This is a genomic window from Rhodococcus sp. NPDC054953 (assembly GCF_053609225.1).
Genome location: NZ_JBSGXD010000017.1, coordinates 1 through 44,817, shown reverse-complemented (window position 1 = coordinate 44,817; position 44,817 = coordinate 1). Strand labels below are relative to the sequence as shown.

Annotated in this window: 35 protein-coding genes and 1 tRNA gene; 17 read left to right on the top strand and 19 right to left on the bottom strand. The window is 69.6% G+C overall.

What is annotated here, in order from left to right; all coding sequences use genetic code 11:
- Positions 1 to 198 precede the first annotated feature (198 nt).
- On the bottom strand, positions 199 to 870 hold the full coding sequence (locus ACWF62_RS13350) for an ammonium transporter (protein WP_378571039.1): 672 nt from the start codon (positions 868 to 870) through the stop codon (positions 199 to 201).
- A 351-nt stretch (positions 871 to 1,221) separates the two neighbouring features.
- On the opposite strand from ACWF62_RS13350, the gene ACWF62_RS13345 reads away from it, so the two are divergent.
- Positions 1,222 to 4,368, top strand: coding sequence for a (Fe-S)-binding protein (locus ACWF62_RS13345; RefSeq protein ID WP_452630298.1), 3,147 nt, complete (start codon positions 1,222 to 1,224; stop codon positions 4,366 to 4,368).
- Positions 4,369 to 4,976: 608 nt separating this feature from the next.
- On the top strand, positions 4,977 to 5,927 hold the full coding sequence (locus tag ACWF62_RS13340) for a hypothetical protein (protein ID WP_378508961.1): 951 nt from the start codon (positions 4,977 to 4,979) through the stop codon (positions 5,925 to 5,927).
- A 189-nt stretch (positions 5,928 to 6,116) separates the two neighbouring features.
- Here the strand turns inward: ACWF62_RS13340 and ACWF62_RS13335 are convergent, their stop codons facing one another.
- Positions 6,117 to 7,277 (bottom strand): alkane 1-monooxygenase, encoded by a 1,161-nt coding sequence (locus ACWF62_RS13335; RefSeq protein WP_452630296.1) that lies wholly within the window; start codon positions 7,275 to 7,277, stop codon positions 6,117 to 6,119.
- A 90-nt stretch (positions 7,278 to 7,367) separates the two neighbouring features.
- Complete coding sequence (locus tag ACWF62_RS13330) at positions 7,368 to 8,768, bottom strand: carotenoid oxygenase family protein (RefSeq protein WP_378508963.1); 1,401 nt, start codon at positions 8,766 to 8,768, stop codon at positions 7,368 to 7,370.
- 141 nt (positions 8,769 to 8,909) lie between these two features.
- Between ACWF62_RS13330 and ACWF62_RS13325 the strand changes: the two genes are divergently transcribed.
- The 5 genes from ACWF62_RS13325 to ACWF62_RS13305 all read left to right on the top strand — a co-directional run bounded on the left by ACWF62_RS13325 (position 8,910) and on the right by ACWF62_RS13305 (position 16,830).
- Positions 8,910 to 10,166: a pyridoxal phosphate-dependent aminotransferase gene (locus ACWF62_RS13325; protein ID WP_378508964.1), complete on the top strand. Its 1,257-nt coding sequence runs from the start codon at positions 8,910 to 8,912 to the stop codon at positions 10,164 to 10,166.
- A gap of 68 nt (positions 10,167 to 10,234) precedes the next feature.
- Positions 10,235 to 12,199 carry a hypothetical protein gene (locus tag ACWF62_RS13320; RefSeq protein ID WP_452630295.1) on the top strand — a complete coding sequence of 655 codons (1,965 nt, stop codon included), beginning with the start codon at positions 10,235 to 10,237 and terminating at the stop codon, positions 12,197 to 12,199.
- A gap of 4 nt (positions 12,200 to 12,203) precedes the next feature.
- Positions 12,204 to 13,694 (top strand): hypothetical protein, encoded by a 1,491-nt coding sequence (locus tag ACWF62_RS13315; protein ID WP_452630294.1) that lies wholly within the window; start codon positions 12,204 to 12,206, stop codon positions 13,692 to 13,694.
- Positions 13,691 to 15,175 (top strand): glycosyltransferase, encoded by a 1,485-nt coding sequence (locus ACWF62_RS13310; protein WP_378508967.1) that lies wholly within the window; start codon positions 13,691 to 13,693, stop codon positions 15,173 to 15,175. The genes ACWF62_RS13315 and ACWF62_RS13310 overlap by 4 nt, the downstream gene beginning before the upstream one ends.
- Positions 15,172 to 16,830, top strand: a complete 1,659-nt coding sequence (locus ACWF62_RS13305; RefSeq protein ID WP_452630293.1) for a glycosyltransferase family 39 protein — start codon at positions 15,172 to 15,174, stop codon at positions 16,828 to 16,830. The genes ACWF62_RS13310 and ACWF62_RS13305 overlap by 4 nt, the downstream gene beginning before the upstream one ends.
- Before the next feature lie 4 nt (positions 16,831 to 16,834).
- Here ACWF62_RS13305 and ACWF62_RS13300 read toward each other — a convergent pair whose 3' ends face one another.
- Both ACWF62_RS13300 and ACWF62_RS13295 read right to left on the bottom strand, forming a co-directional pair.
- Positions 16,835 to 17,884 carry a beta-mannosidase gene (locus ACWF62_RS13300; RefSeq protein WP_452630292.1) on the bottom strand — a complete coding sequence of 350 codons (1,050 nt, stop codon included), beginning with the start codon at positions 17,882 to 17,884 and terminating at the stop codon, positions 16,835 to 16,837.
- Entirely contained in the window at positions 17,881 to 19,071 is a 1,191-nt protein-coding gene (locus tag ACWF62_RS13295) for a glycoside hydrolase 5 family protein (protein WP_378571023.1), read from the bottom strand. Before ACWF62_RS13295 ends, ACWF62_RS13300 begins: the two co-directional genes overlap by 4 nt.
- A gap of 134 nt (positions 19,072 to 19,205) precedes the next feature.
- Here ACWF62_RS13295 and bluB point away from each other — a divergent pair, with 134 nt between their 5' ends.
- Positions 19,206 to 19,814 carry a 5,6-dimethylbenzimidazole synthase gene (gene bluB, locus ACWF62_RS13290; RefSeq protein WP_452630324.1) on the top strand — a complete coding sequence of 203 codons (609 nt, stop codon included), beginning with the start codon at positions 19,206 to 19,208 and terminating at the stop codon, positions 19,812 to 19,814.
- 309 nt (positions 19,815 to 20,123) lie between these two features.
- Here bluB and ACWF62_RS13285 read toward each other — a convergent pair whose 3' ends face one another.
- Together ACWF62_RS13285 and dcd are read right to left on the bottom strand one after the other, a co-directional pair.
- Complete coding sequence (locus ACWF62_RS13285) at positions 20,124 to 21,422, bottom strand: Hsp70 family protein (protein WP_452630291.1); 1,299 nt, start codon at positions 21,420 to 21,422, stop codon at positions 20,124 to 20,126.
- A gap of 208 nt (positions 21,423 to 21,630) precedes the next feature.
- The gene (gene dcd / locus ACWF62_RS13280; protein WP_378508972.1) at positions 21,631 to 22,209 is read right to left on the bottom strand and encodes a dCTP deaminase; all 579 of its coding nucleotides are present in this window, start codon (positions 22,207 to 22,209) and stop codon (positions 21,631 to 21,633) included.
- Between the two features lie 94 nt (positions 22,210 to 22,303).
- Between dcd and ACWF62_RS13275 the strand changes: the two genes are divergently transcribed.
- A tRNA-Gly gene (locus ACWF62_RS13275) sits at positions 22,304 to 22,374 on the top strand.
- A gap of 294 nt (positions 22,375 to 22,668) precedes the next feature.
- Here ACWF62_RS13275 and ACWF62_RS13270 read toward each other — a convergent pair.
- Positions 22,669 to 22,950: a hypothetical protein gene (locus ACWF62_RS13270; RefSeq protein ID WP_378571016.1), complete on the bottom strand. Its 282-nt coding sequence runs from the start codon at positions 22,948 to 22,950 to the stop codon at positions 22,669 to 22,671.
- 401 nt (positions 22,951 to 23,351) lie between these two features.
- Here ACWF62_RS13270 and ACWF62_RS13265 point away from each other — a divergent pair, with 401 nt between their 5' ends.
- Both ACWF62_RS13265 and ACWF62_RS13260 read left to right on the top strand, forming a co-directional pair.
- A complete protein-coding gene (locus ACWF62_RS13265) occupies positions 23,352 to 23,990 on the top strand; it encodes a carboxymuconolactone decarboxylase family protein (protein ID WP_378571014.1) in 639 nt (212 codons plus the stop codon).
- Positions 23,987 to 24,862 carry an RNA polymerase sigma-70 factor gene (locus ACWF62_RS13260; RefSeq protein WP_452630290.1) on the top strand — a complete coding sequence of 292 codons (876 nt, stop codon included), beginning with the start codon at positions 23,987 to 23,989 and terminating at the stop codon, positions 24,860 to 24,862. The genes ACWF62_RS13265 and ACWF62_RS13260 overlap by 4 nt, the downstream gene beginning before the upstream one ends.
- Positions 24,863 to 26,867: 2,005 nt before the next feature.
- Here ACWF62_RS13260 and ACWF62_RS13255 read toward each other — a convergent pair.
- Positions 26,868 to 29,177, bottom strand: a complete 2,310-nt coding sequence (locus ACWF62_RS13255; protein WP_452630289.1) for an ATP-binding protein — start codon at positions 29,175 to 29,177, stop codon at positions 26,868 to 26,870.
- Positions 29,178 to 29,402: 225 nt separating this feature from the next.
- Here ACWF62_RS13255 and ACWF62_RS13250 point away from each other — a divergent pair, with 225 nt between their 5' ends.
- Positions 29,403 to 30,092, top strand: coding sequence for a hypothetical protein (locus ACWF62_RS13250; RefSeq protein WP_452630288.1), 690 nt, complete (start codon positions 29,403 to 29,405; stop codon positions 30,090 to 30,092).
- Between the two features lie 17 nt (positions 30,093 to 30,109).
- Here the strand turns inward: ACWF62_RS13250 and ACWF62_RS13245 are convergent, their stop codons facing one another.
- From ACWF62_RS13245 to ACWF62_RS13235, 3 genes are read right to left on the bottom strand one after another with little or no spacing between them, the layout of a single operon-like run.
- Positions 30,110 to 31,357 (bottom strand): RNA polymerase sigma factor, encoded by a 1,248-nt coding sequence (locus ACWF62_RS13245; RefSeq protein WP_378571004.1) that lies wholly within the window; start codon positions 31,355 to 31,357, stop codon positions 30,110 to 30,112.
- 6 nt (positions 31,358 to 31,363) lie between these two features.
- Positions 31,364 to 31,732, bottom strand: coding sequence for a YciI family protein (locus tag ACWF62_RS13240; RefSeq protein ID WP_378571002.1), 369 nt, complete (start codon positions 31,730 to 31,732; stop codon positions 31,364 to 31,366).
- A gap of 23 nt (positions 31,733 to 31,755) precedes the next feature.
- Positions 31,756 to 32,217 (bottom strand): hypothetical protein, encoded by a 462-nt coding sequence (locus tag ACWF62_RS13235; protein ID WP_378571000.1) that lies wholly within the window; start codon positions 32,215 to 32,217, stop codon positions 31,756 to 31,758.
- 188 nt (positions 32,218 to 32,405) lie between these two features.
- On the opposite strand from ACWF62_RS13235, the gene ACWF62_RS13230 reads away from it, so the two are divergent.
- Positions 32,406 to 33,110 (top strand): DUF899 domain-containing protein, encoded by a 705-nt coding sequence (locus ACWF62_RS13230; protein WP_452630287.1) that lies wholly within the window; start codon positions 32,406 to 32,408, stop codon positions 33,108 to 33,110.
- Positions 33,111 to 33,157: 47 nt separating this feature from the next.
- Here ACWF62_RS13230 and ACWF62_RS13225 read toward each other — a convergent pair whose 3' ends face one another.
- From ACWF62_RS13225 to ACWF62_RS13205, 5 genes are all read right to left on the bottom strand, one after another.
- The gene (locus ACWF62_RS13225; RefSeq protein WP_378570996.1) at positions 33,158 to 33,709 is read right to left on the bottom strand and encodes a dihydrofolate reductase family protein; all 552 of its coding nucleotides are present in this window, start codon (positions 33,707 to 33,709) and stop codon (positions 33,158 to 33,160) included.
- A 267-nt stretch (positions 33,710 to 33,976) separates the two neighbouring features.
- A complete protein-coding gene (locus ACWF62_RS13220) occupies positions 33,977 to 34,558 on the bottom strand; it encodes a GTP-binding protein (protein WP_452630286.1) in 582 nt (193 codons plus the stop codon).
- A 6-nt stretch (positions 34,559 to 34,564) separates the two neighbouring features.
- A complete protein-coding gene (locus ACWF62_RS13215; protein WP_378509338.1) occupies positions 34,565 to 34,954 on the bottom strand; it encodes a DUF742 domain-containing protein in 390 nt (129 codons plus the stop codon).
- A gap of 7 nt (positions 34,955 to 34,961) precedes the next feature.
- Positions 34,962 to 35,375 (bottom strand): roadblock/LC7 domain-containing protein, encoded by a 414-nt coding sequence (locus tag ACWF62_RS13210; protein ID WP_378570994.1) that lies wholly within the window; start codon positions 35,373 to 35,375, stop codon positions 34,962 to 34,964.
- Positions 35,372 to 37,873 (bottom strand): nitrate- and nitrite sensing domain-containing protein, encoded by a 2,502-nt coding sequence (locus tag ACWF62_RS13205; protein WP_452630285.1) that lies wholly within the window; start codon positions 37,871 to 37,873, stop codon positions 35,372 to 35,374. The genes ACWF62_RS13210 and ACWF62_RS13205 overlap by 4 nt, the downstream gene beginning before the upstream one ends.
- 148 nt (positions 37,874 to 38,021) lie before the next feature.
- Between ACWF62_RS13205 and ACWF62_RS13200 the strand changes: the two genes are divergently transcribed.
- Entirely contained in the window at positions 38,022 to 38,909 is an 888-nt protein-coding gene (locus tag ACWF62_RS13200; RefSeq protein ID WP_452630284.1) for a TolB family protein, read from the top strand.
- A gap of 15 nt (positions 38,910 to 38,924) precedes the next feature.
- Here the strand turns inward: ACWF62_RS13200 and ACWF62_RS13195 are convergent, their stop codons facing one another.
- Complete coding sequence (locus tag ACWF62_RS13195; protein ID WP_452630283.1) at positions 38,925 to 39,887, bottom strand: esterase/lipase family protein; 963 nt, start codon at positions 39,885 to 39,887, stop codon at positions 38,925 to 38,927.
- A 178-nt stretch (positions 39,888 to 40,065) separates the two neighbouring features.
- On the opposite strand from ACWF62_RS13195, the gene ACWF62_RS13190 reads away from it, so the two are divergent.
- Positions 40,066 to 40,638, top strand: coding sequence for a TetR/AcrR family transcriptional regulator (locus ACWF62_RS13190; RefSeq protein WP_452630282.1), 573 nt, complete (start codon positions 40,066 to 40,068; stop codon positions 40,636 to 40,638).
- Positions 40,631 to 42,205, top strand: coding sequence for an MFS transporter (locus ACWF62_RS13185; protein ID WP_452630281.1), 1,575 nt, complete (start codon positions 40,631 to 40,633; stop codon positions 42,203 to 42,205). The genes ACWF62_RS13190 and ACWF62_RS13185 overlap by 8 nt, the downstream gene beginning before the upstream one ends.
- A 15-nt stretch (positions 42,206 to 42,220) precedes the next feature.
- Here the strand turns inward: ACWF62_RS13185 and mqo are convergent, their stop codons facing one another.
- On the bottom strand, positions 42,221 to 43,687 hold the full coding sequence (mqo, locus tag ACWF62_RS13180; RefSeq protein WP_452630279.1) for a malate dehydrogenase (quinone): 1,467 nt from the start codon (positions 43,685 to 43,687) through the stop codon (positions 42,221 to 42,223).
- A gap of 93 nt (positions 43,688 to 43,780) precedes the next feature.
- Here mqo and ACWF62_RS13175 point away from each other — a divergent pair, with 93 nt between their 5' ends.
- Complete coding sequence (locus tag ACWF62_RS13175) at positions 43,781 to 44,683, top strand: LysR family transcriptional regulator (protein ID WP_452630277.1); 903 nt, start codon at positions 43,781 to 43,783, stop codon at positions 44,681 to 44,683.
- The last annotated feature ends 134 nt before the right edge of the window (positions 44,684 to 44,817 follow it).

The following is a 44,817-nucleotide window of genomic DNA, read 5'->3' as shown; positions in this document are numbered from 1 at the left end:
TTCGTGGCAACTCGGGCTGCCTCCCCCTTTCCGCCCGCAACACCCCCCCCCCCCCCGCCCCCTCCTCGCCCCCCCCCCTCGAGCCCGGGCACCCCCCCCCCCCCCCCCCTCGACGGCGTTTCCGGCACGGGAGGCGCCGAAACGCCAAGCGGCCCGTCACCTCGATGAGGTGACGGGCCGCTCCGCGTGGCGCGTGGACTACTTCTTCGCGTAGACCGTGGTGCCCGGCTCGGCCATCAGGGTCTGGCCAAGGCCGATGCCCGCGGCGATCAGGGTCGGGCCACCGACGAGGACGGTGCCCGCGACGCCGCCGATGCCCGCACCCGCGACGGTGCCGACCGCAGGCATCACGAAGGTGCCGACAACGGCGCCGATGATGGTGCCGATGAGGCCGCCGGAGGCGGTGGCGACGGCAAGCTGCGAGTTGAAGGTCTGCTGTGCCATCAGGTTCTCCTCGGGCGAGGCGATGTCCTTGATGGCGAGCCCGGCGCCCGCGATCGGCTGCGCGGTGGCGTCACCGGCGATCGGCTTGGCCTTGCCGAGGTCGAAGACCGGGGTCAGGGTGACGGTCTTGCCGTCCTCGCTGATCTTCTGCTCCATCGGGAACTGGAGGGTGTTGAGCTGGAAGGCGAGCGGCAGGCTGACGACCGCGTTGCCGTTGCCGTCCTGCAGCTCGATGTTCTTGCCGTCACCGGAGACCTTGAACGCGCCCGCGTCGATCGTGGTGACGACGGAGGTGCCCTCGATGTTGGACTTCCAGTCGATGGTCTCGGGAGCCTCGGCGGCGGGGTTGGCGTACGAGGTACCCGCGCCGACACCGAGCGCGGCGACCGCGAGCATCGAGGTGACGGCGAACTTCCTGAGCTTCATTCTGTGATTCCCCTCCAGAGTTGCAGACGCGCGCTGCGCGCGAAAAGACACACAATCACGCGAACCCTAGTCTGTGAGACGGCTGAGAACAATGTCATTGAGCGAGGGTAAGGACACCCTCATTCTGCGAGGTTAAGTTACCGGTCGGTTGTCCAAGTTAGGTTCACCTGCACTAAACGCCCGATAGCCGAGGACTTACCGTGTCCGACAGCACTACTGCGACGCCGGGCCGATGACCGGCACACGCAGCGACGAATGCCGTCTTGAACGACCATGCTACCGGCGGGTAACTTACGGTGGCTTACTCTTGTTGCCGTTGCCGAATGCCGTTGGAGAAGGAAAGGCCGTGACATGAACGCCCTGACGATCACGTTGGGCACGATCGGCGTACTGCTCAGCCTCGTGTGCTGGGCCTCGTTCCTGAGCGGGGCCTGGACCATGGGCAAGACAGTCATGATCGGGCAGTCCGCGCCCGACCGCTGGCGCCCATTCTTCCCCCGCTTCAAGCAGATGATCGTCGAGTTCATCGCGCACACCCGGATGCAGAAGTTCCGCACCGTCGGGTGGGCGCACTGGCTCGTCATGATCGGCTTCCTGGCAGGCGCGCAGTTCTGGTTCATGGCCTACGGCCAGACCTTCGACCCCACCTGGTCGTGGCCGCTGATCGGTGACACCTGGTGGTTCCACCTCGGCGACGAGATCCTCGGCGTCGGCACCGTCGTCGGCATCGTGACGCTGATGGTCATCCGGCAACTGAACCACCCGCGACTGCCCGCGCGCCTCTCCCGCTTCAGCGGATCGAAGTTCGGCCCCGCCTACTTCGTTGAATGGGTCGTGCTCACCGAGGGCATCGGCATGGTGCTGGTCAAGGCGGGCGTGCTGTCGCTGCAGGGCCACTCCAGCTGGACCGACCCGATCACCGGCCTGATCGCCAACGTGATCCCGGCCAACGTCACGCTGATTTCGATCTTCGCGTTCGTCAAGCTGATGTCCGGCATGGTCTGGCTCTACGTCGTCGGCCGCAACATCACCTGGGGCGTCGCGTGGCACCGCTTCTCCGCGTTCCCGAACATCTACTTCAAGCGTGAGGACGACGGCGACGTCGCCCTCGGCGCCGCGAAGCCGATGATGTCCAAGGGCAAGGCCCTGACCATGGACAACGTCGACCCCGACACCGACACCCTGGGCGCCGGACGGATCGAGGACTTCTCCTGGAAGGGCTGGCTGGACTTCACCACGTGCACCGAGTGCGGACGCTGCCAGTCGCAGTGCCCGGCCTGGAACACCGGCAAGCCGCTGTCCCCGAAGCTGCTGATCATGTCGCTGCGCGACCACGGCTACACCAAGGCGCCGTACCTGCTGGCCGGTGGCCGCAAGGACATGGGCGGCGACGAGGTCGGCCTGGTCGACGCCGACGGTAACGTCGACGAGGCCGCGCTCGCGAAGATTCCCGAGGCCGCGCGGCTGGAGGCCGAGCGCAGGCTGGTCGGTGAGACCGCCGAGCTGGTCGCCGCGGGCGAGCAGGCCCCGGTCATCGACCTCGAGACGCTGTGGTCGTGCACCAACTGCGGCGCCTGCGTCGAGCAGTGCCCCGTCGACATCGAGCACGTCGACCACATCATCGACATGCGTCGCTACCAGGTGCTGATCGAGTCGGAGTTCCCGTCCGAGCTGGCTGGCCTGTTCAAGAACCTCGAGAACAAGGGCAACCCCTGGGGCCAGAACTCCAAGGACCGGCTCAACTGGATCTCCGAGATGGACTTCGAGATCCCGGTCTTCGGCAAGGACGCGGAGACGTTCGAGGACTACGAGTACCTGTTCTGGGTCGGCTGCGCCGGCGCATACGAGGACCGCGCGAAGAAGACCACCAAGGCCGTCGCCGAGCTGCTCGCCACCGCTGGCGTGAAGTTCATGGTCCTCGGCGCCGAGGAGACCTGCACCGGCGACTCCGCACGCCGCGCGGGCAACGAGTTCCTGTTCCAGCAGCTCGCGATGCAGAACATCGAGGTCCTCGACAACCTCTTCGACGGCGTCGAGGAGTCCAAGCGCAAGATCGTCGTCACCTGCGCGCACTGCTTCAACGCGCTCGGCAACGAGTACCCGGAGGTCGGCGGCCGCTACGAGGTCGTCCACCACACCCAGCTACTCAACCGCCTGGTGCGGCAGAAGAAACTGATCCCGGTCGCCTCCGTGCAGGAGGACGTCACCTACCACGACCCGTGCTTCCTCGGCAGGCACAACAAGGTGTACGACGCGCCGCGTGAGCTGATGGCCGCGACCGGCTCCAACCTCAAGGAGATGCCGCGGCACGGCGAGCGGTCCATGTGCTGTGGCGCTGGCGGTGCCCGCATGTGGATGGAGGAGCAGCTCGGCAAGCGGATCAACGTCGACCGCGTCGACGAGGCTCTCTCCACGGATCCGAAGAAGATCGCGACCGGCTGCCCGTTCTGCCGCGTCATGCTCACCGACGGCGTCACCGCACGCCAGGAGTCGGGCCAGGGCGAGGGCGTCGAGGTCGTGGACGTCGCGCAGATGATGCTCGAGTCGATCACCCGCCTCGATTCGGCGCAGCTGACCGAGAACATCAAGGTCGTGCAGAAGCCGAAGGAGACGGTCGTCGCCGAGGCCGCACCGGTCGCGGAGGAGGACGTCGCCGAGGCTCCGGCCGCGGCAGCTCCCGCCGCGGCGCCGGTGGCCCCGAAGGCGGGCGGGCTGCAAATGAAGGGCGGCCCCAAGGCACCCGGCGGCGCGAAGGCTCCCGGCGGCGCGCCCAAGGCGGGCGGGCTGCAGATGAAGGGCGGGCTCAAGGCTCCCGGCGGCGGTGCGGCTCCCGCCGCAGGCGCCCCCGCCGCGAAGGCCGGCGGGCTGCAGATGAAGGGCGGGCTCAAGGCGCCCGGCGCGAAGGCTGCCGCTCCTGCCGCTGGCGCTTCCGCTCCCGCAGCCGAGGCTCCCGCCGCGCCGACCGCCAAGCCCGGCGGACTGCAAATGAAGGGCGGGCTCAAGGCACCCGGCGCGAAGGCACCGGGCGCCAAGGCCGCGACCCCCGCCGCACCGGCGGCCGACGCTGCGGCGCCTGCCGCTGAGGCCCCGGCGGCTCCCGTCGCCAAGCCCGGCGGACTGCAGATGAAGGGCGGGCTCAAGGCACCCGGCGCGAAGAAGGCAGCGCCTGCTGCCGCGCCCGCGCCTGCTGCCGAGGTCCCGGCCGTCGAGGAGCCGGTGGCGCCCGCAGCCGAGGCGCCCGCACCGCCGCAGCCGAAGGCAGGCGGGCTCGGGTTCAAGGGTGGCGCGAAGGCCCCCGGTGCGCGGAAGGCCGCAGCCCCCGCAGCCCCCGCGGCTCCGGCGGCCGCACCGGTCGAGGCGGCCCCCGCCGACGAACCGGTTGCCGAGCCGGTCGCGGACGCTCCTGCGGCCCCCGCAGCGGAGTCCCCGGCACCGCCGCAGCCGAAGGCAGGCGGACTCGGGTTCAAGCCCGGCGCCAAGGCCCCCGGCCGCAAGTAGCGCAGCACGCACAGCGCGCCCCCACCGCATCGGTGGGGGCGCGTTCTGCGTCCGGCGCCCGGCGCCCCGCCCCGCACCCCCCACAACACCCCTGTGCACACATCACTTCCCGCACCCACACACCCACTGCACGCCGAAAACCCCCGCGCACCCCGCAACACCCCTGTGCACACCCCCGCCGACCACACAGGCCCAGCGCGACCGACGCGATCGACGCGATCGACGCCGAGGGTGTCAGCCAGGCAACACCCCTGTGCACACACCACTTCCCGCACCCACACCCCCGCTGCACGCCGAAAACCCCCGCGCACCCCGCAACACCCCTGTGCACACACCGCATCCCGCACGCACACCCCCACTGCACGCCGAAAACCCCCGCGCACCCCGCAACACCCCTGTGCACACACCACTTCCCGCACGCACACCCCCACTGCACGCCGAAAACCCCTGCACGCCAGGGAATCCCTCTGTGCACAGGCCAAATCGGACACCACCCATAGCGCACGCCACCGCGTCCGACAACGACGTTGTCCACAGTTTGCGCGCAGTTATCCACAGGTTGGCGTCGACGGGTGTGCGGGCGCGTCGAGGCCGGGCACGATATCGGCATGGGGGAACAATTCATTCGACGAGAAGAGGCGCTGCGGCGCGGGGCGACCGACCGGGAACTGCAGCGGCAGTGCCGGACCGGGGTGTGGAAGCGACTGCATCCCGGGCGGTTCGCCCACGCGGAGGCCTACCTCGAGCTCGGTGCCGAGGCGCGCCACCGGCTTGTTGCCGAGGCCGTGCTGGATGTCGCGTCACCGGAGGCCGTGCTGAGCCATCAGTCGGCGGCGGTGGTCCACGGGTTCGACCTGTGGAGCACTCCGTTGGCGCGGGTGCACCTGACCCGCAACAGGTCGTCGGGCGGCAGCCTGAGCCGCCGGCGTCGGGTGCACTCGGTACCGCTACCGGACAGCGACATCACGACGGTCGACGGTCTCCGCGTGACCACTCCTGCGCGGACCGTCGTCGACCTGGCCGCGACTCTGGGATTCGAGCAGGCACTCGTCGCCGCGGACCACGCCCTGCACGTCGGCGCCGTCGATCAGGCCGCACTCGAGGCCGCCCTGACGCCCGCGCGCAAGCACCCTCACCGGATCCGTCGAGTGCTGCGCATGGCGGACGGCCGCTCCGAGAGCGTCGGCGAGACCCGAAGCCGCGCACTCCTCGTCCGCGAGCAGTTGCCGCTGCCCGACCTGCAACCGGAGCTGCACTCGCACAAGGGCGTCCTGCTCGGTCGCGTCGACTTCCTGTTCGACGGTGTGGTCGGGGAGTTCGACGGACTGTCCAAGTACGGCCGCCTCGTCCCGGACGGCACGCTCCCGGAGGACGTGCTGGTCGCGGAGAAGAAGCGGGAGGACGCGATCCGGGACGCCGGCTGGCAGGTGGTGCGCTGGACGTGGGAGGAGCTGACGACGCCGGAGGTGATCGCCGACCGGATCCGGCGCGCGCTCAACCGTGCCCGGCGGTCCGAGCCACCCACTGGACGCATCGTCCGTATGCCGCCGGTCGGATAGTCGTCGTTCGGCCGCACGCACGACAACCAAAAACTGGCACACGCCCACTGACGACGCCGCGGCACCCGTCCACCGCCGCACACACCAGAACCCCTGTGCACACACCCGTCCCCGCACCCACACACGAACTACACGCCGAAAACCCCCGCGCACCCCACAACACCCCTGTGCACAGGGCGACCGGCGCGGCTACGTGCCGACGCGGTTGATCCGGGACAGGGCGCCGTCGTAGTGCTCGAGCAGCCGCGGGTCCATCACCCGACGCCACAGCGGCGGCACGAAGGCGAGCACGATCAGCACCGCGTAGCCGGCGGGGAGTTGCGGGGCGTCGGGCATCGAGCGGAGGGTCTGATAGCGGCGCAACGGGTTTGCGTGGTGGTCGCTGTGCCGCTGCAGGTGGTACAGGAAGACGTTGCTGCACACGTGGTCGCTGTTCCAGCTGTGCTCGGGGGCGACGCGCTCGTAGCGTCCGTTCGCCTTCTTGGCGCGCAGCAGCCCGTAGTGCTCGAGGTAGTTCGCTGCCTCGAGGAACGTGAAGCCGAGCACCGCCTGCACCACGAGCCACGGCGCGACGCTCCACCCGAACGCGGCGATCAGCACCGCGAACAGCGCGATGCTCATCGCCCAGGCGTTGAGGACGTCGTTGCGCGGACTCCAGGTGCGCAGGCCGCGGCGGGCGAGGCGGGCCTTCTCGTACACCCAGGCGGAGCGGACACCCCCGACCACCGACCGCGGCAGGAACGCCCAGAACGACTCGCCGTAGCGCGCGGACGCCGGATCGTCCGGGGTGGCGACCCGCAGGTGGTGCCCGAAGTTGTGCTCGACGTAGAAGTGCCCGTAGAACGACTGCGCGAGAGCGACCTTCGCGAGCCACCGCTCGTGCTGCGGGCGCTTGTGGCCGAGTTCGTGGGCGGCGTTGATCCCGACACCCGCGACGACGCCCACGGTCGCGGCCATCGCAAACCGTTCGGGCCAGCCCATCGGGGCGGTCGTCCACATGTAGCAGGCAAATACCAGCCCGGCGAACTGGATCGGCAGGAACAGGTAGGTGCACCAGCGGTAGTACCGGTCGTCCTCGAGTGCGGCCATCACCCGGTCCGGCGGGTTGGACTTGTCGACACCGGACACCAGGTCCACCAGCGGGATGATCACGACGAGCAGGATCGCGCCTGCCGCCCAGAACAGTCCGAGCCCGAACAGCTCCACCAGCACCCACGCCGCGAAGGGGCTGAGCGGGGCCAGCAGGCCCAGCAACCAGAAGTAACGCCTGGGATCCCGCCACGGGGTCCCAGGCGCCGAGGTGAGTTCTTCACTCACCGGGTGTATATCGGTGGTCACGTCACTTCCCATGCCGATGTCCTAGTGGCCTGCGCTTGTTAACGCGCCGGTAAGTATCACCAACTTGGGCGCACCCGACAAGGCGATGGAGGGTCGTCTCGGTCACATCTGCGGCAGCCACACCCCGTGCAGTCCGGCGGGCACCCGGATCGGCATCCGGACCCGCGCCACCGGCCCGGACGCCGGGTCGTCGGCGGGCAGGATCACGAACCACGACGCCATGGTCTCCCGGTCGGTGCCGAGCATCCCCCAGTAGTCGGATCCGGTGCCGGGCAGGTGGATCGGTTCGCCGACGGATAGCGGCCCCGGATCCCACGACGTCTCGGTGCCCGCGTCGGGGTCGAAGAACCACAGCGAGTCCATGTGGCCGTCGCGGGGGCCGCGTTTGCCGATGGTCGCGATCCGGCCGCGGGCGCGGGCGAGGGTGCGGTCGTCGATGCGGGGGAATTCGACGTCCCGGTCGTGCATGACTTGACGGTCGATGGCGCCGCGGTCGGGGTCGACGGTCGCGCGGACCAGTCCGCCGACACATGGTGCGTCCAGGTCCGCGAAACCGCCCGGATACGCCCACTGCGCGTAGTCCACCTGCACCCGCCCGTCGGGGAGGTCGCGGGCACCGGCGAAATGCCACACCCAGAACGCCTCGCAGTCCGCCCACCGGACGGGTCCGCCTGCGCGGGGAATCAGCGCGACCCGGGTGCCGTCGTCGGGGCGCCAGTCCAGCAGCGCGCCGCCGGTGAGCGCGGCGGCCAGGTCGAACACGAGCGGACACAGCACCAGCACCACGTAGCGTTCGGTGAGCGCCATGTCGTGGATCATCAGCGGTTCACGCAGGCCCTCGACGACCGTCGGTTCCCGCGCCACCGTCCCGTCCGCCGCGACCACCGACCAGGTCAGGTACGGCGCGTCGAGGAGGTAGGTGAACAGCACCAGTTCACCGGTCACCGGGTCCAGTTTCGGGTGCGCGGTGCTGCCGACCGCCATCGCGCCGTCGCAGGTGTCCCTGCCGAGGGTGGCCAGGTCGGTCGGGTCGAGTCGGTACGGCGGGGCGGCCTCCGCCATCGCGAGCAGCCTGCCGCCGTGCCGGACGACGTTGATGTCGGGCAGGTCCCGGCCGGTGCCCGCCAGTTCGGGGCCGACCTCGTCGACGCCCGGGGTGTAGAGGTCGGTGACGCCGCCCCAGATGGCATGCCCGGCGCGTTCCTCGGCGACGACCATCGGGGTTCGGACGAACCGGTTCGTGTATCTGGCGCGGCCACCGTCGAGTTCGATGCGGTGCACCATCCCGTCCCCGTCGAGCGGGTACACGTAGTTGCCGATCGGATCGAACCGCGGGTTCGGCCCGTTGCGCAGGTAGGCGCCGTGCAGTTCCGGCGGGATCTCGCCGATCACCTCTAGGTCGGGGACGTCGACCTCGGCGCGTTGCGGCGCGAACACCCCGGTCAGGTGGGTGTGGTGCGCGACGTCGACCGGGGCGGGGCGAGGAATTCCGGGTGCGCTCATGTGAACCACTTCCAAGTCGGCACTGACCGCGTCCCATCGTCCTCCCCTCGGCGCGGGCGCGCAGCCGTTCGGCGCACGGTTTGCGCTGATCGGAGGCTCCCCGCGGGTAAATCGCTTTACCGACAGTGGCACCATGGACGGGTGACCGTCTCGGAGCCCTCCCACCACACCCACACCCAGCCGCGCGTGCTGACCCAGTCCGCGAAGCTGCAGAACGTGCTGTACGAGATCCGGGGCCCGGTACACGCGCACGCCGCGCGACTGGAGGCGGAGGGGCACCGCATCCTCAAGCTGAACATCGGCAATCCGGCGCCGTTCGGGTTCGAGGCACCGGACGTGATCATGCGGGACATGATCGCGGCGCTGCCGACCGCGCAGGGCTACTCCGAGTCGAAGGGCATCCTGTCGGCGCGGCGCGCGATCGTCACCCGCTACGAGCTGGTCCCCGGGTTCCCGGACCTGGACGTGGACGACGTCTACCTCGGCAACGGGGTGTCCGAGCTGATCACGATGACGATGCAGGCGCTGCTCGACAACGGTGACGAGGTGCTGATCCCGGCGCCGGACTACCCGCTGTGGACGGCGACGACGTCGCTGGCGGGCGGCACCCCGGTGCACTACCTGTGCGATGAGTCGGACGGCTGGAACCCGGACATCGCGGACATCGAGTCGAAGATCACGCCGCGCACCAAGGCGATCGTGGTGATCAACCCGAACAACCCGACCGGCGCGGTGTATTCGCAGGAGGTGCTGAGCCGGATCGTCGCGTTGGCGCGCAAGCACTCGCTGCTGCTGCTCGCCGACGAGATCTACGACAAGATCCTCTACGACGACGCCAAGCACATCTCCCTCGCCACGCTCGCACCGGACCTGCTGTGCCTGACGTTCAACGGTCTGTCGAAGGCGTACCGGGTGGCGGGCTACCGGTCCGGCTGGGTCGCGATCACCGGCCCGAAGGACCACGCGACCAGCTTCCTTGAGGGCCTGAACCTGCTCGCCTCGATGCGGCTGTGTCCCAATGTTCCTGCGCAGCACGCCATTCAGGTGGCGCTCGGCGGCTACCAGAGCATCGAGGACCTGATCCTGCCCGGCGGTCGCCTGCTCGAGCAGCGGGACGTCGCGTGGGAGCGGCTGAACATGATCCCCGGCGTCTCATGTGTGAAGCCGAAGGGTGCGCTGTACGCGTTCCCGCGGCTGGATCCGAACGTGTACGAGATCCACGACGACGAGAAGCTCGTGCAGGACCTGCTGCTGCAGGAGAAGATCCTGATGGTGCAGGGCACCGGCTTCAACTGGGTCGACCACAATCACCTGCGCATCGTGACGCTGCCGTGGGCGCGGGATCTGGCGGTCGCGATCGAGCGTTTCGGGAACTTCCTGGCGAGCTACAGCCAGTAGCGGCGCGTCCACCGCGCGGCGGCGCCGTTCCGCTCGTAGGGTCGAAGGGGTCGACTCGAGGAGGACGGATGTCCGAACGTGTACGTCGCGGCGCTAGCTTGGCCGCAACCTGTGTTGCGGCCGCCGCGGTCCTGGGTGTGACGGCCGCGTCGCCCGCGCTGGCGCAGCCGGTGCCCGCCCGCCAGGACGCGACGCTCGGGCTGCCCGCCGTCGGACTCGGGCGGACGTTGAACTTCCCCGGGCAGGACGCGACGGTAAGCCTGCACCTTCCGGTGCCGCCGGGGATGGTCCCGACCGCGCTGCGCGGCACCATTCAGGTGCCCGCCGGGTCGGGCCGCGGCTGGATCGACGCGGTCGCGGGCGGCCGCATCCTCAGTCGCATCGACGTTCCGGCGGGGGCGCCGACCGCGCCGGTGACGATCCCGCTCGCCGGGGTGCCGATCACCGACAATGCCGCGCAGGTGCAGCTGCGCTCGCATCTGGCGCCGCTCGACGACCAGTGGTGCGCCGAGGACTGGTCGGAGGACTCGCTGTCGATCGTTGACGCGTCGATCGACTACGCGGGCAACGAGATCCAGCCCGCGGTGATCGCGGACTTCCTGCCGCCGGTGCTGCAGCGCCTCGACCTGTACGTGCCGGAGAACCCGACTCCCGACGAGTCCGCGGCCGCGTTGGAGTTCGGGACCGCGGTCACCGCGCACTACGCGAACCAGGGCACCGTCGTCGACCTGCGCGCCCTGCCCGCGGGACGGTCGATGCCCGACCAGCCGGTCGGGCAGTTCGAACGCCAGGTGGTGATCGCCGAAGCGGACAGCCCGGCCGTGCAGCTGTCGCCGTCGGCGGCCGACGTCCCGGTGCTCACCCTGTCCGGGCAGGGCGCGACCCTGCTGGATCAGACCCGGCTGCTGGTCGACTCACTGGCCGAGGTGGTCGTCGCGTCGACCGCGACCGCGGGCGCCCTCGACACCGCGCCCATCCTCGCCCCCGACGCCACCACGCTCAGCGACCTCGGCGTCACCCAGCTGACGTCGACGTCGACCGGCCGCGCGCGGGTGGTGGTCGGCCTGGACCAGACCCGGCTCGGCCGCCCCTCCGACGACGTCACCGTGCACCTGCTCGGCAACTACACGCCGCTGCCCAGCGCGCAGAACGGGCAGATCACGGTGACGGTCGGCGACACCACGCTGGCGCACTGGCCGGTCGACGACACCGGACGCATCGACCAGTGGGTGGACATCCCGAACGACCTGCTCACCCGGTACACGGAGGTGGTGGTGACGCTGCAGGTCGCGGGCGTCATGACCTGCGGGTCGACGCAACCGGTGACGCTGACCCTTGACCCGGCCAGCCCGGTCACGAGCGACACCGCGACGCCGCCGAGCCCCGCCGGGTTCGGCGCGCTGCCGCAGGCGCTGCTGCCGACGGTCGACGTCGGGCTGCAGGACAACACCTTCGCGAACCTGCGCCGCGCACTGTCCCTGACCACCGGCCTGCAGGCGATGACCGTCACCCCGATGCGCCCGGAACTGGTGTCGTTCGACGACGCGGTGAACTCGACGTCGCCGACGATCCTGGTCGCCCCGGACGGCGGCCTGCCGGACTCGATCGCGCTGCCGCTGACCCGGACCGGCGAGGACACCATCGAGCTGGCCGACCCGAACGATTCCGGTCACAGTCGCACCGTCGACGTCCCGACGCTGCAGTTCGGGTCCGTCCAGGCGACCTGGGACGCGAACAAGGAGCGGATGCTGCTCGTCGCGACGTCGACGGCGGTCCCGGAGAACCTGGATCGGATCCTGGACTGGCTGCAGGCGGACCGGAACCGCTGGTTCACCCTGACCGGTGACGTGCTGTTCCAGACCGCGGACCGGGAACCGGTGAACCTGTCGTCGCTGACGGAACCCACCCCCGAGACCACGTCGAGTTCCACCGTTCGCGGGGTGCTCGCCGCGGCGGGCGGCGTGCTGGCGCTCGGCCTGCTCGGCGGTCTCGCCGTGTGGGTGGCCAGCCGCAAGCCCCGGTCGACGACCTAGCGTCATGGTCACGGTCGCGGAACGTCCCGCGTCGACCGGGCGGCCGGGCGCGCTCGCCACCCTCGCGGCGCGCTGGGCTGTGATCGCGGCGTGCCTGGTGGTCGGGTTCTGGGCATCGACGCTGCGCACCCTGCCCGATTCGGCGGAGACCGGCCTGCTCGGGTACCTGACGCTGCTGCCGCTGCTCGGGATCGCGATGGCCATCGGCGTCACCCGGCGCAGGCACGGCGAGCTGCCGATCCACGACCGCGAGGTCGACTACATCGTCGGCACAATCGCGCTCGGTGCGTCGCTGGCGATCTCGTACTGGCTGGTGCCGCGGTACCGCGAGGAATTCCTGCTGCTGCGGCTGGACCTGCTGTCCGCGCTGGTGTTCGTCTTCGGCGCGTGCGTGCTGATGTTCGGCACCCGCGCGACGTGCCGGTACTGGCCGGTGTGGGTGGCGTACCTGGCATTCACGCCGTGGGGCTACCGGACCCTGGTCATCACGCTCGGCGGATCGTGGTTCGCCGCCGGCGCCGCGCTGGTGGTGATGGTCGCCGTCGCCACCGGCATTACCGTCGCGCGGACGTGGCAGCGCGGGGTGATCGCCGCGCTGATCACGCTCGCGGTCGGTCTGGCGCTGGTGGCCGCGGTGGACGCCGTGCGGCCGGATACCGGCACCCCGCTGCTCCGATCGCTGCCCGCCGTGCTCATCGGGGCGGTGGTTTGCGTCGCCTCCCTGATGCTCGTGGCCAGACGCGGCACCGACCCGGGTGCACCGATTCGGGCGCCGCGACCGCCGACGGTCCGGTCGGTCGGTGCTGCCGCCGTCATTCTGATCGCCGCCACCGCCGCGCAATGGGGGTCGCCGCTGCCGCCGCCGGTGACCGTCCACATCGACCCCGGCCCGCCGGAGGTGGACGACGAGACGTGGCTGCACGTACCGGACGGCTGGACCGAGACCGCCTTCGACACCGTCGACTGGGCACCGATGTTCTTCGGCCCGGACGCCACCTTGGTGCGGCAGATGCTGCGCGCGGACGAGGTGAACCCGGAGTGGGACACCAAGAACCGGGTCCGCAGCGTCGTGGTGGACAACATGCGCACCCGCCAGCCCGAGACCCTGGCCGTGTATCCCGGCGAGATGCTGTATTCGACGCTGGGCAGCCGCCGGTCCGAGACGATCGACGTCGACCTCGGTCACGATGTGATCGGCAGGCTGTACACCGTCGTCGACGAGAACCTGTTCCTCACCTGGACGAAGCTGCAGTTCATCTGGCAGCGCGGCGACGTCACCCAGGTGGTGAACCTGCTGTCGGTGGACAACCACGATCCCGGTGCGACGTTCCCGGAACTGAATCCACAGACGGCAGCCGTCGCGGGCCAGTCCCTGAATGTGCTGTTGCGCGGCAACGCGATCCAGATCGATCAGCACCCGTCGTTCAAGGACGTGAACCTGCTCTCGACCCTCGGCCGCGAGCTGGTCGCCGAGCAGTGGAAGGCGGCGCCGTGACCGAGTCACCGGATCCCCAGCGCTCCCCCGAGTTCCGCGAGCGGGCCCTGCATGACGCCGTCAACGGTCTGCGCGAACGGGATCCGATGGCGTCGGCGTCGCGGGCGTTCGTGCCGTGGCAACGGAACCTGCTGCTGGTGATCGCCGTGGTCGCGGTGGTGTGCCTGGCGTTCTTCCCGACGCCGACGCTGATCGTCGGGACGGCGCTGAGCACCGTCGCGTACGTGTTGACGCTGATCGACCGGCTGATCATCTTCCGGCGCGGCCTGCCCGCCGACGCGATCCACACCGTCACCGACGAGCAGGCCCGCGCGATCCCGGACGCGGACCTGCCGACGTACACGGTGCTGATGCCCGCCTACAACGAGACCGAGGTGATCGCACAGCTGATCGCCGCGATGGGCGCCCTCGACTACCCGCGGGACAAGCTGCAGATCCTGCTGCTGCTCGAGGAGGACGACGCCACCACCATCGCCGCTGCAGCCGCGGCCGGGGTGGACGAGGTCGCGACGGTGGTGCTGGTCCCGGCGGCGGATCCGCGGACCAAGCCGAAGGCCTGCAACTACGGGCTGCACCTGGCGACCGGCGAGATCGTGACGATCTACGACGCGGAGGACATCCCGGAGCCGCTGCAGCTGCGCCGGGTCGCCGCGACGTTCGCCCGCCTCGACCCGAGGGTCGTGTGCGTGCAGGCGAAGTTGGCGTTCCGCAACGGAACCCAGAACCTGCTCACCGGGTGGTTCACCGTCGAGTACGGCGTCTGGTTCAGCTATCTGCTGCCCGGCCTGATGCGGATCAAGGCCCCAATCCCGTTGGGTGGCACGTCGAATCATCTGCGCAGGTCGGTGCTCGACGAGATCGGCGCATGGGATCCGTTCAACGTCACCGAGGACGCCGACCTTGGCGTGCGGATCGCGGCCGAGGGATACAAGACCGCGGTGCTGGACTCGACAACCCTCGAGGAGGCCAACAGCGACGCGATCAACTGGCTGCGGCAGCGGTCCCGCTGGTACAAGGGGTATCTGCAGACATGGCTGGTGCACACGCGGCGGCCGCTGCGGCTGTGGCGGGAGATCGGGTCACTGGCGTTCCTGCGGTTCACCCTGCTGCTGGCCGGCACCCCGATCATCGCCTGCCTGAACATGGTGTTCTGGTTCATCACCCTGACGTGGCTGCTGGGCCAGCCGCTGCAGATCGGGGAGATCTTCCCGCCGCTGGTCTACTACCCGGCGCTGATCTGCCTGGTGTTCGGCAACGCGGTCACGATCTTCCTGAACCTGGTCGGCTGCCGGGAGGGCCGCGACCCGCGCCTGCTGCTGGCCTGCCTGACGGTGCCGCTGTACTGGCTGCTGATGAGCATCGCCGCGATCAAGGGCTGCTGGCAGTTGCTGCGCAATCCGTCCTACTGGGAGAAGACGTTCCACGGTCTCGACGAGCCGTCGACCGAGCCGACTGTGGCCCCGACGGGGGCGCGGAAGTGAGGCGCCTGCGGCCGGTGCAGGGCGTGTTCGCCGCCGCCCTCGTCGTCTACCTGGTCCTCGGGTTCGTCCTCGCGCTGCGCTACCACTTCCTGATGGGCGACGCCCTGAGCCGGGTGCAGTCGGCGCAGGGCGCACTGTTCAGCCGCGACCCGCACCTCGCGGAGATCGGGTTCATCTTCACCCCGCTCACCTCGCTGGTCGAGCTGCCGCTGGTCGCGCTGAGCCCGTGGATCCCGGAGCTGACCCGCTACGGCCTTGCCGGGGTGATCATGTCGGCCGCGTTCATGGCGGCGGCGGTCGCGCAGATCTGGGGGATCGCCGCCGACCGCGGCACCCCGCGCTGGCAGCAGGTCGCCGTCACGCTGCTGTTCGCGCTGAACCCGATGATCCTGGTCTACGGGGCCACCGGGATGAGCGAGGCACCGTTCGTGTTCCTGATGTGCTGGGCGACACGACGATTGATCCGCTGGATCAGCACCGACGACGTGCACGACCTGATCTCGGTCGGCGTCGCACTCGGGCTCGGCTACCTGACGAGATACGACGCCGCGGCCGCGATCGCGACGGCCGCCGTGTTCGTCGCGGTCCTCACCCGCCTCCGCGCGGGCCGGTCCCGCGGCCACGCCCGCCGGTCGGCGCTGCTGGACGCGGTGATCGTCGTCGCGCCGGGCGCCCTCGCGGTGTCGGTGTGGGCGGTGACGAGTTGGCTGCTGACCGGGCAGCTGTTCGCGCAGTTCCAGTCCGGCTACGGCAACGCGCAGATCCTCGCCCAGTCCGGTGGCCCGTCGGAGGCGGGGCTGTCCGCGCTCGGGTTCTCGGCGGCGTCGATGCTGGTGTTGGCGCCGGCGCTGCCGCTGCTGGTGCCCGCGGTCGCGGTGCTGGCGGTCCGCCGCCGCGACCTCGAGGTGCTGGTCCCGACGCTGCTGTTCGGGTCGGTGCTCGCGTTCCAGACGTACTCGTATGTCACCGGGGTGACGTTCCCGTTCCTGCGCTTCTACATCTGCGTGATCCCGCTGATCGCGGTGTACGCCTTGCAGTTCAGTCCCGCGCGCGGTCCCCTGCCGTCCCGGCGTCCCGGCGCATATACCCGCGAGCGGGACGTGCGGCAGCCGCGGCTCCCGGTGGCTGCGCTGGTCGCCACGCTCGCGTTGGCGGCGAGCCTGCCGATCACGCTCGCCGGGATGGCGCACCGGCAGCTGTCGGTGCAGCAGTATGCGCTGGGGGTGCTGTTCGGCGGGGGTGAGGACGATCCGGCCGAGCAGGCGAAGCAGCGCGCGATCATGGACACCTTCGCCACCGAACGGCAGATCGCCGATTACCTGGACGCGATGAACCTGCCGGACGGATCGGTGCTGATGGACACCGTGTACGGGTTCGCGATCGTCGCGGCGTCGACGAACCCGAAACAGTTCGTGGTGCCGTCGGACCGGGACTTCGTGGCGGCGCTCAATGACCCGGCCGGGCACGGCATCGAGTACATCCTGGCGATCCCCACCTCGGGGCGCGGCGCGTCGGACGCGGTGAACCGCCGCTACCCCACCATCTTCGACAACGGCGGCGCCGTGGCGACGCTGGAGCTGGAGATCCCGAACACGGGCGCCGACCAGCCGACCTGGCGGCTGTACCGGGTGCCGGAGGGTCCGGACGCCGAGTAGCCGTTCAGTACGGCGGCCTGGCACCGACCGTGGTGTGCCGCTCCAGGATCCCGAACAGTGGATCGCCAGCACCGATGTCGTAGGTGGCCTGTGCCGGTCGCGGGTCGGGGACGAACGACCACAGCAACGCCCCCGCGGTACCCGCGGCCCGCTGCCCGCGGATCTTGGTCTCGATGTCGGCGGCCCGGTCCGCGAGGGACAGCCCGCCGCCCGCGGCCTGCCCGATCTCCGCGACCAGCAGCGGCTTGCCCAGGTCCCGCGCCTGCTCGAGCCGGCGGGCCAGCCCGTTCCACTCGTCGCCGGGCAGGGCGACGCCGTCGGCGTGATAGTCGTGGTACTGCAGCACATCCGCGTTCGGGGAGGCGCCGACGTACCGGTAGTCGTCGCCCGCGGTGCCGCACTGCCCGCCCCCGGTCAGCCCCGCGGTGATCAGCCGGTCCGGGTCCAGGTCACGCACCCGGTCCCCCGCCACGTCCATGAAGCGGCGCAGCACCGCCCCCGCGTCGTCGGGGCACAATCGGCTCGCGAAGTCGCAGTCGCCGTCGGGGCAGACACTCGTCTCCGGTTCACCGACGAGTTCCCAGGCGGCAAGCGCGGGCGATCCGCGCCACCGGGCGACGGCGGTGTCCACCCAGTCGGCGAACGACAGCGGGACACCGGGTGCGGTCTCCCGCCAGCCGTCGACGTACCAGGCCCGCTGCTTGAACAGCTCGTCCTCGCACGCCCCGTCCTGCGCGGTGAGGACGGGGATCAGCAGCTGCCCGTGCCGGTGCGCCGCGGCGAACACGTTGTCCAGCGCGGTGAAGTCGAGCCTGCCGGTGTGCTTGTTCACGGCGAGGGATTGGAAGGCGTTGAACCGGGTGACGGTGGCGGCGGGCAGCAGCGCGAAGTAGCCGTCGAGATCCACCTGGGCGCCGCAGCCGCGGTTGATCGACCAGTCGGTGCCGAGCTGGTAGGCGTTCAGCCCGGCGGGCCACCACGGTCGACCGTCGAGGGTGAGCCCGGTGCCTGCGGCGCCGACCCGCGCCCGCACCGGACCGGTGACCGTCGTCAACTGCCCGAGGAGCCTGCCGAACCGGAGGATCCGCCGCCGGTGCCCGGATCGGGGATCGGCGGGGGCACCGAGCCGACGGTGGTGTACTTCGCGAGCACCCCGAACAGCGGGTCACCCGGGCCGACATCGAAGGTGCACAGGTCGTGCCGCGGATCCGGCACGAACGACCACAGCATCGCGCCCGCGGTGCCCGCGAGCCGCTGCCCGCCGATCTTGTGATCGACGTCCGCGGCGCGCTGTTCGAGGGTCTCGCAGGGTGCGCCCGCCATCTGCCCGATCTCCCCGACCACGATCGGCTTGTTCAGCTCCCGCGCCTGCCGGATCCGAACCTCCAACCCGTTCCAGATGTCGCCGGGCAGCGGGATGCCGTTGAAGTGATAGTCGTGGTACTGCAGCACATCCACGTTCGGGGAGTCGTTCACGTACTTGTATTCCTCGCCCGCGCTGCCGCACTGGCCGCCGCCGACCAGTCCCGCGGTGATCAATTCACCGGGGGCGTGCCGCCGGATCACCTCGCCGGCCTCGTCCATGAAGTTGCGCAGCACGACCGCGGCGTCGGGTGGGCAGATGCGGACCCGGAGCACACAATCCCCGATGCACACACCGGGTTCCGGCTCACCGACGGTTTCCCAGGCCGCCAGTGCGGACGAGTTCTTGTAGCGGTCGACGACCGCACCGATCCACGATTGGAACGACGGCTCGAGGCCGTGCTGCTGGGTCTTCCAGCCCTCGATGTACCAGTCGTGCTGCTTGAACTGCTCGTCCTCGCACGGCCCCTCCTGCCCGGCCATCACCGGCACCAACAGCTGGCCGTGCCGCTGCGCGGCCTCGAAGACGCGGTCGATCGGGCGCCAGTCCCGTTGCCCGGTGGTCTTGTTCGTCGCCAACGCCTCGAACGCGTTGAACCGGGTGACGGTGCGCGGCGGCAGGTCCGAGAAGTAGGCGTCGAGGTCCACCTGGGCGCCGCAGCCGTGGTTGATCGACCAGTCCGTCGCAAGTTGGTAGGCGTTGAACCCGGCGGGCCACCACGGCTGGCCGTCGAGGGTCAGGCCGGTGCCCGCCGCACCGACCCGGCCACCGGTCTGGGCGTTACTCACCGCCGGGGACAGGGCCCCGACCCCGAGAATCATCACCGCCGCGACGAGGGCCGCCCGGGCCCAGCGTGCAGCGAACGCTGTGGACACCATGGTCCGACGTTACCGCCGGACCCGAACCGCCGCGCGGCGACGGCGTCGCGTGGCCGATCGGATACGGTCGATTCGTGTCCAGCGATGTGAACAACGCCCCTGCTGCGTCCGCCGAGAGCGGCCCCACCCTGTCGGTGTACGACGCGATCCGGATGCGCCGCGACGTGCGCGCCGAATTCACCGGTGACCGGATCGATGAGGAGCAGCTGACGCGGATCCTGCGGGCCGGGCACAACGCGCCGAGCGTCGGCAACACCCAGCCGTGGGATTTCGTTGTGGTGCAGGATCCGGCCACCCTCGGCACGTTCGCCGACCACGTCGCGGGCTGCCGCCGCAACTTCGCCGACTCGCTACCGCCGGAGCGGCAGGAGACGTTCGATCCGATCAAGGTCGAGGGCATCCGCGAGTCCGGCACCGGCATCGTCGTCACCTACGACCCGAGCCGCGGCGGAACGAACATCCTCGGCAGGCACACCGTCGACGACACCGGCGTCTTCTCGGCGGTGCTCGCGATCCAGAACATCTGGCTGGCCGCGGTCGCGGAGGGTATCGGCGTGGGGTGGGTGTCGTTCTACGAGGAGGACTTCCTCACCGAGCTGGTGAAGGTGCCCGCGCCGATCCGGCCGATCGCGTGGCTGTGCGTCGGCCCGGTGTCCCGGTTCCAGGACACGCCCGACCTGGTGCGGTTCGGCTGGCGCGAGGCGCGCCCGCTGTCCGAGGCCGTGCACCGCGAGTCGTTCTGACCTGCACGAATGTCGCGCCGCGCAGAGGCGGGCGCGGGTGTGGCCGGAACCTCGCCACGAAATCCGACCCCCGGTGAGACAGATCGGGAAAGACACGGTAGATTCGGACACGACACCAATGGTGTCCAGCACGCTCGATTGCACCTCCCCCCCTGTGTGCAATCGAGCCGGTGGCGGGGAGACACCCCCCTGTACCCCGCCACCCCGCTGGGGGGATCCCAGCCTTGTTCTTCGCTCACTTCCCTGACGCCGCGCGCGATGCCGCGCCCCGGGGGGATCTGATTTCCCCACCGGGCCGAACGTCCGCGGTCAGCGCACCATGCCGGGCGGCAGCTGCAGCCCCGGCGGGACCTCGATCTGGATGGGTGCGGGCAGGTTCAGGTACCGCGGTCCCGGCGGGGGCGGCGGCGTCGGCTCGGCGGTGGTGGACGGTTCCCGGTCCGCCGTCACCACGGGCGCGGCCGGCGTCGGAGTCGGCGTCGTTGTGGTGGTGGTCGTTCGCGGCGGGGTGGTGGTCGGGGTCGTCTGCTCGACGATGACCTCGGAGACGGCCGGCTCACGCTGACTGGTGGTGTCGTCGCCGCGGTCGAGCGCCAGCCCGATCGCCGCGATCACCAGCAGTCCGCTCGCGGCGGACCCGGCGAGGGCCAGCTGCTTGCGCGTCGCCCCGCCCGGCAGGCGGCGGACGGGGGCCGTCGCGGTGTCCGACCAGTTCGGTTCGGGCAGTGCGGGTTCCGGGGTCGCCTCGACCGGTGCCGCGAGCAGTGCGGCGCCCTGCGCGGCGACCATCTCCGGTTCCGGGGGCTGCACGATGGGCAGCGCCAGCCACCCCTGCAGCACCGACTGGACCAGTGGAATGCGCGCTCCCCCACCGAGGAACACGAGCACGTCGGGTCGACGTCCGGACGCGGCGATGACCTCGCGGGCCAGCCGTGCGGACCCCTCGACGGGCACCCGGATGAGCGCGTCGAACCGTTCCCGGTTCAGCAGGATCAGCCCGCGATCCCCCGGCAGGCACACCGCGCCGATGGTGGACAGTTGCTCCTTCGCGGTGCGGCAGCGGGCGGTGAGTTCCGCTGCGGCCCAGGTGTCGACGGGGCGTTCGTGGCCCCGTTCCCGCACCTGCTGTTCGGCGATGAGGGCGTCGAACTGGTCGCCGCCGACGACGTCGCTGCGTTCACTGGTGATGACGCTGCGGGTGTAGCGGTCGACGACGCTGATCGTGACGCCGGTGCTGCCGAGGTCGTAGAGGACGAGGGTGTGGGTGTCGGGGCCGAGCTGCCCGACGCTCTCGAGGAGGGTGACGACGGCGGCGGCCTCGGGTACCAGTTGGTAGTTCCACAGGTGCTGCCGGGCCATCGCGGCGTGGATGGCGTCCGCGTCGACTCCGCTGCCGTAGACGATGCCGGTGGCGCCGATGTCGCCGTGCCATTCGTGTTCGAGGAGGACCCCGATGGACTGGGCGGCGACGTCCTCGACCGGGCCGGTGACGACGTCGACGGCCTGCTGCTCGAAGGCACCCGGCTGATCGGCCGAGTGATAGTGGTCGGTGCGGGTGGCCATGCGGACAGCACTGGCCCCGACCGAGACTCCCAGCACCGCGCTCATCGCGTCGTCCTTGTCTGTCGGCGTGCCCGCCCCCGATTGCGCGCACTACGAACCCGGGGCAGTCTAACCAACCGGTAACGCCGCGCCAGACCCCGTCCGGACAGATCGGACAGCCCGCGCGGGCGGAGCCGGTAGCCGGCCGTTAGCCTCCCACCGAGGCGGTTCCGCTGTCCGGCGACGATCCGGTGTTGCCCACCGGTGTCGGGGGTTACGGCGTCGGCGACTTCGCGAAGTTCAGGTATGCCTTCGACGGCGTCGGGCCCCGCTGCCCCTGGTACTTGGAGCCGACGGATGCGCTGCCGTACGGGTTCTCCGCGGGACTGGTCAGCCGGAACAGGCACAGCTGGCCGATCTTCATCCCCGGCCACAGCGTGATCGGCAGGTTCGCGACGTTGGACAGTTCGAGGGTGATGTGCCCGTTGAAGCCGGGGTCGATGAACCCGGCCGTCGAATGGGTGAGCAGACCGAGCCGACCGAGGCTCGACTTCCCCTCCAACCGTCCGGCAAGATCATCGGGGAGGGAACAGAATTCGAGCGTCGACCCGAGGACGAACTCCCCCGGATGCAGCACGAACGGCTCCCCCTCCGCCGGCTCGACCAGGCTGGTCAGCTCGTCCTGCTGCTGCGCCGGATCGATGTGCGTGTACTTCGTGTTGTTGAACACCCGGAACAGTCGGTCCAGGCGGACGTCGACGCTCGACGGCTGCACCATCGACTCTTCGTACGGATCGATACCCAGACGGCCAGTGGAGACGGAGGAACGGATGTCACGGTCGGAAAGAAGCACGACCTAGAGGGTAGACGCACGACCGAGCAGGCGTCTGCTAGAGTTGCCGCTCGCAGGGACTTGCACCACTCGTCGGGTGGCGTTTGCCCAGCGTGCCGATGTAGTTCAATGGTAGAACATCAGCTTCCCAAGCTGAATACGCGGGTTCGATTCCCGTCATCGGCTCAATCTCTCTCTACCGAATACCGCTGGTGAGCACCGCATTTAGGGCGGGGCGAACGTTACGGCAGCGGGTACCGGGCACCACGTAATCGCGTGCGTGCCCACTACGTGCCCACGCCGACTGGAAAGCCCGCGATTTCATGCCCTCACGCCCCTGGTCGTTCGGAACCTTCCGCCGTCTGCCCTCCGGTCGCTGGCAAGTGCGCTACTCGACGCCGGACGGTTCGCGCCATACCGCCCCGCACACGTTCGGCCCGCGGCGGGCTGCGTCCGACACTGGTTCAGCGCCGGCCGGTGTCAGTCGAGGTATCCAGTCTCGGGGTTGATGTCGGAGAGAAAGCTTCTGATCGACTCGCGGTGTTCGTCCATGCTTTTCAAATACCGCGCGTCCGGGTCGCCGACCGTCCTCACCGGACCGCCACCAAATCCGTAACCCTGGTTCGGTCCTGACTCCCAGTCGTAGTCACACCCACCGTCATCCCGCATGCTGAGTGTGAACACCTCACCCTCGACTTCGAGGGTGATCGGATCTTCGCCGGGCAGGGGACGATAGCCGTCAGGTGGATCATTGGCAGTCACACTCCGATTCTCGCTGAAGCGAGCACGCAGTCGCGATCCGCGACACGGCTGGCCTGGACGACACCCGGCTACGCGAGAGTGCGCGACCGAGCGGACGAGTTCGCTGGCCTTGCTGGCCGACCCCGGAGCCCTGTTGGCGGTCGCGGACACCGCGAGCACCCGAACGTCTGGAGGGCGGTCCAACCCCGTCATCGAGCGGATCCACCAATGTGCCAGCGGGCCAGGGGTCCGGGCGCGGCCTGTTCGCCATTCGGTGTCGGCCAACCACGACGATTCAGGCCGGACTTCTGTCGGGGCGTTGTCGAGCAGGATGTCACAACCACGCGCCGAGCGGTGTCTTCATGTCGACGGACAACCCGGGAGGCAGAACCCCGGCCGTCGACGATCCCCAGGAGGACACGATGACCACACCAGCCCGCATCCCGCCAACCGAACTCACCGGACTCTTCGGCACGATCGTGAAGATCGCATCCCGACGGATGCTCGGCCAAGTCCCGGACTCGATGGGCGTGTTCGCCCACCATCCCGCGCTCATGCGGGCGTCAATGGGCATCGGCCGCAAGATCGAGGCGCTGGACGAGCTCGACCGCAACCTCGCAAGCTATGCCGCGATGTCGACGGCCGCCTACATCGGCTGCAGCTGGTGCCTCGACTTCAACTACTACAAAGCTCACAACGACGGGCTCGACGAGACGAAAGCCCGGCAGGTGCCGAACTGGCGCGAAGCGTCGGTGTTCACGCCGGTCGAACGCCACGTCATGGAATACGCCGAGGCGATGAGCCAGACACCGCCTACCGTCACCGACGAATTGTCGGCCGCACTCCTCACCGAACTCGGCCCCGCCGCGCTGATCGAGCTCACCGCCAAAGTCGCCTTCATGAACATGAGTTCACGGATGAACGTCGCCCTCGGGATCCACTCGGAAGGTTACGCCGACACGTGTCAGCTCCCGCCTCTGGCGACCCGGGCGACCGCGGCGTCTGCCCCCGGGCCGCAGCCGCCGGATACCACGTTCAAGGCCGTAGGCTCGACATCATGACCGACGACGCGTTCGTCACCCACCGCCCCCTGCTCTTCACCGTCGCCTACGAACTGCTCGGATCCGCGGCCGACGCGGAGGACGTGCTGCAGGAGTCGTGGTTGCGGTGGAATGCCGTCGACCACGCAGGCGTACGCGACGAACGCGCCTACCTCGTGCGGATCGTCACCCGCCAGGCACTGAACCAACTGCGCACGATGTCGCGTCGACGCGAGTCGTATGTCGGGCAGTGGCTGCCCGAGCCACTGCTCACCAGCCCGGATGTCGCAGACGACATCGAACTCGCCGAAAATGTGTCGATCGCCATGCTCACGGTGCTCGAGACACTCGGGCCGACCGAACGCGCAGTGTTCGTGCTGCGCGAGGTGTTCGACGTGCCCTACGACGAGATCGCCGCCGCGGTCGGCAAGACCACGGCTGCCGTTCGCCAGATCACCCACCGCGCACAGGAACACGTCGCCGCGCGGCGACCGCGGGTGACGGCCGATCGAGCCGAACAGGAGGCGGTCGTCGCCTGTTTCGTCGCCGCGGTGAACTCGGGCGACCTGCAGGGCCTGATGGATGTGCTCGCACCCGATGTGGTGTCGGTCGCCGACGGCGGCGGCTTCGTGCGCGGCGCGGCTCGCCACCCGATCGTGGGCGCCGACAAGATCAGCCGCTACCTGCTCGGTGGCCTCGCGAAGCTCGGCCTGCCGTTCCAGGCGCGGCCCACATGGGTGAATGGCCATCCGGCGATCCGGGGCGAGATCGACGGCGCGCTCGCTGGCGCGATCAGCTTCGCGATCGAGGACGGACGGATCACCCGCATCTTCTCGATCGCGAACCCGTACAAGCTCGGCCGACTGGACGAGGAGGCGGAGCTGGCACGGTAGCAACTCGGCCGAAGTTCACCACCGGCATACGTGCCCACAGTTTCTCGTTCTATCGACACGGACCTGCGCTGGAGGCTGGACCGTCTACGCTCAGAACATTCCTCGTGGGAGGTGGGGCCATGTCTCGCACCAAACTTCGACGTCGAGCGGCGTACGCCACCGCGGCGATCCCGGTCGCGTTCCTCGTGCCGCTGTCTACCAGTCTACCGACCGCTGGGGCCGCCCCGACTGACACGGTCCTCCCGATCCCGGTCGTCGGCCTCGCCACAGGACCGACAGGATTCCCAGGTCCACCTGTTGCCCAGCACGTCACCGCCCGAACCGATCCGGCCGCCCCTGGCACCACCGTGTTCCTCGGCACCGAGACGCCGTACTGCGTATGTGTCGTCCATTGGCGCAATCTCACGACCGGCTCGGCCGGTGTGGCCGGTGTCTGGTCCTCAACCTATGCGCCAACGCCGGGCCCTGACCACGCGGCCGAGACCGGTTCCGGGATCCTGGTTGCGGCGGTCACGGCAGGCGGCGCGCCGGGCTACCCACTGACCCCGGCCACGCTGCTGCCGGGTGGCGGTACCTGGACGGTGCCGTAGCTCCCACCCGAGCGAGGCCCGCGATGCGCGATCGGTGCCGTGACGCTCTCCCCTTGTCAGGCAACGTCGCTCAAAGGACGACAACCGAGAAGACGCTGTGGCGGTCCCTCGACCGAGACGACGCGCATGCGGCGGTGGAGGTCACCGTATGGCGCTACCGGCACCTGATCGCCGCCTACGCGGCAGTGGCAGGCGTTGGAGGACGTCCTGGGGATCTGAAGTGCCTCACGAGGATTCGCACCGGGCTACCCGAGGGGTTGGAGGAGTTGACCCAACTCGAGCACCTGCGTGACATGGCACCGCATTGGGCTTCCCGAACCTCGACCATTACAGGGCGCGGACGTTGATCCACTCCGGTCAACTCCAGGAGCGGATCAACGCGCACTGATCGAGGAGAGCCCTAAAGCCCCAGTTCAGCGCGGACCACTTACGACGCTACCGACATTGCCGGGCCCTGCCCAAACACCATGGACTTCACAAAGCACTCAAACGGGGTCACCAAGGGGCCTTCTCCCGCGACAGAACAATCGACCACCTCGCTGCTCGCAACGTAGCCGACCACACTGCCGACCATCTCTTCGGGAGTTCCGAGGAGGAGCGTGCCGCCATCGCCGTCAGGGATCTCGATGGCTCCGTCAGAGGAGGCTGACGCGATACCGCCACCGAGTGTCAACCCACCACCGACCAGAGCCACACCGACAAGAAGGGCAGCGCCGCGACGGGCCAAGTTTCGAGACATACAGAATTTCCTCCATTCGACGTGGAATGGCGGGAAACAACCTTTGCGTACACCCGCCCGCGCCAGCATAGGGCTGACCGCGCGCCCCGGCGCCGAAATCGAAAAGGAGGCATAAGGCCAGGTCAAACGTTGTACACAACGTCATTGTCCGATCGAATCAGTCTCCATCCCCGACTCCAGATCGCTTCCGGTGGTGAACTCGCAATTCCCAGGACCCCACCACGGGCGGTACGGATAGTTCGGCCCCGGGAAGCGGCGACTGCCCGCGCTGTGGACCAGCCGCGGATGCTGTTGGTGGGCACACAACGAGCTCCAGACGTGCCGCACAACGGCATCGCGATCACCGGCGGCGAGCGGACCGAGAGGGGACTCCGGTGGTCGGGAACCTTATCGAACGGAGCATGATCGCGTTGATGGACGGCGGTGGGATCTCCCTGTCCTACCGGTCGGGCCCGCAGACGGTGACCGTTACCGGGAACACCCTGCGACCCAGGAACTGCTCTGACGACGCGGTCGACGCCAACGCTGCAGCGGCCGACATCCTTGCCGCCCTGACCTCCCCACCCCCTGACCGAATGTGGGATTCGGTCGGCCTAAGTGACCGAATCCCACATTCGGTCAGGGAGGGGGTCGGTCAGGAAGGGGGTCGGTCAGGAAGGGGGGCGGACGGCGGCCGTCAGGTCTGCTGCCCCGCACCCCCGTGAACCCATCCCGCGATCTGCGCACGGGTCGTGAAGCCCAGCTTGGTGAGGATGTTCTCCACATGCCCCTCCGCGGTGCGCTGCGAGATCACCAACTGCTGCGCGATGGCCTTGTTGGTCATTCCCTGCGCGACGAGTTCGGCGATCTCCCGCTGCCGTCGGGTGAGTTTCGTTGTCGGCGCGCTCGCACGCGGCCCGACTGGTGCCTGCTCGCCGAGCGCGTAGGCGATCGCCGCGTCGACGGAGAGTCCACGCCCGCGCGCGAAGGCGGCATCGAACGACGACTGGCCGAGGGCATCGGTCGACTCGCGAACGATGCGATCGTGGTGGCCCAACAGGTCCCGGATCACGATCGTGGGGCTGCCCGCTGCCTCACCGACCCATGCCGATGCACCCATCAGCGTGGCGGCCCGCTCGGGCCGGTCGGCGGCGATCCAGCCCAGGATCTCAAGGCACATCGCGAGGCCGAGCGGATCGTCGACGAGTCGGGTCAGCCGCATCCCCTCCTCAATCAGCTGAGTCGCGCGCGGGGTGTCGCCCTCCTCCCAGACGGCCAGTCCCAGCATGCTCAGCGAATAGGACCGGTACATGGACTCCCCGTCCGCTGCGGTGAGGGCGAGCACCTCCTCGTGGCAGGCGATCGCGCGCCGCGGGTCCCCGGACAGCCCGCACGCCATGGCGAGTCCGACGAGGGTCCCGACCCGTGCCAGCGGGCTGCCCTCGGTGCGCAGCGTCAGCAGGGCCTCCTCGAAACGCTCTGTCGCGCGCGGGAAGTCACCGGAGAACGTGGCGAGGTAGCCGGTCGCGGACACCGCGAACGCCGCCGCACCCGGATCGTCGTCGGGGTCCGTCAGGGCGCACGCGGCATCGGTCCACGTCTGGGCCGCCGGAACGTCGCCCTGCATCAACGCCAGCATGCTGCCGAGGCACAGCGCCGTCACTCGCGACGCGGCGGGCGCGCCGTCGGCCCGGGCCAGCGCCCGCTCGATCCAGTACCGCCCCTCGCTGTACAGGCCGCGGGAGACCCAATAGGGGTAGACCGCGATGACCATGTGCAGCGCCGCATCCTGTTTCGCCGCGGCGGTGACGCTGAACTCCAGCGCCGCGCGCAGGTCGGCGCGGGTCCGGTCGAACCGGGCGAGCCACTCCAGCTGCCGGTGCCCGATCCACTCGGCCTCCGCCTGCAGCGTCAGCCGCTCGCACCAGTCGTGGTGCCGTTGCCGCAGCAGCGCCGACTCGTCGGCCTCGGTCAGCCGCTCCAGCCCGTACTCGCGGATCGTCTCGAGCATCCGATACTGGGTGACCCCGCCGGCCTCCTCCCGGATCAGAATCGACTTGTCCACCAGGGAGCCGAGCACGTCCGCCAGTTCCCCGTCGGCGAAGCCGCTGACCTCGGCTGCGGCGTCGACCTCGAAGCCTCCCGCGAACACCGCCAGCCTGCGCCACAACGTCCGCTCCCGGTCGCCGAGCAGGCCGTGGCTCCAGTCGATGCACAGCCGCAGCGTCTGCTGCCGCGACGGGGCGACGCGTGTGCCGGTGGTCAGCAGCCGGTAGCGGTCGGTGAGCCGAAGCAGGATCTGCTGCAGCGACAGTGCGCGCAGCCGGGCGGCGGCCAATTCGATCGCCAACGGCAGGCCCTCGAGCCGCTGGCAGATCTCCACGACCGTGGCCTGGTTGTCCACCGTCAGGCCGAACCCGGGAACCGCGGAGCGCGCACGCGCCTCGAACATGACGACGCCCTCGTACCCGCCGAGACTCCGCAGCGATGCCGCCGTATCCGGATCCGGAACCGTCAGGGGCGGAACCCGCAGCACCGCCTCCTCCCCCGCGGCAAGAGCCTCCCGGCTGGTCGCCAGGATCCGCACCTCGGGGCAGGCGCTCAGGACGGCCTTCGTCAGCTCCGCGACCTCCGCCACCAGGTGCTCACAGTTGTCGAGCACGATGAGCGCGCGCCGGTCGGCGAGAAAGTCGATGAGCAGCGGGAGCGGCGACCGGGCCGCGCGTTCGCGGAGCCCGAGCGCGGCCACCACCGTGTCCGCCAGCAGGTGCGGCTCGGGGAGGGCCCCGAGCTCGACGAGCCAGACCCCGTCCTCGAAGTCGTCCTGCAGGTTCGCCGCGACCCGCAGCGCCAGCCGGGTCTTGCCGACACCGCCCATCCCGGTCAGCGTCACCAGATGCGACTCGGACAGCAGCCGACGCACCTCCGTCAGCTCACGGCGACGGCCGACGAAATTGGTGAGTTCGTGCGGGAGATTGCCCACCCGCACCCGGACTCCCGACTGCATAGGGGACATCCCTTCCTGATCGCGACGCCACTGCCCTGCGGACCTGAGGCAGCAAGGGTATCGCTCCCCGGATCCGAGTGGCCGCAACGCGGTCGGGTCGACGTTCGAGCAGTCGAAAGGTGTTCTGCCGGGATTGATCCCATACGACTCGCCGGGCGGTGGGTCCGCGTATCATTCGCTCGGTTGCCGAAGGGCGGCAACGGTCTCGACGGGTGAGGAAACAGAATGGTCGAACGTCCTGAGCAGCTCGGTGGCCAGCGGTCCGGGAAGCAGGTACCCAAGCTTCTCGCAGCTTGCGCCCTCGTCACCGGGATCGCGCTGGGCAACGTGGGGGTGGGGGTCGCCGCGGCCGACACCGGTTCCCTGTCCTCGTCCTCGTCCTCGTCCGCGGTGGACCTGGAATGGGAGGCCTCGTGGGCGGCCTATCGGCTCGAGTTGAGCCAGGCCGACTGGGCGCTGTCGACCGTGACCGTCGACCTGCCCGTTGAGATCGATGCGCCGGCCGATCGGGTGTTCCCGGCGTACTCGAACCTGTACAACAGCCTCGGGCGACACCCGCTCCTGACGGGCATCGTCGACCGCCGCACCTACACCGACGGCGACGCGGAGGTCTGGGAGTTCATCGCCCTCGAGGACATCCCCGCCGGCTCGGCGTCGATTCCCGCACGCACCGTCGGGCAGCAGCGGATCCACGCCGCGGAACGCTGGTACACCACCGACACCTGGGACGCGCCCGGCGTGATCACCAACCAGAAGGTCACGTTCACCGAGAACGCAGGCACGACCACGGTCGTCCAGCACCTGGTGTTCCGGGCCCCCGCGGTGCTGATCGACTACGCGGTGAAGAACGGTGTCGCCGCGCACCTCGAGAATCAGCAGGCCATGAAGCGCGACATCGAGAACGGCACGCTGTAGGCGTGGTTCTCAGGTAGCTAGCGCGCATCCCCGAGTTTGGTCGCCCGCGCCCGCAGGTAGTTCTGCTCGGGGATGCTCGTTGCCTTGCGGGCGGCGGATCGATAGAGCGCAACGGCGGCGTCGAGGTCGCCGGTCAGCTCGAGCAGATGGGCGCGGACCGCGTCGGGTCGGTGCGACCGGGACAACCGCGGGTCGCCGTCCACGGTGCCCAGCAGCCGCAGCCCCGCCCGAGGTCCGTAGACCATCGCCGTCGCCACGGCTCGGTTGAGCGTCACCGCCGGATTGTCGGCGACCGTCTCAAGCAGGGTGTACAGGCCGAGGATCTGCATCCAGTCGGTGGCGTCCGCGGTGGGCGCCTCCGCGTGGAGCGCGGCGATGGCGGCCTGGAGTTGGTAGGGGCCCAGCGCCGTCCGCGACATCGCGTCGGTGACGATCCCGATGCCCTCGTCGATGGCGTCGCGGTTCCACAGTCCGCGGTCCTGCTCGGCCATCGGGATCAGCCGTCCATCGGCGGTGCTGCGCGCAGGCCGGCGGGCATCGGTGAGCAGCATCAGCGCGAGCAGCCCCGCCACCTCCCCGTTGTCGGGGACGGTCTCGCGCAGCATCCGCGTGAGGCGGACCGCCTCGGACGACAGTTCAACGCGATGCAGGCTCGGACCGGAGGAACTGGTGTACCCCTCGTTGAAGATCAGGTACAGCACGTGAAGGACCGCGTCGAGCCGATCGGCCCGCTCGTGCTGCGGCGGCAGTGCGAAGGCGACACCGGAACGCTTGATCTGGGCCTTCGCGCGGCTGATGCGTTGGCCGACCGTCGATTCCGGCACGAGCAGGGCCCTGGCGATCTCGGCCGTGGTCAGCCCGCCCACCGCACGCAGGGTGAGCGCGACCTGCGAGGCGCCGCTCAACGACGGGTGGCAGCACATGATCAGCAGGGTCAACGAGTCGTCCTCGTCGGCCGACGGGCCGACATCCGCTGGCGGCGCCCGCAATTCGTCATCCGGGGTTCGCACAATCGCGCCGTCCTCGCGGCGCCGCCGAGCCTGATCGCTGCGCAGCTGATCGACCATCCGCCGCGACGCGACCCGGATCAGCCAGGGTCGGGGATCGGCGGGCACCCCCTCCCCCGGCCACTGCAGCGCCGCCGCGAGCAGCGCCTCCTGCACGGCATCCTCCGCAACGTCGAAGTGTCCGTACCGCCGCACCAGCGCGCCGAGCACCTGCGGCGCGAGATCGCGCAGCAGGTGCCCGAAGGTGACCTCGTCCACGGTCGTTCAGACCTCGGTGGGATCGCCTTCCATCACCGGTCGCAGCTCGACGGTGTCGCCGATCGCCTCCACGATGCGCGCGGTGATGGCCAGTGCACGGTCGTGCGTCGCGCACTCGATGATGGAGAAGCTGGCCAGCACCTCCTTGGTCTCGGCGTACGGACCGTCGGAGGCGATCGGCGTCCCGTTCACCCTGCGCACGGTCTTGGCCAGCGACGGATCCGACAGTCCCTGTGTCATGACGAGTTCACCGGTATCGGTGAGTTCGCGTTCGAGGTTCTCGTAGAACTCGCACATGGCCAGGAACTCCGGGCTCGTCACATCCACGGCGTCCCACTCCGCCTGATTCGTGTACGCCAACAGCATGTACTTCATCGGATCTCCTCGCTCGATCGGAATCACTGCGCCGTCCGGGTCATCGTCGACGGGTAGCCGCCGCCCCCCGGGTACACCCATTCACCGTCGAGGACGGTGTCGTCCGCGTTGAAGGTCCCACGAAAGTACGCGGGCGAGCCCTTCGACCCGCCCCAGATCGTCAACGTGTCACCGTCGAGTTCGTAGACGTAGTCCAGCGTGTTGCCCTGGCTGTCGTAGAACCGGGACACGACGTCCGCGCCCGGTGCCTCGCCGAAGGGACGGAGGTTGCCGATCATCTCGGTGCCGATGATCGACTCACCGAACTGTTCGAGGTCGACCTGCTGGATCAGGAAGTAGCGGCCCTCCATCCAGGAATAGGTCACGGTCCCCTCGGCTCCGCCGGTGATCCGCCACGTGCCAACGAGCCGGTCGAGACGCTGGAGGTTCGCGGCCGGTGGTGGTACCGGCTGGGTGATTTCGTTCTCGTTCTCGTGCATCGTCATGGTGGTGTCCTCTCGTCGGCATCGGGTCGTTCACGGCTACCTCGTTGCCGAGTGACCGGCTTCGACATCCGCGGACGAAGTTTTTTCCGGTCGGCTCGGTGCGATCCCTTCAGTGACGGCGAGCGATGACTTTCCGGCCCGCATCCGGTCCACACTGGAGGACAGATCCTTCGATTCCGGGAGAGGCCATGACCGACCAGACCGCACGCGCGCTACCCCCGATCGTCGACCAGCAGTCCTGGCGGGCCGCGCTGGCCGACCTGCGGACGCGGGAGAAGGCCGCCACCAGGGAACTCGACGCGATCGCCGCGCAGCGCCGCAGGTTGCCGATGGTTGAACTGCCCGACTACACGCTGATCGGCCCGGACGGGGAGATTCGACTCGTCGACGTGTTCGAGGGACGCTCGCAGCTCATCACCTACCACCACATGTGGTCCGACGGCGCACAGTGGCAGTGCGGTGGCTGCACCGGCCTCACCACGCAGTGGACCCGGCTGGGCGTCCTCGACAACTACGACGCCCGCATGGTCATCGTCACCAACGGGCCCATCGACGAGGCGCTGGCCTACCGGGCCAAGGTCGGCAACCGGATGGACTGGTACTCGTCCGCGGAGAGTTCGTTCGGCGCCGACGTCGACGCACCACCCGGCGGCGGGTTCGCCGTCAACGTGTTCCTGCGCGACGGCGACACGGTGTACCGCACCTGGCACACCACCGGCCGCGGAACCGAGCAACTCAGCTACACGTTCGCGCTGATCGACCTCCTGCCGTGGGGCAGGCAGGAGGAATGGCAAGACTCCCCCGCGGGGTGGCCGCAATCGCCCACCTACTCCGGGTGGCTCGACTCCCCGGACGTCGCGCGGCTCTACGGCCCGGCCACCGACGCCCGCTAGGGACGGCGACCCGCGGACCCGACGGCCCGGTGCGGGGCTGGCGGTCCTCACTCGGCGAGGTAACGCAGCAGCACCGCCGTCTCGAAGCGCCGCGTCTCGACGAGGCGGAGCCGCAGTCGCTGGTCCAACGGCGGGAACATCGGGGTGCCGCCGCCGAGCACCACCGGTGAGACGAACACCTGGTATTCGTCGATCAGCCCGTGCGGGATCAGCGACGCGGCGAGATCCGCGCCGCCGACCTCGAAGACGCCGTCGCCGTCGGCCTTCAGCCTGCGCACCTCCTCGACCGCGTTGTCGCGGACGAGGCGGCTGTTCCAGTGCACCTCGGTGAGGGTGCGGGAGAAGACGACCTTCGGCTTCTGCGTCCAGAGTTCGGCGAAGTCGCGTTCGATGCTCGACGCGTCGTCGGGCACGTGCGGCCAGTATTCGGCCATCAGCTCGTAGAGCCGCCGGCCGTGCAGCGACAGCTCCAGCTCGCGGTACCGGTCGTTGTGGAACTGGTGCAATTCGTCGTCGGGTTCGGTCCAGTCGATGCTGCCGTCGCGGTCGTTGACATAGCCGTCGAGGGACACGCCGTATCCGTAGATCAGTTTCCTCATGAACGGGTAGACCTCCGGTCCGTCCGGAACTCATCGGTGCGGGCTTCTCCCGGAGGCTACGACACCCGGATGCATCACGCACCGTGGCGAAGCAACGCGGGTAGTCCGGGGGCCGCTGCCACCCGCAACTCAAGGTTCCGCACCCGACGGTCATGACACGAATCGCGGTGGCGGCGCTGGCCGCCGTCGCCGCGGCGGCACTGGCGCGGTTCGCGCTGCGCGCCATCCGCAGCAGGCCTTCCGACACATAGCCGCGAGGCCGCCCGCTCAGGCCACCGAGGCGCCCGCCCGCGCGATGAGGTGCTCGACGAGGGTGATCAGCACGGTCTTGCACGATTCCCGGTCACGCGCGTCGCACAGCACGATCGGCGTCTTGGCGTCGATATCGAGGGCCTCGCGGACCTCGTCGACGGTGTAGGCCTGGGAGCTCTCAAAGCAGTTCACCGCGACCGTGAATGAGACGCCGCGCCGCTCGAAGAAATCGATGGCGGCGAACGAGTTTTCCAGCCTGCGGGTGTCGGCAAGCACCACCGCGCCGAGCGCACCGCGGACCAGCTCGTCCCAGAGGAACCAGAAGCGGTCCTGCCCCGGCGTGCCGAACAGGTACAGCACCAGGTTCTGGTCGAGGGTGATACGACCGAAGTCCAGGGCGACGGTGGTCGTGGTCTTTCCCTCCACGCCCGACAGATCGTCGATGCCGGTGGACAATTCGGTGATCATCTCTTCGGTGCGGAGCGGGGTGATCTCACTGACGGAGGACACCATCGTGGTCTTGCCGACTCCGAAACCACCGGCCACCAGGATCTTGACCGAGGCAGCCAGGTCGGTTGAGGACACATCGTCATGCATTGTGGTCTACAGCTTTCGGATTCCATCGAGGACTGCGTGCAGAATGTTCAGGTCGCCGAGCCCGGCCATGCCGTCGTCGGGGTCGCTGCTGGCCGGGGATCGGAACACCAACTGCCCCTCGGTGATCAGATCGCCGACAAGGATCTTCGTCACCGCCAGCGGCAGCTGCAGGTGCGCCGAGACCTCGGCGACGGATTGCGCATCGCGGCACAACCGCAGGATCTCGGTGTACTCGGCCTCGGCATGCCGCAGTCGCGGGGCATGGGACGCGGTCACCACGAGGGTGAGCATGTCAAGTTCGTGCCCCGCGCCGACGGTGCGACCGCGGGTGACGGCGTAGGGGCGGACGAGGGGTCCGGCCGCGTCATCGAACCACGATTGACCCATTCGTGTCACCGCCCCTCTATGCGCCGTGCTCGGCGACAGCCGCACGCGGGTCGGTGGACAGGTGGCTGCCGATCCGCTGCACGGTCAGGTTCATCTCGTACGCGACCATACCCAGGTTTGCGGTCCCGTTGGCCTGCAATGCGATACACGCATTGTTGCCGGCGGCGGTCACGAACAGGACCGCGTTCTCCAGTTCGATGACCGCCTGGCGGACGGCGCCGCCCTGGAAGCGCTGCCCCGCGCTGCGTGCCAGCCCGTGCAGGGTGGCCGACATGGCGCCGAAATGCTCGGCGTCCTCCCTGCTCATGGCCGTCGACCGGCCCAGCAGCAGACCGTCGGTGGACAGCACGACCGCGTAGCGCACCCCGGCGAGACGATTAACCAGATCGTCGAGGAGCCAGTTCAGTTCACCTGAGGGAGAAGTCGTCATCGTCCGCGTCCTTCGTCTTCCGTCTCGTCCATGGATGTCTGTCCGGCCTGGGGATCCGGCTGCCGACCCTGCTGCGTACCGTACGCGATGGCGGACATCAGATCTCGTGCCTGTTCCGCCGACCGTGGCGGTTGCTGCGGCTCCGCCTCGGCCCGGCCATCGTGCGCCAGCTCCGGCGCCAAATTTGCCTGCCTGCGACGGCGGGGCAGGCTCGGTCGCCCCTCGCCGCCGCTGTCCGGCAACGACTTCGTCGTGAGGGCCTCGGTGTCGACGGTGACGGTCGGTGGGTCGTACACCGGGGTAGACCCGGTGGATCCTGCGGGTTCGGTGCGCACGGCGGGTGGGGTGCGGCCGTCGCGCTCGTCGACGGTCCACGCCTGGGACCGGGTCGTCGTCCGCCCCGGCTGATCTGCGGTCGGCATCGGAGCCTGCGGTGTCGGCGTCGGCATGTGAACCTGCGGAGCCGGCGGCGTGGGTGCGCCACCCACCGCCGATCCGCGGTCCGGGGCAACGAGTTCCGGCATCGCGACGGCAGGCTGCGCGGCCGGACGCTCGGCGAACCGGTTGGGCAGGTGTCCCGTCACGGGCGCCGCATCACCGGCGACCACCGAGTGCGGCAGCAGCACGATCGCGCGGATGCCGCCGTACTCGGAATCGACGAGATGGATGTGAATGCCGTGCCGGGCCCCCAGCTGGGACACGATGAACAGGCCGAGCCGGGACGTCGCCGACAGGGTTTCGACGGAGAAGTCCGGCGGGTTACGCAGCATCTCGTTGACGCGGTCGAGTTCCTCGGCGGACATGCCGATGCCCTGATCGGTGATCTCGATCGCGACGCCCTTGCCGACCACGTTGCCGCTCACCTCGACCCGGGACGCCGGCGGGGAGAACGCGGTCGCGTTGTCGACCAGCTCGGCGAGCAGGTGGATAAGGTCGGCGACCACGTTGCCGACGATGAACACCTGCGGCACCCGGCGGGTGTACACCCGGGTGTACTCGAGACTCTCGCCGATCGCGCTGCGCACCAGGTCGACCAGCGGCACCGGGCTCCGCCACTGACGACCGGGTTCACCGCCGCCGAGGATGATGAGGTTCTCGGCGTTGCGGCGTTCGCGGGTCGCCAGGTGGTCGAGTCGGAAGAACGTCTCCAGCAGGGCCGGATCCTCCTGGCGCTGCTCGGCCTCGTCGAGAACCTCGAGCTGCCGGTGCACCACCATCTGGCTTCGGTGGGCGAGGTTGAGGAACACCGCGCGCACCCCCTCACGCGTGCGGGCCTCGGTGACCGCTGCGGACACGGCCGCCGCGTGCGCTCGGTTGAAGGCCTGTGCCACCGAACCGATTTCGTCGCTGCCGAAATTCAGGTGCGCGGGCTCGGGGTCGATGTGCTCGCCCGCCCTCAGCCGGCGCATGGTGTCGGGCAGTTCAACCTCGGCCAGGTCAAGCGTTTCCTTGCGGAGACGCTTGAGCCGCCCGATCAGCCGGTTCGCCAGCCACAACGACAGCAGGAACGCGAGGATCGTGAGCCCGAGTACCGCGGCACCCACCCACAGCGAGGTCTCGGCGGTGCGCTGGCCCTCGTCGACGGCGATCGCGTTGGCGCGGTCGTTGAGGTCCTTCCAGGCGTCGATCACGCCCGCCGACAGCTGCTCCTGCGCGGTGCGCCATTCGGCGAAGGTCATCGGCGGTGACGGCTCGTCACCGGTCCGGTCCGCCTCCGGCGGCGCGATGAGGTAGCCCTCCATCTCCCCCACCTGCTGCCAGGCGGGAGACGCCAGAACCGCCCGGATCTTCGCGGCGGCCGGGTCGGTGCCGAGATCCGCGGCGAGCTGCGGGAGGGCGGTCCGGTAGGAGCCGACCAGGTTTCGGTAGTCGTCGTGCAGGGGGCCGCCAACGAGCCTGCCCTCCAGTTCGGCGGCGGTGAGCGCCGCGGACCGCGACATTCCCTCCATCACGTGCAGCACCCGGACGCCGTTGAGGAGCGCGACACCGGTCCCCGCGTCGGGCGCGTTGGAGGTGATGAGCGTGGTACCCAGCGCCACCGCGTCGAGGATGGTGTTGAAGAGGCCGAAGGTGTCCTCGATCGACATCCGTCCGGCGTCGATCTGACCGCGGATCTGGGGCAGGCTGGCGAGCAGGGTGTCGAAGCCGCCGGTGTCGGCGCCGACGGTGCCCTGCGACACCTCCTGCAGCCGCACCGAGTACGGGGCCAGCGCGATGAACGCGGCGTCGACGCCGCGCCGCACCTCGTCGAGCACGGCCGGATCGCCCCGCTGCCCGGCCAGTTGCCACAGGGTCAGCATCCGCTCCTGCTCGACGCCGTCGACGACGTCGCGAGCGTGGATCACGGCATCCAGGTTCGCCGCCGCCCACTGTTCGGCCTGGCGGCTCTCCCGAATCAGATATCCGGTGGTGCCAACACCGATCCCGAGCAACGCCAGGCTGGGGACCAATGCGATGGCCAGGACCCGGGCCCGGACACCGAGGCGCACTTTCAGCATCGGGGGAATATAACCGGTCAAATACCCAGCGTGTAATTCGCCCCTGGCCGTCCCTGCCCTTTGATTCGATTGGGCCGCTTGGTGTTTAACTCTACCCGCCGGGTTGGCGCGCCCGACGACCGATCGTCGGTGGTGCGATGATCACCGGATGTGTCTCCCGCGATCGGCACTCGCCCTCACCGCCGCCTGCGTCGTCGTGACCGGATGCGCGGGCGAACCCGCGGACCCGGCACCGGTAGTCGTGTCGTTCGACGACGGGTGGGGCCAGGTATTCGTGATGGACATCGACGGCAGCGGGGTTCGGCAGGTGACTCCGACCGTGGCCGACGACACCGTCGACAGCAGGGCGGGGTACGCCGCGCTGTCCCCGGACGGCACCGAACTCGCCTACACCCGCGCCGGCAGATTCATCGACATCGTCGACCTCAGTTCGGGCGCCGTGCGCACGGTGTACGAGGGCGGATACCAACCCGTCTACTCGCCCGACGGCTCCATGCTCGCGTTCACCACCGCTGGCGGTGAGAGCATCACCATCGTCGACACCGACGGAACCAATGCCCGGGTGGTCGATCTCGCGGAGCACGGCACGGTGGCGACGTTCTCACCGGACGGCTCGCGGATCCTGGTGACCGTCAGCGGCTACCTCGTCGAGGCACCCGTGACCGGCGGGCCGTCCACGGTGGTCCTGCGCGACCAGTTCTGGAACGCGGATCCCGCCTATTCGCCCGACGGATCCACCCTCGTCTTCTCCAGCAACCGGGGCGGCAACAACGGTTCCGAGATCTACTCGATGCCCGCCGCGGGCGGCGCGATCACGCCCCTGACCGACACCTACGCCGTGCACCCGGAGTTCACACCCGACGGCACCCGCATCCTCTACACCCGCGCGACCACTCCCACCGGCGAGCCGGTCACCGACACCTCCGTCCCGACCCGACCGGAACTCGCGTCGATGAATCCCGACGGCTCCGACCAGAAGCGGCTGACACCGCGGTCGATCTCCGCGCAGAACCCCAGCATCGGCGGCGGCCGGTGACCGCCGCGTCCCGCGTCAGCCGGTGACCGGAGGCACGAACTCGCAGCCCACCGGCCGCGGGTGTGCGGAGTCGAGCGCGTTGAGGATGAAGCCGGCGGTGCGCGGGCTGCCCGCGATCGCGAGGTGCTCGGAGAAGTCGGTCGGGCAGCCGTCCTGCACCACGATGTTGACCGCGTTGGGCGCTGCGATCAGGCCGCTGGTGTACGGGTAGGCGATCTCGTCGTAGACGGTCGCGATGTTCGTGTAGTCGACGCCCGGCGCGTAGACGCCGTCGGCGTTCAGGTCCCGCATGAACTGCGATCCGCCGACCAGCTGCGAGCACGCGGCGCAGACGCTCATGGACATCATCGCGTCCAGGTCGTCGGGTTCGACGCCCAACCGCTGCCCGATCCCCCGCCACAGGTCCATCTGGTCGCCCCACGCCCCCTGCCACGGACCCGCGATGGACACGAACCTGTCCACCCGACCCTCGCCGCCGAGTCGTTTGACGAAGTAGTTGCCGACGACGCTGCCCTGGGAGTGACTGACCAGGTCGACCCGCTCGGCGCCCGTCGCCGCACGCACCCGGTCGACGAAGGCGGCCAGCTGGCCCGCGCTCTCCTCGATGGGCCGCATGCCGCCCATTGCCGAGAGTGGCCAGGGCACGTCCAGCGCGCCGTAGGTAAGCGCGAACACGCAGTACCCCTCGTTGGCGAGGGCCGGAACGAACGCACCCCAGTTCGTCTGCGCGCCACCGGATGTGCCATGCACCAGCACCACCGGGTTCGGGTGCGCCGCGGACGGGGTGCAGGACCAGTCGTTGGAGCCGGGCAGCGACCCGCCTGGATTCGCGAGTTCGGCGGGGACCCCGGCGAAGAAGTTGTAGTCGACCGGTAGCTCGGCCCGCGCGGTGCCCGCTCCGGCCGCGGACCACAGCATCGTGAGAACCACCAGCATCAGCATCGATCCCGGCACCCGCCGGGTCAGGCTCCGCCGCATGACCACTCCCCCCGTTTCAGGACATGATCGCGTCAGGCTATCCCGGTCGGATCGCGCCGGAGGCCGAACGCGGCGGATCACCCGGCCTGCGCGGCCCGCCGTGCCGCCGATCCCAACTTCGTGTACATATGTACATAAGCGGGCGTAGTGTACGTCTGTACATAATCGGGAGGTGGGCATGACGGAGGAACGAACCCGGGCGCGACGCGACCCCGAGGGCCGCCGCCGGGCGATCGTCGAGGCCGCGGCCGACCTGGTCGTCGACGGGGGGCTGCCCGAGCTGACGCACCGGCACGTCGCGCAGCGGGCCGGGGTGCCACTGGGCTCTACGACCTACTACTTCACCTCCCTCGACGCGCTGGGGTGCGAGGCGCTGACGCTGCTGCGGGACCGCGCCGCCGCCGACCTGCGGGAAATCGCCGACCAGCTGGCGGCCGCGGGTCCGACGCCCGCGACAGTCGGCCGGATCCTGTTCGAGTACGTCAGCAACACCGACCGGGTACGCGCGGATGCGGCGACCTACGCGGCCGCCCTGCACCAGGACAGCCTGCGGGAGCTGGCGGCGACGTGGTTCGAGGGCCTGGTCGAGGTGCTGTCCGTCCACACCGGCCGCGACGCCGCGGTCGCGCTCGCGGTGTTCACCGACGGCGCTGCCACCCACGCCCTGCTGCACGACACCCCCCTATCCGAGCCGTTCCTCGCCGCGGCGGCGGCGGCCCTCCTGCGGATCGAGGAGCACGACGATGAGTGACCGAACCATGCAGGCCGTCGCCGACGAGGTCCACCTGCCACCCGCGCGCCGGTGGGCCGCGCTCGCGGTGTTGTCCCTGAGTCTGCTCGCCGTGGTGATGGACATGACCGTCCTCAACGTCGCGCTACCCGATCTCGCCGCTGACCTGCAACCGTCTGCGACGCAACAGCTCTGGATCGTGGACGCCTACTCGCTGGTGCTGGCGGGCCTGCTCGTGTCGGCCAGCGCGCTCGCCGACCGCTGGGGTCGCAAGCGGCTGCTGCTCGCCGGGTTCGCGGTGTTCGCGGTGGCGTCGATGCTGGTGCTGGTCGCCGACAGCCCGGAGGCCGTGATCGCGGTCCGCGCGCTGCTCGGCCTCGGCGGTGCGATGATCATGCCGACGACCCTGTCGATGGTGCGCGTGGTGTTCCGCGACCCCGCGGAGCGGGCCACCGCGCTCGGCATCTGGGCGTCCGTCACCGCGCTGGGCGCCGCGATCGGCCCGATCGTCGGGGGCCTGCTGCTCGAGCACTTCTCCTGGCACGCCGCGTTTCTGGTGAATGTTCCGCTGATGGTCGTCGGACTGGCATTCGGCGCGTGGCTGCTGCCCGAGTCGCGGGTCCCGACCGCCGGACGCTGGGATCTGCTCGCGTCGCTGCTGTCGATCACGGGCATGGTTGCGCTGGTGTGGGCGATCAAGAACATGGCCAAGCACTACCCCGACCACGGCATCGCCAACCCGACCGCGTGGGCCGTGTTCGCCGCGGGCGCCGGGCTGCTGACCTGGTTCACGATGCGCTGCCTGCGCAGGCCCGACCCGCTGCTTGACGTCCGCCTGTTCACCCGGCGGTCGTTCACTGCGGGCACCGTCGCCGCGCTCGCGGCGATGTTCGCGATGGCGGCGCTGCTGCTGCTCGGCGCGCAGTGGCTACAGCTCGTGCAGGGTCGCTCGCCGCTGAGCGCGGGCGTGCACCTGCTGCCGCTGGCGGCGGGCGGCGCGGTCACCTCGATCACCGCGCCCGCGTTGGCTACCCGGATCGGGGCCCGCGCGGTCCTCGCGGGCGGCCTGGCCGTCTCCGGGATCGGCTTCCTGCTGCTGTACCTCGCCCCGGCGCCGCTGGGCTACGGGTGGGTGGCCGCCGCGCTCGCGGTACTCGGCGCCGGCGCGGGTTCGCTGGCGATCGCGTCGGCGCTGATCATGTCCGGCAGCCCGCCCGAGAAGGCGGGCAGCGCCGCCGCGATCGAGGAGACCGCCTACGACCTCGGCAACGTCCTCGGCGTCGCGATCCTCGGCAGCGTCGCCGCCCTCGTCTACCGCGACGGACTACACCTCGACGCCGTCACCGCCGGCCTGCCCCCGAGCGACGAGTTGTCCGCCGCCGTCCGCGTCTCCGAGGAATCCCTCGGCGGCGCAATGGAGGTTGCGCGCCAGGCGGATCTCCCCGAGTTGGCAGTCCACGCGCAGGACGCCTTCACCGAATCGTTCACCACGATCGGCCTGCTCGGCGGGGTCGCGCTCCTCGGGGTGGCCGCGCTGGTGGCCGCCCTGACGCCCCGGGACGTGGACATCACGGTGCAGCACCACTGACGGCGTCAGGACGGGTCACCCTCGACTGTCCCTGCCGCCCTGCGGAATCGGCGCCAGGTCCTCTGCTCCCGGCATGAGTTCCCGCAGCACCGGCGCCCACCCCTCGACGCGCCGGGGAAAGCAGGCGGCGAGCAGATCCACCATCACCGACGGGGCGACCGACGCGCCGGGGGAGGCGCCGAGCAGACCGGCGATGGTGCCGTCCGCACCGGCCACGACCTCGGTCCCGAAGGTCAGAACCCCGCCCCTGCGGCGGTCCGGCTTGATCAGCTGAGCACGCTGCCCGGCCTGCACCAGCTCCCAGTCGGCCGGGTCCGCTTCGGGATAGAACCGCCTGAGCTGCGCGAACTTTCGCTTCCGCGACGCGAGCAGCTGCCCAACCAGGTACCGCACCAGCGGCAGGTTCCGGACCCCGACCGCCAGCAGCGGCACGATGTTCCGGGGTCGGACGGTGGCAAACAGGTCGAGAAGGCTGCCGTGCGTGAGGAGCCGGGTACTGAACGTCGCGTACGGCCCGAACATCAGCGCCGGGCAGCCGTCGACGACGCGCCGGTCGAGGTGCGGCACCGACATCGGCGGCGCCCCGACCGCAGCCTGCCCGTAGACCTTCGCGTCGTGCCGGGCCACGACATCGGGGGTGCGGGTGCGCAGGAACTGCGCGCCGAGCGGGAAGACCGCATACCCGCGCACCTCCGGGATCCCGGCCCGCTGCAGCAGGGTCAGCGCGTAGCCCCCCGCGCCGACGAACACGAATCGGGACCGGAGCCGAAACCCGGTGCCTGCGCTCCGGTCCCGGCCGGTCACGGACCACAACCCGTCGTCGCCGCGCGCCAGTCGGGTGACGTCGTGGTGCAGGCGGACCCGCGCCCCGTGGGCGGTCATGGCGTCCACCAGCGCGCGGGTCAGGGCGCCGAAGTCGACGTCGGTTCCTGCCTGGTGGCGGGTGGCGGCGATCGGTCCGTCGCCGCTTCGGCCGTCCATGATCAGCGGCGCCCACCGTCGGATCAGCTCGGGATCCTCGGTGTACTCCATGTCCGAGAACAGCGGGGAGCGGCGCAGGGTGGCGACGCGGCGCCGCAGGTAGTCGACGTCGGCGGCACCGAAGACGACGTTCATGTGCGGGGTCGGGGTGACGACCGACGCCGCCGCGGGAGGATCACCGCCGTCGAGGAGCGCCGCCCAGAACTCGCGGGAGAGACCGAACCGACGCCCGATGCTCTGAGGCGTCGTCGGGTCGTCGGGGTCGGGCATGTAGTTGAGCTCGCACAGCCCGGCGTGGCCGGTGCCCGCGTTGTTCCACGGCCCCGAACTCTCCCCGGCCAGGTCGTCGAGACGCTCGAGCAGGACGATCGACCAGTCGGGCTGCACCCGGGAGAGCAACGCCCCCAGCGTCGCGGACATGATGCCGCCCCCGATGAGCACGACGTCGGCCACCTCACCGCCAATTTCCGTTTCCGTGCTTGCTGATTCACTGCGCCTCATGGTTGCCCTCCCTGTCGCGGGTGATGGTCTCCCCAGCGTGCTCCGACAAGACTGATCCGTCCAATGACGTAATCGCCTGTTTATGATCCGAATATGGAACGGTTCTTGACGGACGAGGCCGCGGCGGTGGTACCCCAGCTGGCCGCCTTCGACGCCGCCGCCCGCGAGGGGCACTTCACCCGCGCCGCAGACCTTCTCGGGGTGCCCCAGTCGTCGCTGAGCAGACGAATCAGATCGCTTGAGGACACGCTGGGCGTGCCGCTGTTTCAACACCTCGGCCGCGGAGTCACCCTGACCACCGCCGGCCGCGAGTTGCACGAACGAACCCGCGACCTGGTGGCGGCGCTCGACGACGCCGTGTCCGCGGTCCGCGGGAACGCCGACCCCGACGGCGGACTCGTCCGATTCGGCTTCCCGCTGACCCTCGGCCCGGTGAGCATCCCGTCCCTGCTCGCCGACTTCCACCGGGTGGCACCGCGCATCCGGCTGCACCTCGTCCAGGCGCACGGCGAGGCGCTCGCCGGGATGGTGCGCGACGGCCACCTCGACCTCGCCGTGATGATCCCACCACCCGACGACCTGCCCGTGACGGTCCTTGGCCGTCAGCGGCTACTGCTACACGTCGCCGGCGCCCACCGGCTGGCCGGTCGCCGCCGGGTCGATCTCGCGGAGCTGACCGGGGAACGGTTCATCGCCAACCCGCCGACCTATCACCTTCGGCAGGTCCTTGATTCACGCTGCGCGGAGGCGGGATTCACCCCGCAGGTCGCATTCGAGATCAGCGAGTTCGAGACGATCCGGGCGCTCGTCGGGCACGGCCTCGGCGTCGCCGTGCTGCCCGCAGCGGAGACCCCGCATCCCGGCTTGGTGACCATTCCCCTGACCGGCATGGGCGACCGCACGATCGGCCTCGCCACGGGCAGCAGCCAGCCGACGACCGCCGCGACGCGACTGCACGAGCACATCACCGAGCGCGCGGACAGGTTCCTCCGGTGAAGTCCACGTCGAACTCTTGATTCCCCAACTTGCCAGATCCGAATATTGTTGCGCATCAATCACATCCACACTCGAACACCCTTGCTATCGAACACACATACGAGTAACGTCAAGACATGGACCTCGACGAGCTA

What these genes read in the sequence shown, in the direction of transcription:
- ACWF62_RS13220 (WP_452630286.1), bottom strand. Translation starts at nt 34,558, where the DNA reads ATGCATGACGATGTGTCCTCAACCGACCTGGCTGCCTCGGTCAAGATC.
- ACWF62_RS13295 (WP_378571023.1), bottom strand. Translation starts at nt 19,071, where the DNA reads ATGGTGTCCACAGCGTTCGCTGCACGCTGGGCCCGGGCGGCCCTCGTC.
- ACWF62_RS13190 (WP_452630282.1), top strand. Translation starts at nt 40,066, where the DNA reads ATGACGGAGGAACGAACCCGGGCGCGACGCGACCCCGAGGGCCGCCGC.
- ACWF62_RS13225 (WP_378570996.1), bottom strand. Translation starts at nt 33,709, where the DNA reads ATGAGGAAACTGATCTACGGATACGGCGTGTCCCTCGACGGCTATGTC.
- ACWF62_RS13185 (WP_452630281.1), top strand. Translation starts at nt 40,631, where the DNA reads ATGAGTGACCGAACCATGCAGGCCGTCGCCGACGAGGTCCACCTGCCA.
- ACWF62_RS13230 (WP_452630287.1), top strand. Translation starts at nt 32,406, where the DNA reads ATGACCGACCAGACCGCACGCGCGCTACCCCCGATCGTCGACCAGCAG.
- ACWF62_RS13265 (WP_378571014.1), top strand. Translation starts at nt 23,352, where the DNA reads ATGACCACACCAGCCCGCATCCCGCCAACCGAACTCACCGGACTCTTC.
- ACWF62_RS13345 (WP_452630298.1), top strand. Translation starts at nt 1,222, where the DNA reads ATGAACGCCCTGACGATCACGTTGGGCACGATCGGCGTACTGCTCAGC.
- ACWF62_RS13350 (WP_378571039.1), bottom strand. Translation starts at nt 870, where the DNA reads ATGAAGCTCAGGAAGTTCGCCGTCACCTCGATGCTCGCGGTCGCCGCG.
- ACWF62_RS13200 (WP_452630284.1), top strand. Translation starts at nt 38,022, where the DNA reads ATGTGTCTCCCGCGATCGGCACTCGCCCTCACCGCCGCCTGCGTCGTC.
- ACWF62_RS13260 (WP_452630290.1), top strand. Translation starts at nt 23,987, where the DNA reads ATGACCGACGACGCGTTCGTCACCCACCGCCCCCTGCTCTTCACCGTC.
- ACWF62_RS13195 (WP_452630283.1), bottom strand. Translation starts at nt 39,887, where the DNA reads ATGCGGCGGAGCCTGACCCGGCGGGTGCCGGGATCGATGCTGATGCTG.
- mqo (WP_452630279.1), bottom strand. Translation starts at nt 43,687, where the DNA reads ATGAGGCGCAGTGAATCAGCAAGCACGGAAACGGAAATTGGCGGTGAG.
- ACWF62_RS13240 (WP_378571002.1), bottom strand. Translation starts at nt 31,732, where the DNA reads ATGAAGTACATGCTGTTGGCGTACACGAATCAGGCGGAGTGGGACGCC.
- ACWF62_RS13285 (WP_452630291.1), bottom strand. Translation starts at nt 21,422, where the DNA reads ATGAGCGCGGTGCTGGGAGTCTCGGTCGGGGCCAGTGCTGTCCGCATG.
- ACWF62_RS13320 (WP_452630295.1), top strand. Translation starts at nt 10,235, where the DNA reads ATGTCCGAACGTGTACGTCGCGGCGCTAGCTTGGCCGCAACCTGTGTT.
- ACWF62_RS13315 (WP_452630294.1), top strand. Translation starts at nt 12,204, where the DNA reads ATGGTCACGGTCGCGGAACGTCCCGCGTCGACCGGGCGGCCGGGCGCG.
- ACWF62_RS13335 (WP_452630296.1), bottom strand. Translation starts at nt 7,277, where the DNA reads ATGGGAAGTGACGTGACCACCGATATACACCCGGTGAGTGAAGAACTC.
- ACWF62_RS13205 (WP_452630285.1), bottom strand. Translation starts at nt 37,873, where the DNA reads ATGCTGAAAGTGCGCCTCGGTGTCCGGGCCCGGGTCCTGGCCATCGCA.
- ACWF62_RS13235 (WP_378571000.1), bottom strand. Translation starts at nt 32,217, where the DNA reads ATGACGATGCACGAGAACGAGAACGAAATCACCCAGCCGGTACCACCA.
- ACWF62_RS13250 (WP_452630288.1), top strand. Translation starts at nt 29,403, where the DNA reads ATGGTCGAACGTCCTGAGCAGCTCGGTGGCCAGCGGTCCGGGAAGCAG.
- ACWF62_RS13255 (WP_452630289.1), bottom strand. Translation starts at nt 29,177, where the DNA reads ATGCAGTCGGGAGTCCGGGTGCGGGTGGGCAATCTCCCGCACGAACTC.
- ACWF62_RS13175 (WP_452630277.1), top strand. Translation starts at nt 43,781, where the DNA reads ATGGAACGGTTCTTGACGGACGAGGCCGCGGCGGTGGTACCCCAGCTG.
- ACWF62_RS13340 (WP_378508961.1), top strand. Translation starts at nt 4,977, where the DNA reads ATGGGGGAACAATTCATTCGACGAGAAGAGGCGCTGCGGCGCGGGGCG.
- ACWF62_RS13330 (WP_378508963.1), bottom strand. Translation starts at nt 8,768, where the DNA reads ATGAGCGCACCCGGAATTCCTCGCCCCGCCCCGGTCGACGTCGCGCAC.
- ACWF62_RS13210 (WP_378570994.1), bottom strand. Translation starts at nt 35,375, where the DNA reads ATGACGACTTCTCCCTCAGGTGAACTGAACTGGCTCCTCGACGATCTG.